Origin of the sequence: Paraburkholderia sp. SECH2 (assembly GCF_030464795.1) — a bacterium.
Classification (GTDB): domain Bacteria; phylum Pseudomonadota; class Gammaproteobacteria; order Burkholderiales; family Burkholderiaceae; genus Paraburkholderia; species Paraburkholderia aspalathi.
On the sequence record NZ_JALPRH010000017.1, the window covers coordinates 115,343 to 167,299 of the forward strand.

Genomic DNA, 51,957 nt, shown 5'->3' on the forward strand with positions numbered 1-51,957 from the left:
AGTCATCGCTTCAATCAATTGCTCGCGCGGCAACGCGGAAACCGGCGCGCTGACGATATGCCGCGCGTCACGCAGCACCGTCACCGCCTGGCAGATTTCATAGACCTCTTGCAGATGATGAGAAATAAAGAGGAACGTCACGCCTTCGCGCTGCAACTCGCTGATGCGGCGGAACAGGCGCTTGATTTCGTCGCCGTCGAGCTGCGCGGTAGGTTCGTCGAGAATGATGAAGCGCGCGCCGTACGACAGCGCCCGCGCAATCTCCACAAGTTGCCGTGCTTCCACGCTCAGATCACCGGCGCGCGCATCTTCGCGTACGTCGATCTTCCAGTGATCGAGCAACTCACGTGCATCGCGGCGCATGGCGCGCCAATCGATCACGCCCCCTCGTGACGGCTGCCGGTTGATGAACAGATTCTCCGCGACGCTCAGATCGCGAATGATCGTCGAATGCTGATAAACGCAGGCCACACGCTCGCGCCACGCATCACGGTCCGCGATCGACGGCGCGGCCGCGCCGCCAAAACGCACCTCGCCGGTATCGGGCTTGCGCAGGCCGGTGAGGATCGACACCAGCGTCGATTTGCCCGCACCGTTACGCCCGACGAGCGCATGCGACTCGCCAGGCATCACGCGGATGCTCACGTCTTTCAGCGCGGCCGTGGAGCCGAAGCGTTTGGTGACCTCAAACGCTTCGACGACCGGCACGGAGGGCGTCGGCTCGCTCATTTAACGGTATTGCCCCACAAGGCTTTGTCGTCAACATTCGCCTTCGTGACGAGCGGTGCGGGCAATTGATCTTCGAGAATGCCCGGCGCCAGCTGGACGATGTTGCTGCCGTGATCCGTCGGGCCCGGCTTGAAGGTCTGTCCGGCCAACGCGGCCTTGATGTAGAAGAGACCGTATTTCGCGTAGGAATCGGCAGGCTGCGAAATGGTGGCGTCGATATCACCACGACGGATGGCCTCGAACTCCTGCGGAATGCCGTCGTTACTGACAATCACGACGTGCTTCGCATCGCCGGCCGGAAACAGCATCTGCTTGCGGCGCAGCGTTTGCAGCGTGGGCGACAGATAGACGCCGCCGGCCTGCATGTAGATTGCCTTCACGTCAGGATTCGCGGTGAGCAGACTGTCGAGCGCGGTAGCCGCGACGTCACCCTTCCAACTTGCCGGAATCTCCAGCAGCGACAAACCCGGGAAGCCCTTCAGACACGAGCGGAACGCTTCGGAGCGGTCGCGTCCGTTCACCGACGCCAGGTCGCCCATGATCTGCACAACCTTGCCCGACTTCACGTGCTCGCCGATGTACTTGCACGCTTTCTCGCCGTAGGCGTGGTTGTCGGCGCGCACCACCATCGCCACCTTGCCTTGCGTCGGCGCGACGTCGACGGCGACCACCGGCACGTTTTTCGCCGATGCCGCATCGAGCGCGCGACTGATCGCCGCCGAATCCAGCGGGCCGACCACGATGCCTTTCGCACCGAGGTTCAGCAGGTTGTTCATGTCGGTGATCTGCTGGGCCGGATCGCCGTTCGAATTGACCGGCGCGAGGATATCGATGCCCATGTCCTTCGCGTACTTGGGCAGATAGTTGTTGTACGACTGCCAGAACGGCGACGTGAGAAGCGGCAGACCGAGGCCGACCTTGCCGGCGTCAGCGGCGTGTGCCGCACCACTGACGGCGAAGCTGGCGACGCAAGCTGCCGCCGCAATGGCGAACAACGAACTCTGGAACAAACGGCGAGCCGGGTGCGGCCCTTTCGCGAACGACATGGTTGTCTCCTGCTAATGCATGCGTTGTGGGAACTGCGTGAACCCGCCATGCGAGTGGTGGGCACTTGATCCTGCGCTTTCTTATGAAGTATTGGTGTGCGTTCATTCACCAATGAACGTATTATTCATATACGGACTTTTCGAAGTCAAGCGATGTGCACTGCATCATGCCTCGGTGTTTCCCCTGGCGCGTGCCACCTCGCACGAGATTCCCCACGCACTTACACTCACGCGCCAGATAATGAGAACAACACACGGAACCTCGCTCACCATGGACGCAGACGACAAAGACGACGCCGACCGTTACCGCGCCCCCGCGTTGGACAAGGGCCTCGACATCCTGGAACTGCTCGCCGAGCAGAAAGAAGGGCTGACGCGCGCCGAAATCACCAAGCGGCTGGGACGCAACGCGAGCGAGATGTACCGGATGCTGGAGCGACTGGTCGCACGGCAGTACGTGGTGCGCTCGGCGGCGGGCGACCGCTATTCGCTGAGCCTGAAGCTGTATGCGCTCGCGCATCGTCATCCGCCGATGAACCGCCTGATCTCCGAAGCGCTGCCGCTGATGCAGCGTTTTGCCGATGCCGCGGAGCAATCGTGTCACCTCGTGGTGTACGACCGCGGCAATCTGCTGGTGATCGCGCAAGTGGACGGACCGGGCACGTGGGGCATGTCGGTGCGGCTCGGCTCGCGGGTCGGCCTGATCGATACGGGTTCGGGCCGCGTGATGCTCGCGTTTCAAAGCGTCGAGCAACGCGACCAGATGCTGGCCGAACACACCAAGGTGAAAGGCGAAGTCACGATCGATCGCGAGGCCCTGGAACAAGCGTGCGAGCGGATTCGCGCGGCGGGTTTTTCGCAGAAGGACAGTCAGCAGACCTTCGGTGTCACGGACGTCACGTTTCCGATCCAGGGACCGTCCGGTCAGGCGATCGCGGTGCTCACGTGTCCGTACCTGCGGCGCATCGACGAATACGTCGCGCCGACGCTGGAGGCGGCAACGGCGCTGCTGCGTGAAACGGTGCAGGCGCTCTCGATGTTTCGGGAAGAGGCTGTTTAATGCACATGGTTTAGAATGGCGACCCTTTCAAAAATCACGCCGCAGAGGTCTCCTCATGCGCGCTCAACGATCAAGCAATGGCGAAACTTCTGACCGATTCCGAATTCCAGCGTTTTTCCGAACTTCAGCAGAAGCAGTCGAGCTTCACGATCACGCCCGAAGAAGCCGACGAACTGCGCGACATCGTCGCTCATGCGCAAAAGCGCCGTGACGACCGCGCTGCAGCGATGCACAGCATCGAGACCTTCATTCAGCAATTCGACATCAGCCCGGACGAGCTGTTTTCGGCCGAGCAGATCGGCGACGCCGCGCGCACCTTCGGCCTGATTCCGGCTGCGAAGAAAGAGCGCGTATTGCCGCCGCAGTTCACGTTCAACGGCAAGCCGTATCAATGGACGGCGCGTCCGCTGCCGGACGACATCCGCGTGCCGCTGTTCGACGCCTTCAAGGCGGGTGAATCGGTGAAGTCGTTCATCGCGACGCTGAAGGACGCGAACCGTTGCGCCGCGACCATCGCGCGCCTGGAACGCGAAACCGGCGCTGTGTACGCTGAAGCGCTGCTGGAAGAGTTGTCCGTGACCCGCACGCAGGTCGACGAAGCCGCGGCGAAGCTGCCGGCTTAAAGGCTGAAGTCACAACGCCCGGGTCGCGAATCGCCGCGGCCTGGCGTCATAGTCATCGCGGGCGGTCTTGTGTCTGAGAGCTTCGGCAAGCGCCGTCCCCGCCAACTTAAGCTTGCGCCGGTTCATCCAGCGCCATCCTGAAGCCGACCACGCCGGGATCTTCCGTCGGCGTGATGGTGAAGCCGCAGGACCTGGCTAGCGCGATCATCGGCGCGTTCTCCCGCAACGCCTCGCCGACCAGCCAGTGGATGCCACGTGCCCGCGCGTACTTGATGATCCGATCCATCAGCAATTGTCCAAGGCGCCGGCCTTTCTGGTCGGAGCGCACCGCGGCGGCGAACTCGGCTGTCTCGTTGTCGGGATCGGCGACAGCGCGGACGACGCCGAGTGTGCGTGTGAAACCGTCTTCGCTGGTGACCGTCGCGATCAGCGCCATTTCGCGGTCGTAGTCGATCTGCGTCATGCGCGCGAGCTGCGAATGATCGAAGCTGCCGACCGCGCCGAAAAACCGCAAACGTAAATCTTCCGGCGTCATCGCTTCGACGAAATCGTGATGCGCGGCTTCGTCTTCCGGACGGATCGGCCGGATCGTCACACGCAGGCCCTGCCAGTCGAGCGTCTCTTCGAAGCGGCGCGGATAGGGCACGATCGCAAGCCGGCTGCGCTTCGCCGCCAGGCTGAGGGTCGGCTCGACTACCACCACGTGGTCCTTGAACACCCGCAGCGTCAGCGAGAGGCCGACGATCTCCTTGACGTCGCAGACCGCCTGCGAAAGCGCCGTCAACGCGGTTAATGCCGGCTCGGGATCGATCAGGCGCGCGTAGCGCGAGTGCGTGACCATGTCGCGCGCGAGCATCGGATTGAGTGGCGGCAAGCCGTAGACGCGCAGCGGATCGGACACGCCATCCGTCGACGGCGCGGTGAAGCGGAAAACGGGGCCGAAGTTGTCGTCGTCGTGAAGTTCGACGGCGAGGGCGACAACCGGCTTGCGCGACTGTGCGGCAACCAGTTCCTCGCAATCTGCTTGTGCCGGCGCTGCGGCGGATTGCTGCGCGGCTTGTTGGGATAGCACTTGCGTCGATCCTTGCGTAGCGCCTTGCGCTAATGCTTCTTTCGTCGTCGGGTCGCCCCCTTGCGTTTCAACGCTCAGCCCAAAACGCTCAAGAAACTGGGCCGCTTCCGCCCCGGTTAGTTGGTGCTCACCTGCTGCAAGCGCGGCGCGGGCCTGCGCCTGAGCGGCGTCGATTGCTTCGGGTATCTGCGCCGGCAAACCTTCCGGCGTCTGCATCAGCAACTCGCGGCCCATCCGGTAGTCGACCAGACGCGCAAAGGCGCGCGCCAATCGCTGCGGCGTCGTATGGACCGGAATGCCTTGCGCATGCAGGGCATCACGCGTGGCCGCGTCCACGCCGCCGAAAAAGCATGCGAGAAGCCCACGATAGGCGAAGCGCTGATTCGCGATCAATGCCTGCGCGACCTCACCGACCGGCGCGCCATGCGTCGACGCGTGGACCACGAAGGCCGTGCCCGTGCTGCGATGCTCGGCGAGCAGTTTGAGCGCGGTGCCGAAATGCTCGGGGCGCGCATCGTCGCCGAGTCGTAGCGGATTGCCCGCCACCGCGTGCGGCAGCGCTTCGCTTAGCGCCGCGTCCGCTTCGGCGGGCCACGGCGCGAGCGTGTCCCCGGCGGCGGCAAAGGCGTCGCAGGCGAGCGTGGCGAGACCGCTGTCGCTGGTGATCAGCGTCGCGGTCGCGCCTGCCGCCACCCGGCCCACGCCGAGCGTTTCGATTTCATCGAGCAGATCGTCGAGCGAATCGACGCGCACCATGCCCGCGCGGCGGAATGCAGCGGTGTACAGCGCGTCGGCCGGATCGGCGCGGCCTGAGCGTAGTGCCAGTACCGGTTTGTTGCGCGCCGCGGCGCGAGCCGCCGACATGAATTTACGCGCGGCGCGCACCGTATCCAACTCCAGGAGGATCGCGCGCGTGCCGGGATCACTCGCCAGATAGTCGAGCACGTCGCCGGCGTCCACGTCGGCTTCGCCACCCAGCGCCACGGCGTGCGAAAAGCCAAGGCCGCGCGCATGCGCCCAACCGAGCACGGCATTCGTCAGTGCATTCGATTGCGACACCCATGCCACGCCACCCGCCTTCACCGTGCACGACGGCGCACCGAAATGCGCGTGGAACGCCGGCGACACCACCCCGAGACTGCCCGGCCCGACGATGCGCAGCAAATGCGGCCGCGCCGCCGAGAGCGCATGCCGGAGATGCACGCGGTCCTCATCGCTCCGCACCTCGCCGACGATGATCGCCGCGCGCGTGCCCAACCCGCCGAGCTTGTGGATGATGCCGGGCCACGTATCGGGCGGCGTGCAGATCAGCGCGACGGTAGGCGCTTGCGGCAAATCGCCGACATCGCCGATGACCTTGCGGCCGCCGAGCGTCTCGTATTTCGGATTGACCGGCCAGACAGGGCCCTCGAAGCCGCCTTCCAGCACACGCGCCCACACCATTGCGCCGGTGCTGCCCGGTCGCTCGGAGGCGCCGATCACGGCGACGGATTTAGGGCGGAACAGGGCGTCTAGGTTGCGAACGGTCACGGGCGCTCCAGCGGAGTGTGAAGTAGGCACAGCGGCCAGGTGGCGCGCGTCTTCGTCAGGATAGGCGAAGTCGAGAGCTTGCGCGGCGGCGGTTCTGAAAACGCGGCGTGATGTGGACGAAATCCCATTGATCCGCACCAACGCACGCCAGAATTTTTTTAGCGCGATCAGGCAAAATATCAAGCCTGAATGCGACAATCCTAGGGATGCCCGACCAGCCCGTTTGCCTTTGAAACGTGCGGGCTGATTGATGGCGGCATGGCGCGTCGGAGACAACGCGCGGCACGAACATGGATTCCGCGAGCAGGCACGCGACAACCGTCACCGCCCGCTCCGGACGAACAAAGAGACAGAAGGTGATTTATGCGGCGCTTGCCATCACTGATCGCGTTGCGCTTCTTTGAAGAAACAGCCCGGCACATGAGCTTTAACCGCGCGGCCACTGCGCTATGCGTCACCCAAGGCGCGGTGAGCCGGCAGATCAAACTGCTCGAGGAATCGCTCGGCGCGAAGCTGTTTGAGCGCGATCACAAGGGTATCCGGCTGACGCCGGCCGGGCTGCAGTTCCTGCCTTGCCTCTCCGAGGCCTTCGACACCATCGAACGCGGCTTCCGTCAGATCACCGCAGCCAAAGGGCGGCGGCGTCTCGTCGTCGCCGTGCCGCCCACCTTTGCGACGCAATGGTTCTCGCCGCGGCTCGGTTCCTTGGGAGACGAATTGCCCGATGTCGAACTGTCCGTTCGCACGTCGCCCACGGAAGACTGTCACTGCGTCATCCGCTTCGGCCGAAACGCACTGGCGGGTGCGCATTCCGAATTGCTGATGATGGAGCGCCACGTACTGGTCGGCGCACCGGGTCTGCTCAGCGAATCACTCGACATGCTGCTCGAACATTTGCCCGCGCTGCACGTCCTGCATAACGACGCCCGCCTGGACCTATGGCCGAACTGGCTGGCGAAAGCGGGCCTGCCCGCACGCTACGCGGAAAACGGCATCGAGTTTTCTACGCTGGAGCAGGCGATCCGCGCCGCGCGTAAAGGCGCGGGGCTGGCGGTGGTCGATCGGAACATGATCGTCGAGGAACTGGCGGACGGGAGTCTCGCGCGGTTTTCCGATGCTGAAGTAGCCGGGCCGTATGGCTATTGGCTCGACGTGGCGCAACACCATGCGTCGCTTGAACATGTGCAAGCGTTTGCCGGGTGGATGCGGGAAGAGGTTTTGAAGATGGAGTGAGGCGGTGCGGCTGCTCTGCATTGCGAACGGCAAAGTAAGAGCGAAAAAAAAGCCGCGTTTTTTCGACGCGGCTTTTTTTATTCGTCTAACGACGCAAGCACCGAGCGATCGCGGCCGGATGACGTTACATCGCCTTCTTGAACGGCGCGCCTGAATGCTCGCGCAATTCGTTGAACACGATCTTCGGCCACGCCTTCTGCGCGACTTCGATCTCCGACACGTGCGAGGCCAGATACGTCGGCGCATCCGATGCATCGAGCGCGATCCGCGCCGCGTACGAATCCGTAAAACGGCGCAATTCGGCCGGATCGTCACACGTCACCCAACGCGACATGCGATAGCGCGCCGGCGCCATCCGCACATCGACCTTGTATTCCGTCGACAAGCGGTGCGACACCACCTCAAACTGCAGTTGACCGACCGCGCCGAGAATCATCAGACCGCCGACTTCAGGACGGAACACCTGAATCGCGCCTTCCTCGCCGAGTTGCTTCAGCGCTTCGCCGAGTTGCTTGGCGCGCATCGGATCGACCACTTCGACCGTCTGGAAAATTTCCGGCGCGAAGAACGGCAAGCCGACGAACTGCAACAGCTCGCCTTCGGTCAGCGTATCGCCGAGGCTCAACGTGCCGTGATTCGGGATACCGATGATGTCGCCCGGATACGCCTCGCTTACCGTCTCACGACGCTGCGACAGGAACGTCACCACGTTATTCGCGCGGAAGGTCTTGTTCGTGCGCGTCACCTTAACCGCCATGCCGCGCTCGAAGTGCCCCGAACACACGCGAATGAACGCCACGCGGTCACGGTGCGCGAGATCCATGTTCGCCTGCACCTTGAAGACGACGCCGGTGAACTTCGGCTCGTCCGGCATCACCGGACGTTGCACGGTCATGCGCATCGACGGCGGCGGCGCCAGATCGACCAGCGCGTCGAGAATTTCCTTCACGCCGAAGTTATTGATCGCCGAGCCGAACAGCACTGGGGATTGCTGACCTGCGAGGAACTGCTCGCGATCGAAATCAGGCGACGCGCCGGTGATCAGATCAATCTCTTCTTTCGCCTTGACCCAGCTATGGCCGAAGCGGCGTTCGCCTTCTTCGTCGCTGAGCGCTTGCAACGTTTCGACCGCCCCGCCCGCCTTATCCTGCCCGGCGCGGAACAGGCGCACCTGGTCATGCTGAATGTCATAGACGCCCTGGAAGTCCTTGCCCATGCCGATCGGCCATGTGAACGGCACGGCGGCGACGCCGAGATGCTGCTCGATTTCATCGAGCAGTTCGAGCGGCTCGCGCACTTCGCGGTCGAGCTTGTTGATGAAGGTGACGATCGGCGTCTTGCGGCTGCGGCAGACTTCGAGCAGTTTCAGCGTTTGCGCTTCGACGCCGTTCGCGCCGTCGATCACCATCACGGCAGCGTCAACCGCCGTCAGCACGCGATAGGTATCTTCGGAGAAGTCTTCGTGGCCCGGGGTGTCGAGCAGATTGATGACGGCGTCACCGTACTCGAACTGCATGACCGAACTGGCGACGGAAATGCCGCGCTGCTTTTCGATCTCCATCCAGTCCGAGGTCGCGTAGCGATTGCTCTTGCGGCCCTTCACGGTACCGGCGATCTGAATCGCGCCCGAGAACAGCAGCAGCTTTTCAGTGAGCGTGGTTTTGCCCGCGTCCGGGTGGGAAATAACCGCGAACGTGCGGCGGCGTTTGAGTTCGGAGACTGACATCGGGTCTGGCGGTCACGGATAGGGGTTCGGGCGGTGTCCCGAAGCTTGTGGCCTCGGGTCTGCCACGTCTGGCGCGGCGGCGTCGAGCTGCGGGAGTTGGATCGGAGACCCGCGTCACGATGGCAACTCCGCCGCGTCACAACCAACCAGGTTACGAACGAGCGTTTGGAAATACGGGAATTGCCGGCACAGAACAGCGCAGGGAACGAATGATACACGTCATGGGGGTTGACGTATGGAAATGGGGTTTTGGGGACGGATGCGCGATCGGCGATTAGGACCTGTTCGACAAATGCCTGGAGCGTCTCCGGCCGGCTCTCGCGCAGCAAATGAGAAACCCCGCCGCATTGTTGCCGATGCGACGGGGTTTCCAAACAACACACTGACCGCAGACTACGCGCCGCTGGCTTCGTTCAAGGTCAGATGCTTCGTTTCAGGCGCCCATGCGATCGACACCACCATGCCGATCAGCAGAACAACAGCCAGCACCATCATCGTCGCGTGGAAACCCAGGTGAAGGATGCCGAGCGGCAACAGAAACGTGCCGACCGCCGAACCAAGACGGCTGCACGCAATGGCCAACCCGACGCCGCACGCGCGAACCTCGGTCGGGAAACACTCTGGAGGAAACACGCCAACAAGGTTCGAGAACGCAGACATCGTCAGCGTGAAGATCGCGAATGCGACGATCATCGCGAGCGTTGCAGACTCCGGCAGCAAGCTCAACGCAATCAGCGACATACACGTCACCGCGAACGAGCCGATCAGAAACGCACGGCGCGATAACTTGATGGTGAGCCAGATACCAATTAGCGCACCAAGTACGAGGAAGCCGTTCAACAGAAAATCCGCACCCGACCCGTCGTTCAAATGGATCGCTTTAAGAATGGTGGGCAGAAACGTGTAGATCGCGAAGTACGGAATCACGAGGCACACAAAGAACGCACAGTTGAAGATCGTTCTGCGGATCAGGTCCTTCTTGAACAGGCGCATGAAGCCGCCGCGAGCTTGCGCGTGTTCGTCGTCGCCGCCGTCAAGCGTTACGTTAGGGCCGAAGTGCTTGAGCACGATTGCCTTGGCTTCAGCAACACGTCCCTTGCCGTGCAACCAACGCGGCGATTCCGGCGTGCCCATACGCAAAATCAGCACGATCAGCGCGGGAATGCCAGCGGACGCAAGCAGCCAGCGCCACGCATCCGGCGACGCGTCGGCGTACTGCATGCCGAGCACGTTGGCGACCACATAGCCGATCGTCCACACCACGCTGAACGAGCCGAGCAAGGTACCGCGATGCTTGCGTGGCGAGAACTCGGCGAGAATCGCGTGCCCGACCGCAAAATCGCCGCCCATGCCGAAGCCGATCAACACCCGCAGTAGACACAACTCGAACGGCGAACTCACGTAAAACTGCGCGAACGCTGCTGCTGTGATGATCAGAAAACTCAGCAAAAAGATCTTCTGCCGTCCCAGACGATCCGACAGCCAGCCAAACACGAGGCTGCCGACAAAGATGCCCATCAGCGCGGAACTGCCTATCATGCCCATCCAGAACGCGTCGAGCGGCATCTGGCGATTCAGCGACGCCAGCGCATAGCCGATCGTGCCGAGTGCAAACCCTTCAGTAAAGTGAGCGCCGAACGTCAACCCGGCGATCTTGACGTGGAACGCGTTCAACGGAACGTCATCCAGAGGAACGGGGCCGCGCACGGCCGCCGCTGCGGCGGACGGCAAAGTGGGGGCGAGGCCGAGAGTGGCCGCCTGGCTATCCTGAGTGCTCACGCTGTCTCCTTGTTTGTACGTGCGCGGCCGGCGCGGCGCCGGCGTGATGCCGGTGCCGCGCCAAGCCACGCAGTTGGGCTCGTTATTCCCTTCGCGGTTTATCCCGTCGTTCGCCTCGCTGTTCGCCGCGTACTACGGCATGCGATGTACAAGGCGAATGGGTGAGATGAACGCATAAGACGAAGGTCAGCGACCGAGCCCGCCCATCATCATGTACTTCAGTTCCGTGTATTCATCGAGCCCGTACTTCGAGCCTTCGCGGCCTAGGCCTGATTGCTTGACGCCGCCGAATGGCGCGACTTCAGTCGAAAGAATCCCTTCGTTAATGCCGACCATGCCGCTCTCCAGCGCCTCCGCGACGCGCCATGCACGCGCCAGGTCACGCGTATAGAAATAGGCAGAGAGACCGAACGGCGTATCGTTGGCCGCAGCGATGGCTTCGTCTTCCGTCTTGAAGCGAAAGCACGCTGCCACCGGGCCGAAGGTTTCTTCCGCGGCGACCAGCATAGACTTCGATGCATCGATCAGCACGGTCGGCTCATAGAATGTGCCGCCGAGCGCGTGCGGTTTGCCGCCCGTTAAAACCTTCGCGCCTTTCTGCAACGCGTCGGCGACATGCGCTTCCACCTTCTTCAGCGCCGCCTGATTGATCAGCGGACCTTGTTCGAACTCGCCTTGCTGCGCGTTGCCGACACGCATCTTCCGCACGGCTTGTGTCAGCGCCTGCGTGAATGCATCGTAGATACCGTCCTGCACGTAGAAGCGATTCACGCACACGCAGGTCTGACCGGTATTGCGGAATTTCGAGGCCATCGCGCCTTGCACTGCCGCGTCGATATCCGCATCGTCGAACACGATGAATGGCGCGTTGCCGCCAAGCTCCAAAGACAGCTTCTTCAGCGTATCCGCCGACTGCTTCGCGAGCAGTTTACCGACGCGCGTCGAGCCGGTGAACGATAACTTACGCACCACCTCCGATTCAGTCAGCACGCCGCCGATCGCGACTGCATCGCCGGAGACGATGTTGAACACGCCTGGTGGAATGCCGGCCTTCTCCGCCAGTACGGCCAGAGCCAAAGCGGACAACGGCGTTTCTTCGGAAGGCTTCAGCACCATCGTGCAGCCCGCCGCGAGCGCCGGGCCGGCCTTGCGCGTAATCATCGCAAGCGGGAAATTCCACGGCGTGATGGCCGCGACCACGCCGACCGGTTCGCGCGTCACGATGATCTTCGCGTTTGGATTCGGGCTCGGGATCACGTCGCCGTAACTGCGCTTGGCTTCCTCGGCGAACCATTCGAAGAAGCTCGCCGCATAGCCGACTTCGCCGCGCGCTTCGGCAAGCGGCTTGCCTTGCTCGCGCGTCAGCAGTTCAGCGAGCGCATCGCGGTTCTCGAGCATCAACTCGCCCCAGCGTCTGACACGCGCGCCACGTTCTTTTGCGGTCAACGCGCGCCACACCGGAAAAGCGCGTTCAGCGTCGGCAACGGCCTGCGTCGTTTCCGCCGCGCCGCCCCTTGCGACTTGAGCGATCACCTCGCCCGTCGCAGGATTCAGAACGGGATACGTGCTTGCGCTTTCGTACCACTCACCGCCAATGTAATGTCCGGTTCGGAGAAACTCGTTCATGCTGCCTTCTCCAGGTTCTCGACGAACGTGCCTTGCGCAAGCCGCGCTTCACGAGCGATGCGTTTGCCCGCGGTGTAGTCGTTGATCAGATCGCACGGGGTGTAATTGCGTTCGAGTTCGAATAGTTCGTCGGCGGAGAGCTTCGTGCCTAAAGCGGCCAACGCGCTATCGAATTGCGCAGGTGTGTCCGCCCCGACCAGCATGCTCGCCACACCACCATGATTCAGCACCCACGCCTGCGCGATCTGCGCGGCCGACACACCACGCCGCGCCGCCACGCGCGCCACCGAAGCAGCAATCTCACGAGATGCCGTATCGCCGTACATCTGCGCCGTGAAGAAATCGGTCCGGTTACGCGTTGAGTTCGGATCGCAGGTCAACAGACCACGCGCCAGCGGACTGAACACCGACACCCCGACGCCCTGATCCTGGCAATACGGAATCATTTCGCGCTCTTCCTCGCGATAGGCCAGGTTGAGCTGCAGCTGCATGTTGATGGGTTTGTGCCAGCCATTGCGCTCGCAGACCTGCATGATCTTCGCGAACTGCCACGTGTACATCGTCGATACGCCGATGTACCGAGCCTTGCCCGCACACACAATATCGTTCAACGCACCCATCGTTTCCTCAACCGGCGTGTTCACGTCGAAGAAATGCAGCATGTAGATATCGACGTAATCCATACCGAGGCGCGTGAGCGACGCGTCGATACCGTCCATGATGTGCTTGCGCGAATGGCCGCCGGCGTTCTGATACGTGCCCATGTCGTAGCCGACCTTGGTCGTCACGACAATCTCTTCACGCCGTGCAATGCGCTTCAGAATGCGGCCCACCACTTCTTCGCCTACACCGGTCGAATAGAAATCGGCGAGGTCGATGAAATTGACGCCGGCTTCCAGCGCGTGACGCACGATCGGCTCGCTCTGCGCTTCATCGAAGATCCAGGGCTTCCATTGCGGCGTGCCCATGTTCATCGTGCCGAGGCACAAACGCGACACCTTCAGGCCCGAGTGGCCGAGGCGAATGTATTCCATAGTGCTTGTCTCCTTCCTGGTCACATTCAGTAGCGCACGCAGCAGCGCGCCCCTCACGGCGCGCGAACCACGTTGCGTGTGATTAACGTTGTTTGGGGGTGTAGAACGGATTCGATACGTCGCGCGCGGCGGCAAACACTTCATCGCGATGCGGCAGGCCCTTCATCGCCGCGAGAATCGCGTTCTTGCACGCGCGGTAGTTGTTCTCGAAGACGGCGTCGAGATCGTCGGTGGCCGGATTGACCCAGTTCGCGGACACCACCACCCAATCGTTTTCCGCTTCAGGCGGCAGCGTGCCGTTCTCCAGCGATTCGGCCACCGCTCTCGCGATACCGGCTTGCGAAGCACCCCACGTCGCGTTGCCGTGGAAGTCGCTGCCGATCTGCGCCTTGTTCACATAGAGCGTCAGCGGCTTGGTCGGCACACCCGGCCGCGCGATCACGACAAACGGTGCGTGCCCCGCTGAAGGCGTCGCCAATGCCGTAGCGAAGGCCTGCCCCGCGGGGCCATTGCGCGGGCCGACCAGCACGTTGATATGCGCGAGATTGACGCCAGGACCTTCGAATCCTTCGCCGATAAAGAGTTGTTTGTCCGTCGATACGCTCATGGTCTTTCCGTCGAGGTTGAGTGGATGACCGATTGTGCTGCGCGGTCTTCGCGACCATGTATCGATGAGTTTTGATCCGGGGTATGAGGCGAACTCATCTCCGGGTTTGCCCCCGGGCGCATCAGGTGGCACGTTGGATGTGCGCGTTGAGTCGCGCGCACGGTCAAGCGCAAAGGTGAGACTTTTCGGGACTCGCGATGGCGAGCCTCGAATCCAGACGAAAGGTGAACGCACAGAAGGCCGCGCACGCACCAGCGGCGCGAGGTTCAGCAGCGAGGCGAAGCACGCGGAAAAGACCGCGTGAGAATCGAACGATGGATTACGCGATTCTTCGCATAGCCAGGGAACGCCCGCCAGCAAAGGCTGGCGCGGGTTTCGAGGGAGGTCGCGACACCGCGAGAGACAGCCGGAGTGATCGCACCGCAAGGTGCGTCATCCGACAAAACCAGGCTCACCGAAACAACGAAGCCTGGTGCGAGGTACCTCGCGAAACCCACGGCGCGCGTTGCAAGCTCACGCGAAAGGTGAGCGTTTTCGGGACCCTCTCAGCGGTGCGAGAAAAACCCGACGCAACTTCACTTCAGAAAAATTCGGCGCGTTGCGAGCGCAAGCGCCACGGTCGAACCGTACTCTAGCCTTCGATCAGAAAGCGCTCCCGATTCTTGCCGGCGAGCCAGCCAGGCGAGCGACCACGGCCACTCCACGTCTCGCCGGTTTTCGGGTTGCGGTACTTGGCTACCGAAGGCGCTTTGCGTACCGCGGCACGCTTGCTCGTAAAACCCAGCTCTTCCGCGGTCAGATCGTACTCGGCAACCTTCTGCTTGATCTCGGCAATCGCCTGTGCGATTTCCTTTTCGCGCGCCACCGCGACTTCTTTATGGAGCTTCTCGAGCTGAGCAGTCAACTGTTTATATGAGGCCATGGCGGGTACTCCGATCGATTTGACGAACTGCGGTGCGGACACTTGCGGACACTATCAGACGAATAAAGTGCCGGATAGAGCGGCCCGCGCAGGGCGGTCCGCTCAGAGTGCGCCCGTGAACCGTCCGCCGTTCAAGACCGCCCGCTCAACTGCTGCAGGCCACGCACTCAATCGTCAATTGCATCGTACACGCGGCGCTCGAAATCAACCGACATTGGGAAGGGTTCGACAGCACGCCGCTGAATCAGCATCAATCCGATCAGGTCCTCCACCGGATCGGCGAACCAGCTCGTGCCATACGCACCCGGCCAGCCGAACGAACCCACCGAGCGATAGCCAAGCGGCAACTGCTGCGCCGGATCGTCGACCACCGACAAGCCGAGGCCGAAGCCCTGGCCTGCCCACAGCACATGGCCGAACGCCGGCACACGCCGCTGGTCGCGGGTCAGAAAGTTCGAGCGCATCAAATCGACCGAGCGATGCGACAGCAGACGTGTCGAGCCGACGCGCCCACGCCCTAGCAACAGTTGGGCGAACTGCAGATAGTCCTGCGCTGTCGAGACAAGTCCGCCGCCACCGCTCTGGAAACGATCGGGATTCGCCCAGCGGCTCGCCGACGGATGATCTTCGACCACGCGCCGCCGCGTGCCCGCCTCGACGCCATAGGCCGTCGCCAAACGTGTGAGTTGCGCGTCGGGCACCCAGAACGCCGTATCGCGCATGCCGAGCGGTTCGAAAATCCGCGTCCGGAAGAAGTCACCCAGCCGCATGCCGCTCACGCGCTCGATCAGAACGCCGAGGACGTCGGTCGCGATACCGTAATGCCAGCGCGAGCCGGGCTGAAACATCAACGGCAAGCTGGCTATGCGCCCCAGCCACGCGCTGGCATCCCCACGCGCTTCAATGCCGTTGAAGGCCGCCGCGTAAGCTTCGGCCAACGGTCCGGTGGCGGTGAAGTGATAAGCAAAGCCGGCGCGGTGCGTGAGCAGATCGAGCACGGTAAGTGGCGCTCTGACCGGGTCGGTTTCGTCGAGCGGGCCGGTGGGGTCGCGCAACACGGATGGCGCTGCCAGCTCCGGCAACCACAATGAGATTGGCGTGTCGAGCGCGAACCGATCCTCCTCGATCAGCATCAGGATCGCCGCGCTCGTCACCGGTTTGGTCATCGACGCGATGCGAAACAGCGCGTCGCGCTCCATGGGCAATTGGGCCGCTTCGTCGCGCAGGCCGAGCGGCTCGAAGTAGCCGATTTCACCGCGCCGCCAAACCAGCGAAACGACCCCCGTCACTTCGCCGCGTTCCACATAGCCTTGCATGGCGTTCGTCAGCGCCGTCAGCCGGGCGGCTGAAAATCCTGCTGGTTGCATGCTCCTCCTGAATTCTTAGGTGTTACGTTCCCTAATTTCTGCCGGAAACGTTACCCGATCAGACGGTACACGTCACCCTCCACCCATGGACAGTTACGCTTTCTGCCGGTCCTCCAATGCAGCGAGGGCCGCATTGAGCCGTTTGACGCGATTAGCCTGTGCCGGCATCAGTGCCGCTCCGGACACCGAGTTAATGCGATTGCGCCAATACGACAGCGGGATGCGGTCTTCAGCGGAAATATGCGTGATTACATTTTCAAGGTGTTGGATATCTTTTTCGAGTTGGAGGTGATTCATTGCTTTCCCCGGAATTACTCATTGAGCCAGTTTAAAAGCATAAAGCGTGCCCTGATTACTCCAGAAGCTCCGTTAAAACGGAAGATTTTTCTGAAGCGGATAATTCGGACCGCCGAAAAACCGGCAAAACCTGCACATTGTTTTTGATTGTGAGCCGGCCAGATGAGGATACTGCGGCGAAACTTCGCGTTCCGTTAGATGCCGCACCGACTCGGCCTGACGGCGAAAACCGAGCGCTTTTTGTCAGAGCAAATAATTAAGGTAATAAACTCGAAGCAATTCGATCGATATTCATTGCGCATCGTAACCGTTTTGGCGAACGCACATTAGAGCCAGATATTTATGACGGTCATATGCTTTCCGCATGACACTGCTCGCCATATGGCCGGTTTGGTCCGGTTAAGCGGAAACTGCGAAGAGAGGGAGACAGCCCGCCGTCATGGCCGAGCGGCGGGATCAACGAAGGAAAGTGTCAATCACACGCATCACACCAGCCATTGGCCGGCGTGGCGTCATTTCGCCCGGCAGGCGTAAATCAGACTGAGGGTGCCGTTGTCGCTGGACTGGCGCACGACGTCGAAGGCGCCGCCGCACGCTGCGTTTGCCTGCTGCGAGCAGGAGTCGGATCCGACCGAACACTGGACCAGCGTAGTTGGTCGGCCGTCCGACAGAAACAGCGGTGCGCTACTGCTACAACTGCTCAGCATGGCGATTGCGGGAAGCGCCAGCGCGGCACAGGCACCGCGCGCGAAAGAGAAAAGACTGCGTTTCATTTGAAACCCCGATCACGTCTTGTTTTTCGATCACGCGATTGTGCCACGCGGCAATTACACTTCGCCACGCGATGTAGCGGGACTTCGTCACACCTCGATGCCGTATGCAGCGATCTTCTTATAGAGCGTCGCGCGGCCCATGCCGATCTGCATGGCCGTCTCGATCACGCGACCGCCGTTGGCGCGCAAGGCATCGCCCAGGAAGCGCTTTTCGAACGCGGCCATGGCTTCGCTCCATGACGACGTCACGTCAGGCGCCTCCGAGGTGGCATCTGAAGCGTGCGCTTCAGAGCCCGCGGAAACAAGCGGACGATGTCCGCTGCGTGCTGGACCGATGAACGGCGCTAGCGCACGCGCATCGATGCGCTCGCTGTCCGAGAGCACCACTGCCCGCTCCAATGTGTTGCGGAGCTCGCGCACATTGCCGGGCCACCCATACGAACACAGCAGCCGCAAGGCATCGTCCTGCAATTCGAAGTGGCTGGCGCCCGGCGCTTGCGCCGACAGGTCCTCGAGCATGGCGTAGGCAAGCGCCTCGATATCGGACGAACGCTCGCGCAGCGCCGGCGCCTGGATCGTCAATACGTTCAGCCGATAGAACAGGTCCGCGCGGAAACGCCCGGCCGCGACCAGCGCCGGCAAATCGGCTGAGGTCGCGGCGATGATCCGCACGTTCGCGCGCACGATCCGGTTCGAGCCAAGCGGCTCGAACTCCTTGTCCTGCAGCACGCGCAACAGCTTGCCCTGCAAAGGCAGCGGCATGTCGCCGATTTCGTCGAGAAACAGCGTGCCGCCGTTCGCAAGCTCGAATTTGCCGACCCGTCCTTTCCGGTCGGCGCCGGTATAGGCGCCGGGAGCGGCGCCGAAGAATTCGACTTCGAGCAAGGTGTCCGGAATCGCCGCCACGTTGACGGTAACGAGCGGCCAATTTGCCCGTGCCGATCCGCCGTGAATGGCATGCGCCAGCAGTTCCTTGCCCGTGCCGGTTTCGCCGAGCAACAGCACCGGCGACTCGAGTTGCGCGGCGCGGCGCGCCTGGCGCTTCACTTCGAGACTGGCCGCACTCGTACCGACAAAACTGCCGAACGTGTACTTCGCCCGTCTTGCCTGCGCGAGCGACTGGCGCGTCGCGATCAACTCTTCCTGCACGCGCGAGTAGTGGGAAAAGAGCGGCGTGAGCGCCTTCAGTTCGTCGAACAACGCGAAACCTACCGCGCCGACCGTTTCACCCGCATCGTCTTTCAACGGCAGCCGCGTCACGACAAGCGGCTCGCGGCCCGTTTCGAGGATGTCGAGCAGAATCGGCTTGCCGGTTTTCACAACCTCGCGCATCAGGCTGTTGGGAATCACCTCCTCGCAATCCCGGCCAATCGCCTGCTCCGGGTCCGAAAACCCAAAGCGCGCCGCGTAGCGCTTGTTGATCCAGACGACGCGCGCCTCGGCGTCGACGATGAAGGTGCCTTCGCTGAAGTTTTCGAACGTGCGGAAGAGCGAATCCATCGCCCGGCGGAGTACGTCGCCGTAGGTAGCAGGAAGGCCCGCCCAGTCGTTCATCATGGTGTCGCTGTCTCCGGCTATCGTTCTATTTATGCATATCTCATTTCGTGGACAAGCTTATCTCATCAGCGAGATCGCCAGCAAGCCTACTCCATAAGGGTTTAACCTCGGTTCGGCCTGTATTCAGCTGATCTGCGTCCCGATTTGGAGACGTTTGGGTACAATCGGCCGCATCACGTTTCGAACTTCGGCCTGTGAAATCAACGGACAGGCCGTTGCGGCGTGCGTGGCATGGAATCTGCATTTGCGGGCGCCGGGCCGTCGCACTCATCGGGACGGCGTACACGTAGAACAACCAAGCTTTGGAGACTCAATGTCCTTTGTTATCGTCCTCGCCGCGCTGGCGTTTCTGATGTTTGCCGCGTATCGCGGCTACAGCGTCATTCTGTTCGCGCCGATCGCCGCCCTCGGCGCGGTCCTGCTGACCGATCCGGGCGCCGTCGCGCCGGTCTTCTCCGGCATCTTCATGGAGAAGATGGTCGGCTTCGTGAAGCTTTACTTCCCCGTCTTTCTGCTGGGCGCGGTGTTCGGTAAAGTCATCGAACTGTCCGGTTTTTCTGAGTCGATCGTGGCCGCGGCCATCCGTTATATCGGCCGCTCGCGTGCGAATGCGGTGATCGTCGCGGTGTGTGCGCTGCTCACCTATGGCGGTGTATCGCTGTTCGTGGTGGTGTTCGCGGTGTATCCGTTCGCCGCCGAGCTGTACCGCCAGAGCAATATTCCGAAACGCCTGATGCCTGGCGCGATCGCGCTCGGCGCGTTCTCGTTCACCATGGATTCGCTGCCGGGCACGCCGCAGATCCAGAACATCATCCCGACCACCTTCTTCAAGACGACGTCCTGGGCCGCGCCCACGCTTGGCGTGATCGGCTCGCTGTTCATCATCGTGGTTGGCCTCACCTATCTGGAATGGCGCCGCCGCGCGGCAATGGCGACGGGCGAAGGCTACGGCACGGAACTCGTCAACGAACCGGAACGCGTCGAATCGAAGCAACTGCCGCATCCGCTGCTGGCAGTCGCACCGCTGGTGCTGGTCGGCGTGGCGAACTTCCTGCTGACCCGCTGGATTCCGAACTGGTACGGTGCGACGTACACCATCGCACCGGACATCCTGCCTGGCATCCATGCGCCGGTCACGACGACGATCAAGAGCGTTGTTGCGATCTGGGCTGTGGAAGGCGCACTGCTGCTAGGTATCGTGATGGTCGTGGTGACGGCATTCGGTCGCGTGCGCGAACGCTTCGCGGTCGGCACCAAGGCGGCGGTGGCAGGCGCACTGCTGGCTTCGTTGAATACGGCGTCGGAGTATGGTTTCGGTGGCGTGATCGCGGCTTTGCCGGGTTTCCTGGTGGTCAGTGATGCGCTGAAGAGCATTCCGAATCCGCTCGTCAATGCCGCGGTTTCGGTGAGCTCGCTGGCGGGTATCACGGGCTCGGCATCGGGTGGCATGAGCATCGCGCTCGCGGCTATGTCCGATACGTTCATCAAGGGCGCGGAAGCGGCGCATATTCCGATGGAAGTGCTGCACCGGGTCGTCGCGATGGCGAGCGGCGGTATGGACACGCTGCCGCATAACGGCGCGGTGATCACGCTGCTGGCCGTGACGGGTTTGACGCACCGTCAGTCGTATCGCGATATCTTCGCGGTGACGGTGATCAAGACACTGGCGGTGTTCTTTGTGATCGCCGTGTATTACATGACTGGGTTGGTTTAACGGCGCGGCAGACGGCGCGGAGATCACGCCGCACAGTGCGGCGTGATCTCCGCAAGCTCGACCATTTGAGTACTTGAGTACCGGCAAGCGGTTAACACAGGCGGCAATAAGGAAAAACCGCCGACGTCAAAAATTTTGTTCGGGTAACTTAGGCCGGCCGACACTCGACGCCGACTGCCCTCATGAGCCCTACCCCCGCCTTCTGGATGATCCCGTCCGCCCCGACGCCTGTCGGCCCCTTCTCCCATGCCACCGAAACCGACGGCTGGGTGTTCCTCACAGGTCAGATGCCGACCTCGCCCACCGACGACAGCGCGCCGCTTCCGGACGGCGTCGTCGCGCAGACTCAACGCGTGATGGACAACCTCATACTCGTGCTGCAAGGCGTCGGTCTGACGCTGCAACACGTGGTCGCCGTGCGCATTTTCCTGACCGAGTTCAAGCGCGACTATGCGGTGATGAACGAGACCTACCGCGCCTACTTTCCCGCGGACAAACTGCCAGCGAGAACCTGCATCGGCGTCACTGCGCTCGCACGCGACGCGCTGGTCGAGATCGACTTCATCGCGAAACGTCCGGATTGACCGGCTACGACTGAAACGCCGATGACGATGGCATCGGCGATGGCAGAAACGCCAATCAATGCGTCGACGCTTCATCCAGCCCGAAGTAATCGCATATCGCCTCATGCAGCGAGATCGCGCGTTCGTCCAGCTCGGTCGTCCACGGTTCGCCGTTCTCGCATAGCCGTTGCAGTTCGCGGCATTGCTGCGCGAAGCGCTGCTCCTGCACAACCAGGAACCCGCCGGCCGCGCTATGCGCCCAGCCGCCCAATGCTGCCCGGTCTTCCTGTTCGACAATCGCCAGCAGTCTCGGCAGGTCGTTTTGAAGATGCTCCTTGAGCATGGCCGTGTAACGCGACTTGTCGTCCGCGCTGAGCGTGTTCACGGGGTCGGTGGCTGTGGTGGTTGCCGCTGGAGTCGCCGCGGCCATCGTTGATGCTGGTGCCTTAGTCTCTGCCGTCGCCGATACCGGCGCACGCTGCGACTCCGCGGACGTCACCGCAAGCAGCGCCGCCTCCAACTCTCCCAGCGACGCCGGCTTCCCGACATACCCGGTAAAACCCCGCTCGCGCCAGCCTTCCTGCTGCTGGTTGTCGGTGACTGCGCTAAAAGCCAGCACGGGCAAGTCCGCATGCGCTTTGCGCAGTTCCGCCAGCAACGTATATCCATCCATCACGGGCATATGGATATCGGTCAGCACCACTTCGAAATGCCCCTGTTCGAATGCCGCCAGCGCTTGCCGCCCATCGCCGGCAATCGTCGGCAGGCAGCCGAGCGCGTCGAGTTGCTCGACGATCAAGGTTTGGATCAGCGGATTGTCTTCGGCGACCAGTACCGTCAAGCCTTGCAAAGCCGGATTGGCTTCGGGGGGCGGCAATGCGGCAGAAGTCGGCGGCAGCGTCGCTGCGACATCGGTGACGCCCGCGGCCGCGAGATCGACCGCGGCCAGAATCGCCTTGCGGCTGAACTCCGTCACTTCGAGGACGCCGTCTCCACACGGAGCGGGACGATGCGGTCCGGTGCGCGTGATCCACACTACGCCGGCCGGGTGCACCGCACGCAACGCGGCAATCGCGTCGAGATCGTATTCGCCGGTGACCACCATCGCCTCCGGCCGGTTCACGCGCAACCACGCTTCTGCACTACGCATCGATACCACGGTATGAACAGACCACCCCACCAGATGCAAACCGCTGTCGATGATCTGCCCCGACTCGCGTTCCTGCGACACCACCAGCACACTGCCACGCCGAGCCGGCTCGACAAGCGGTTCGCGCAACTCATCTGGGGACGAAGCGAGCGGGATCGACACGCTGAACGCGCTGCCGACTCCCAGCACGCTCTCGACCGAAATATCGCCGCCCATCAACTCGCACAACCGCGCGCAGATCGACAAACCGAGGCCAGTGCCGCCATAGCGGCTCGACGTGCTTGCCTCGCCCTGCACAAACGGACTGAAGATGCGCGCAACCAGCGCCTGATCCATGCCGATCCCCGAATCGCAAACCCGGCAGATCAGAATCGGACGTCCTTGCAGATCTTCTTTCACTTCGGCATTCAGCGTGATCTTGCCGCACGAGGTGAATTTGAACGCATTGCTCAACAGGTTGTTGACGATCTGCGCGATGCGCGTGCGGTCGCCACGCAGCACCTGGTCGAGCGTCGGCGACAGATGTGCGTAAAAACGAATCGCGCGATCCGCCGTCATGGGTGCGTAGGAGAGCGCGATATTCTCGAAATCGTCCAGCGGGCGGAACGACTCGCTCACGAGCTTCATCTCGCCGGCATCGATCTTCGAAAAATCGAGGATGTCATTGACGATACGGCGCAGCGCATCGGCCGCGACATTCAACGCCGTGAGTCGCTGCGCGTGGGCTTCGAGTCCTGGCGTACGGGCGAACAATTCGAGGTTGCCAAGCAGCGCGTTGAGCGGCGTACGAATTTCATGGCTCATCGACGCGAAGAAATTCGAGCGAGCCCGCATCGTGATCTCGGCGGTCTGCTGCGCGAGCCGCAATTGCTGTTCGAGCGCGTGTTGTGCGGTGACATCGAGGATCGCGCAGAACAGCACGTCCTCGTCGGCGTAACGTGCCGGCGCGTAGGTGAACTGCAGAAACTGCGCTTGTGGAGAGGCGCTTTCGTCGGGCGCCGGTTGTGACGGCGGCTGTGGCTGCGGATGCGCTTCCGGCTGCATCGGCTGCGCAGGCGCGACAAAAGCGGCGATCCTCGCGAATGCCGTGATCGAAGGACCATCGGGCTTCAGTGCACGAATCTCATCGACGATATGCGGCGGCAAGCGACTACTGCCGGCTTCGATATGCAGCAACTCGTCGGCCAATGCATTGGCGATGATGATCGAATAGTCGCTCTGCCGGACGATGCACAAACCAACCGGCGTCGCGCTGACCAGAACGTGATTGATGGTTTCGCTTTCCAGCGCACGCGACGCTTCCGCGAAGGTGCTGCGCATCAGGCGCAGCCCCCAGAATCGCGCCGCCAGTGCGATCCCCGCCAACACCAGCAGCGCGAGGCCGACAAGCGCGGCCAATTGCCAACCGAGCGCGGCAATCAGCTCGCGCCACGACAGATAGCTGACTAGCGAACCGAAGCCGGGCATCAACGGCTCACTCAGAATCACGCCGTCGCGGGTGTAACGGTACGCATCGGATGGCATATGCGCGACGGCGTCTTGCAGCCTGGCTGCAGTCTGCGCATCGACGGGCGGCGACGACACAATCACATGGCGATCCGCCGTCATCAGCAACTGTGTCCCGTCGTAGTCGGGCCGCGCGACGTGCGCCAATAGCCCGTCAAGCGGAATGCTCATTACGATCAATGTGGTCGGTGTATCGCCGGCATAGTAGGCGCTCACCGTGGAGATGACCGGCACGCCTTGCAGCGTATCGCGATAGGGACCGAGCCAGATCCGCTGGCCCTTGCCGGGCATACGCGTGCCGGTTTGCGTCTGCAATTCCTGTTCGAGGGTCTCACGCAACGTGCTCACGATCGCCGGCTGCAAAGGCGGCGCAGCCGTTACGCCGCTATCGGCACCCGAATTGGCAACCGGTTGAGCGAGCGAAGGCAGAATCGCGGCGTAGTCTTCGGTCAGCCCGAGCAGGATCGCCCGTTGCGGCAGCTCGAACGCCTGCTGGGTCACCAGCGTCGACTGTGCCGCTTCGTAGATACGCCACAGGTTCGCGCCGAATTGCGGCCCCCATGCCGCGCGCGCGGCGTCGCCGACCAGCAGGTCGAATTGCGCGTTGACCCTTGGCACCGTACCGCGTGCGACGCCGCTCACGCGCACCGCGTCCTCGACGCTTGCCGGCACGCGCAGCACGTTGTCGGTGTCGTGATAGTAGTCGAGCGTGAATTCGGCCCGCCGCATGAACGATTCCTGCCGATGCAGGAGCCGCGAGAGGTCGGCCGCGCTCTGGGACGCGAACGTTCGCCGGTATTCGAGTTGCTTGTCCGCGGCAAGGACGGCCAGCAGCAGCGCAAAGATCACCACAATCAGCATCAGCGAAGCGATCGTCGCGAGGTACAACCGTTGTTGGCGCTTGGCGCTATGAGCCAGCGACGCGAATGCGTGCGCCAGTGATTCCTGCGTACGGTCGAGGATCTTTTGCATCAGCTGGCAAAGTTAGCGTGGTTCGCGCACGCAGACCGCTGCGGCTCGGAGGAGCACGGAACAGGTCTGCAGCCCTTTACCGGCGCAGTGTAGCGCTTTTGATAACAGCACGCGAAGCATCCGGCACTGATTTTCGCGGCCACTCGGAGCGCAGGCAAGCGTTCGACCAGGCAGCGAGCCGCGTGTCGTCAACCGTCGTTGAAGTGGCGAATGCCGGCGGAAGATTTGACATTAATCTGATAGATCGGCGTTACTCCCACCTCGACAGTCCGGAATTGACGCATCAGGATGCAAACGTCAGCGCCCAATTAGTTGCAAGGGCAGGCTGACCCGAGTAACAACGGCGTTTAGCAGCCCGTCCTCCCAAAGGACGGGCTATTTTTTTCGCCGCCTGTTTTTCTCATCGCACCCGCCTTAACCGATGCGCGCGTCAACACCGTGACAGGCGGGGAGAGAAGGGCTGCACCGTCACGGGGCACGAAAAATGCAGCCGTCGGCGCGGAGAGTCGCGTTAAACTGATTGTCACAGTCGGGCGTCACCGCTCGCATTGCCCGGCGGGCCTCGCCAGCCATTGGCCAATGCGGCGTAGCGCGGCGTCCCGGCAAGCAGATAGGTGGCGGGCGGATTCCCCACGTGAGCGCCGTACGAAAGACGGCGCGCCAACCTACCCGTACAATGGTTCGATCAACAACGGAACAAGGACAACCTCGATGCGCACTACCGGGTCCTCCGGGTCAATGGCCCTGCTCACCGAATACGACGACGCAACGGCGCGCGAACTTCGCTCGCTGCGCCTCGAATCGACAGAAGACGGCAAAGGCATTCTTCTGGTCGAGGTCGATGAGCGCAAGCCAGGCATTCACCGCGAAGTGCGCTACGAAATCACGCCTGCCGAACTGATTGCTGCCATTCGCGCGCATGGCGCGGAATTGCCGGGCGAACAGCACAATCATCGTCAATAAAGCTGTCACGCATGGTATTGCCCTTACGCGCGAATGCCGTGCGCCGTTTCTGCATCGCCGCCTTTGGTTTGCGTACAGCAATAATGGCCTACGGGCATCCGTAGGCCATTATTCGTCACTTGCTTGCCGCGAAAGCATCAATCCGTTCGCTTTGTTCCATTCGCGCTTCTATTCCGCGCCTTTAACCCGCTGGCAAGCGACACTCGCGCATTTAACGCGCTAATAACCTGACGCATTTCCGGACATTTGCACGTCTTGAAAATGCGTCCATAATCCTTACATACCCCGTTGCTTTCCCTACCTGCGCCGTGCCCGAAAGGGCTGCGGATGTAAGCCGATGCTACATGATCTCGTCGAGCAATATGGACCGGCGCTCGTCTTCGTCAACGTGCTGGCCGCCTCACTCGGGCTGCCGGTGCCGGCGATGCCGTCGCTCGTGCTATTCGGGGCGATGGCGGCCATGCATCCCGGCTCCGTGGGCACGCAGTTGATGCCGGTCCTCGTGTTGTCGATCTTTGCCACGCTGATCGGCGACAGCGCCTGGTATCTCGCCGGCCGTATGTATGGAGGCAATACGCTGAAAACGATCTGCCGTCTTTCGTTGTCGCGCGACACCTGTGTAAAAAAGACCGAACGCTTTTTCGGCCGCTGGGGCGTGCGTGTGCTGGCAGTGGCGAAGTTCGTGCCGGGCCTGTCGATCGTGTCGATCCCAATGGCCGGCGCGATGGGCACGCGCTACCGCACGTTTCTCACCTACGACAGCATCGGCGCCGCCTTGTGGTCGGGTACCGGTTTGATCATCGGCGCGCTGTTCGCCCGGCAGATCGACATGCTGTTCGCCATGGCGGGGCGCCTGGGGCGCACGGCCGCGCTGGTGGCCGTCGCGTTGCTCCTGTTGTACGCAGCCTATCGCTGGATTCGCCGGCGTCAGCTGATTTCCAAGCTCGCAACTCAGCGGATGGAAGTCGAGGAGCTGGCGGCGCTGGTCGCGTCCGGCAAAACGCCAGTACTGTTCGATATTCGCTCGCAGGAAAAGCGTGCGCTCGACCCGTTCGTGATTCCGGGTTCGCAATTCGCCGACGAGCGTCAGCTCGAGGAGATCGTTGCAACATACCCGCACGATCAGAAGGTAGTGATTTACTGTTCGTGCCCGAATGAAATATCCGCGGCATGGATGGCCAAACAGATGAACGAAGCCGGCTTCGCCGACGTGCTGCCGTTACGCGGCGGTATGGAAGCCTGGCGCGACTCGGGCAAAGCGGTGGACGCGCTGCCCGGCATGCCGCCGCCCGACGTGGCGGTCGGCGACGAAATCGCGCCAAAGGCCGTGTAGCGCAGCAGCGCATTCATACCGGCGCCCTTGTGCGCCCGCGCCGCTTCGCCCCCCGTGTCGATCATTCAGGATGAACACAGAAGGAGCGGTTCAATGCTGTCGACTCAAGAAGTTGAAGGGCAACAGGCCGTCGTCGCCGACGCGCCGTTTTCGTCGCTTGCGACGCGCATGCATCAGATGTTCCCCGAACTCACGTGCGCAGAAATCGATCGTCTGCGCCGGTTCGGCGAAGTGGGCCACTGGGAAGCCGGTGAGCTGCTGTTCGAGACCGGCTACACCGGTCCAGGCATGTTCGTGCTGCTGGAAGGGCGCGTGAAGGTTTATCAGCGCGATGGCATCGGGCGCGAGGTTCTGATTGCGGAACATGGCGCCAAGCATTTTCTCGCGGAAGTCGGTCAGTTGTCCGGGCGCCCCGCGCTGGTAAACGGCATGGCCGTCACCCCGGTCGACGCTTTGCTAATTCCGCCGGACAAGCTGCGCGCGTTGATCGTCGCCGAGGCCGAACTGGGCGAGCGCATCATGCGGGCGCTGATCCTGCGGCGCGTGTCGTTGATCGAAAAGGGCGCGGGCGGCCCGATCCTGATCGGCAACAGCAGCGACGCACGGCTCGTCATGCTGCAAGGCTTCCTGTCGCGCAACGGCCACCCTCACTCAGTCATCGACGAGCGCGACGAAGACGCGCTGCGTCTGATCGAGCAATTCGCCGCGCAGAAAGAAGACATGCCGCTGGTGATCTGCCCGGACGGCACAGTGCTGCGTCATCCGAGCATGCCTGAACTCGCCACCTGCCTCGGCTTGCTGCCCGATCTCGATGATTCGCATGTGTACGATGTCGCGATCGTCGGCGCCGGGCCGGCCGGCCTCGCCACGGCCGTGTACGCGGCGTCCGAAGGCCTCTCGGTTATCGTGCTCGACAGCCGTGCGCCAGGCGGCCAGGCAGGCGCCAGTTCGCGGATCGAAAACTATCTCGGCTTTCCGACCGGTATCTCCGGCCAGGCGCTGGCGGGCCGCGCGTTCGTGCAGGCGCAGAAATTCGGCGCGCACGTGGCGATTCCGGTCCACGTTAAGGCGCTGCATTGCGCGGAGTCGCCGTACCGGCTGGAACTCAAGTGCGGCGGCAAGATCACGGCCCGCACCATCGTGATCGCGAGCGGCGCGGTCTATCGGCGCCCTGCGCTCGAAGGGCTCGACCGTTTCGATGGCCGCGGCGTGTATTACTGGGCGTCGCCAGTCGAGGCCAAGCTGTGCAAACGCCAGGAGATCGTGCTGGTGGGCGGCGGCAATTCGGCGGGCCAGGCAATCGTCTATCTGGCGACCCACGCGGCCAAGGTCCATGTGCTGATCCGCCGGAGCGGCTTTGAAGCCACCATGTCGCGCTATCTGATCGACCGCATCCGTTCGTTGCCGAATGTGTTCGTGCATCCGCATTCGGAGGTCGGTCGGCTCGAGGCGGACGACGTCGGGTTGTCATCGGTCGTGCTGAAGAAGCCGCTACCGGATGGCACCGCAAGCCTCGATACGCGCCATCTGTTCCTGTTCACCGGCGCCGATCCGAATACCGACTGGCTGCGCACCTGCGGCGTGGAACTGGACGACAAGGGCTTCGTGCTGACCGGCGCCGGCGTGGACGGCGCCTCCGTCTGCGATCTCGCTACAACGGTCGAAGGCGTGTATGCGATCGGCGACGCGCGCGCCGGATCGACAAAACGCGTCGCGGCGGCGGTTGGAGAAGGTGCGGCGGTGGTCGCGCAGATCCACCAGCTGCTGGCCGTTTCGGCGGGGGAAGCGGTCGCTTTGGGGGCCTGAACGCCCCCGGGGTAATCTGCTGTTACACACGCCTTCAACTGGTTGCACCTGCTTTTCTTTCTGTCTCGTAAGATTGTTGTCAGCCATTCGACAGTGAATGGCTGACTCTTTAGACCGCAATCTTGCATGGGACCGGAGTAAGTGCTCTCAAGCGCGCGAACTCTGGTCGACACAGGAGACAAGCATGATCCAACGTGCGATCGTTTTCGCCGCCATCAGCCTGGCTGCCGCCTGCGCATCGACCTCTGCCTTGGCTCGGGTAGACGTCGGCGTGTTCGTCAACACCCCCGGCCCCATTTATGCCCAGCCGCCCGTAGTTTATGCGCCGCCTCCGGTCATTTATGCGCCGGTGCAGCCGGCCTATGGCTATGGGTATCGCGGCGATTACTACCGCGGGTATCGCGAGCGGCATGACCATGGCCGCCATCGCGGCTGGGATAAGCACCACAGACGCGACTGGTAATGTCCGTCGGCCACGGTGCGGAGTTGCGGCGCCGTTGTCATTGGGCACGCCGTGCCTCCCACGGCGCCATGCTCTGGTTGCGCACCACGCCGATTCGTCTGCCGTATTCGCGCTAAAGTAGCGGCTGCTGATCCAGGCCGGACCTTGCGTCCGCTCCTAATCCCGTGACCAACGCCCGCGTGAAGACTCTTCCGCTATCTGCCGCCCGCACCCTGCATCTGGCCGCGCAAGGTTTGTTGACACCGCCACGCCGCAAGGCCGTCAAAACCGACGTGCTCGACGCGATTCGCCGCATGGCGCAATTGCAGATCGACACGATCCACGTCGTCGCGCGCAGTCCGTATCTCGTGCTGTTCAGCCGGCTCGGCGCGTACCCGCAGCAATGGCTCGACGAGCATCTCGCCGAAGGCAAGCTGTTCGAATACTGGTCGCATGAAGCCTGTTTCGTCCCGATCGAAGACTACGGTCTGCTGCGCCATCGCATGCTCGACCCGAGCGATATGGGCTGGAAATACGCGGCGGAATGGCACAAGAAGTACCGCAAAGACATCGAGAAGCTGCTCGCGCATATCCGTGCGACAGGTCCCGTGCGCTCAGCGGACTTCGCGCGCGAGGCGGGCAAGGGCAACGGTTGGTGGGACTGGAAGCCGGAGAAGCGCCACCTGGAAGTGCTGTTCGCGATCGGGCAATTGATGGTGGCCGAGCGGCGCAATTTTCACCGCGTCTACGATCTGACCGAGCGCGTGTTGCCGGATTGGGACGACGCGCGCGACCTGCCGCCGCGGGAAACCGTCACCGAGGAAGCGTTGCGACGCACCTGCCGCGCACTCGGCGTCGTGCGCGCCGATTGGGTGGCCGATTACTATCGGCTGCCACGCCGCCCCTATCGCGACGAATTGCATGCGCTCGCCGATCGCGGTGAGCTGATCCCGGTTCAGGTGGAAGGCTGGAAGCAGGACACCTTCGTCCATCACGAATTCGCGCCGATGATCGACGAAGCAGCGAACGGCAAGCTCGCTTCAACCGTCACCACGGTGCTGTCGCCGTTCGATCCGGTGGTGTGGGATCGCAAGCGCGCTGCCGCGCTATTCGACTTCGACTATGCGATCGAATGCTACACACCGGCCGCGAAGCGCAAGTACGGTTATTTTGTGTTGCCGCTTTTGAGCCGGGGGCGCCTAGTCGGCCGCGTGGATGCGAAAGCGCATCGGACCACCGGCGTGTTCGAACTGAAATCGCTGCACATCGAACCCGGCGTGAAGCTTAGTGCGAGGCTAGCGGGCGATCTGCGCCGCGCTCTGCAACGCTGTGCGGACTGGCATGGCACGCCGCAATTGGAAATCGCATCCGCGCTGCCGGAATGGCTCGAGGCTTTGAGCGTAGACAGCAGGATGGAAGCTTAAGCTCGCGGCACAAGAGGCGGAATTAATGCAGCGCCGCCCACGCAAGCGACAAGGAAAACACGCCCAGCACGATCGACGCACCGCGCTGCATCTTCACCGGATTCAGCCAGGTGAGTTTGCCGCTGCCGAGCGCCGCGCCAAACGCGATCCACGCAAGCGCGATCGGCACCAGCAGGCAGGCGAACATCAACATTGCCGTGCCATACGCGGGCAGATGCGCGAACGCGACGGCGGGAAAGATCGTACCGGCGAACAACAGGCCTTTCGGATTGAGCAGCGTCGCCACGAATAGCGTGCGCATGCCGCTCGCCCGCTGCGTCGAATCGGGCAAAGCCACCGCCGCGCGCCACATATCGACGGCGAGATACGCGATGTACACACCAGCCGCCACGCGTAGCAGCGACGGCAACCACGGCAGCGCGTGCGCGGCTTGCGCGAGAAAATGCCCCCACACTGAAATCGACAGAAGATAGCCGGCGAGTTCAGCGACGATCAGCGGCAAAGAACGGCGCACGCCCTGACGCAAACCAGCAGCCGCAAGCAGCGTATTGGTCGGACCCGGCGTAATCAGCACGACGATAATGCCGATGGCCAGCAACGCGATAGCGGACGTGGAAAGCATAAAAAAGGCGCAATGTTGGAAACAATGCGCCTTTTTATCACAGAGAACCGCGCCGCCGAATTACAACGGCGATTCGTAAGGGCGAACCACGCCGCCCATAGGCGGCGCGCCCTTCGCCTTCAGTGGTCCAGTTTCGCGCGCAATTCGCGAGCGGCTTCCAGCAGCCCCTCGTAACCCGAACGCGCGTGCTCCGGCAGATCCGGATCACCGACGAATGCGCCGAGCGTTTCGATCAGGCTATACAGAATGCCCTTTGCGGCACCGGAAGCAATGCTGCCGGACGACACCTGCTGATCCACGTGACTCAGCGCTGCATCGAGGTGTTCAAGGTCGGGCCGGTCGCCCGTGGGCGGCTGAGGCGTTACGTCTTGCGTCATGATGAAACTTCTCTCAGGTTGATGCATCAGTGAACAAAGCCATCCTTTCACGTTGTTATATACCGATCGTGCGCTGACGTCTATTCGTGCTCGGACTCAGTGCGATTCACACGATTCACGTCAAGGCGTCCACCGATACATCAGGATTTTCGCGCGCGCATCGTCTTCCAGCAGGACGACGTATTCGCCATTGGCGCGCTGCACCGCGCTGATGCCGAGATAAACATCCACCCAGCCGCTGGTGTTGCCGACGCTCGCGCCCGGCGTCATATAACCGACCGCCTGGCCCGTGCGCGCGTCGTACACGTCCACCTTCGCGGTGTACAACTCGGCGATAAAGACATAATTGCCCGCCACCGCGACGCCGACCGTTGTCGTCTGCGGACTGGTTTGCGTGTTCCATGGCAAGGAGACGGTGTATTGCTGCGTCGGTGTTCCGGAGCTCCAGTTGTCATAGCGCGCGAGCACCGGACCGGCCTCTTTCCAGTGCGTCGAATCCCACGGGATCGCACTCGTAAAGCCCGATATGTACATCGTGTCGGTCTCGGCGATGTAGACGATACGCGCGATCCGCGTGAACGGTTGCGGCATCGCGAACATCTTCGAGCTCGCGTATGTGTAGATCGGATTGCCGGCCGAGTCGAGACCTTGCAGCGGCATCTCGCGGATGCCGCTCGTCGGTGTGGCGAGCCACACGTTGCCGGGCGTGTCGACCCACCAGAAGCCGTTGCCGACCGTGCTGCCCGTCGACGGATTGCTGCTGATCTCGCTAGCGTCGACGGTGCCGTTGCCATTGGCGTCGCGCCATAACCATTCGCCGTAGGTAGGCTGCGCTGCGGGCCACGTGCCTGGCAATGGATTTTGCGCCAGCAAGCCGGACGGAATCGCCATTTCTGCGTGCGCGGCATCGAAGCGATAGACGTTCAGATAATGCGCGCCAGGATCGAGCGTATAGAGAAACGGCAGGCCGTTGATCCGCCGCACCATCGGCTCGCCGCGTACGCCGCGCGGCTCGTGAAAGGCGGGGTCGTCGGGATAATCGAAGCGGTCGAGCGTGAAGCCTGCATACGACCATTCGTGGCCGGCCGGTTGGCTGTAGTCGAGCGTGAAACGCTTCGAACCCGTGTAGACGGAATTCTGCGTTGCCGGATCGAACGCGGCGCTATCGACGAAAGTCAGCCCGTACAGGCGCCAGTTGAGAGCATGCGTGCTATACCCATAGCTCTCGAGCACCGCACCTTGCCCCACCGATGCCGAGCCGAGCGGCCGCGGCCCTTCACCATTCTGCGCGACATACAGATTGCCCGCCGGATCGAGACCGATACCCGTGATGCCGTTGAAGCGCCAGTTGCCTGGCACGCCCTTGAGCGCGTGGAAGATGCCGTTACGGGTGCCGATCGATGCGCCCGCTTGCGGCTGACCGCTAGCATTTTTGTTGTAGACGAGAATCTGCTGCGACGGTCCGTTGTCGGCGACGAGGATTTGTCCGGAAGGTGTAATCGCAATGTCGGTTGGCACTGCGCCGGCGGGCAACGTCAAGGTGCCTGAGAGCGCAGTGCCGTTGGCGGCGTAGTGAAGAATGCTTAGGTTTCCGGATGAAACACCGCTCATCACCCACAGTGTTGAATCCGTGTCGATTGCGATGCGTCCCGGCGAAGGCACGTTCCAAGATCGCAAACGCTGCATCGAAGCCGCGTCGAACACGAGGATGCGGCTGTTGATGGTATCCGCGACATACAGTTCGGTATCGGTGGCCGCCATGCCGCGAATGCCCGCATCGGTACCAGTCGTCACCGTGTTCAGCAGCAGGAAGCTGTTCTTCGTCGTGTTGGCGCTATTGCCGATGCCACCCGTGAAAGGCGCGCCCGTTGCCAGATTGGCAAGCGTGCGGCGCGTCACACCGAACCATGTCTGGTTCGCCGGTGGATAGTCGGCGCCGACCAATCCATTGCTCTCATTGCCGATCGACATCGCCGCGTACAGGTAGGTATGGTTCGTCGCGACCGCATCGCCGCCGGCGGCGCCCCAGCCATGCGTCGAACCGGCCACGGCGATCTTGTCGCCCGCACGGTATGCGGCGATTTCGCTACCGCTTTCATCCCAGGGGGCGTTGGTATAAACGGTGCCGTCGGCGCCGACGCTGATCGCCTGAATGTCCTGCTGCATCCACTTGCCATCGCCGAAACCAAAGCTATTGCCGATCCACGACGTGGTGTAGGTGAGTTGCGATTGCGCGGATGCACTGAGAGGAAGGAGACTATGGACGACAAGAACTGCCACGCCAAGGCGAGACGAGAATTTCACGACGGGTTTTCCTTGCGAGATGCGAAGCGCGCACGGCCGGCGTGCGCGGCGCGCTATCGCCTGTATGCGGATCGACTAGCTATCGCACATACATGAACGTTGTTGGCGTTTTATCCTCGCATGGAAAAAGCGGAAATTTATTCGCAAAAAATTCGCGGTAAGCAGTTAATCGCCTAAACAATTCGAAGCGCATAAACATGCGCTGTAATGCAGCGCTATTTGCTCTTGAGCTTCACGCGATAGGTACAGCGCCGCGCGCCGGCGAGCACATGCTCCTCGCGTTCAATCGATCCTTCCTCACCGACAATCTCCACGAACAACTGCAACTCTGTGCGGCAAAAGCCCTGGCAGGTGCGCGCCGCCGCTGGCCGATCCGCCGTTGTGGCCGGTGCTGGATACGCAGCGTCTAAACGACTTCAATACGGCGTCACACTAAACCCTTCGACGTGCGAATACGTCTTGAAGCACATTAACGCGCCTCAACCCGCCTGCGCGAATTCTTCTGCCACTGCCGCAATCAGCACCTGCATCCGCGCGCTCTTGTAGAGATCGGCGTGCGCGACCACCCAGACATCGAAGGGCTCCGCGCGATGCGGCATCACGCGCACCAGCTCCGGTTCATAGTCGGCGCGAAAACATGCCAGCTCGGCGATACCGAAGCCGGCAAGGACAGCCTCGAACAGCATCGCAGTCGATTGCGTCTGGAACACGAGACGCCCGCGCGAAGTCGGCTCACCGCACAACGCCGCCCGCATCGACGGCGAGGCCGGCTGTTGATACATCACCAGATCGTGCCCATCGAACGCCTCGCCTTCGCGCGGCTCGCCGCGTGCCGCAACGTATTCGCGTGACGCGTAAATACCGACCTGCAGTTGCGCGAGCTTACGCGCGATCAGGTCGGGTGCGTCGGGCCGCAACGTGCGGATCGCCACGTCGGCTTCGCGCCGCGTCAGATTGGCGATCTGCGCGGACGTCACGCAGATGATCTCGATGCCCGGATGGGCCCGCCGTACCTTGGCGATGGCCGGCACGACGAAGCGTTTGCCGAGCGAATCCGTTGTGGCGACGCGGATCGTGCCGGCCAGCTGATCGTCGAGTCCGGCAATTCGCCGTTCGATCGACAAGGCAGCCTGCTCCATCGTCTCGGCCGCCCCGAGCAGGGCTTCGCCGGCAGGCGTCAGCACGAACAAGGCGGGGGTGCGCAGAAACAGCGTCGTCGAAAGCGTTTCTTCGAGCGCCGCGATCCGTCGGCCGACCGTTGCCTGATCGACATCGAGTTGCGCCGCCGCGCCGCGCAGCGTGCCCGTACGCGCCACGGCGAGAAAAAATCGTGCGTTGTCCCAGTTGATCATTGGCTGCGCTGTCCGTCATGCATATTTGCATCATACACATGCGCAATCACTGCTTTATTGCATTCGCGTATGTGACTAGACTTCGTCGATCGATTCAATTGCAGTTTTAGCCCGAGGATGTGTAATGACCGAATGCACCGCTGAACAACCGCTGCCTACCAAGCTAGCCGACTCGGAGCGGGCCGCCCGGCGTCCGCGCCTGACGCTCGCGCTGGTGGCGAGCGGCATGTTCATGGCCGTGCTCGACACCACCATCGTCAATGTCGCCCTGCCTGCTATGCACGTTAGCCTCGGCGCGTCCGTGGGCGGTCTCGCGTGGATCGTCGATGCGTACACGCTGAGCTTTGCCGCGTTGATCCTCGCGGGCGGCGTCGCGTCCGACCGTTTCGGCGCGAAGGCGGTGTATCTGTGGGGACTGGCGCTGTTCGTCGTGGCCTCGGCGGCTTGCGGGCTGGCGCCGAACGTCGGTGCGCTGGTGGTCGCGCGTTTCGTGCAGGGCAGCGGCGCGGCGTTATTTCTGCCGGCGTCGCTCGCCATCGTGCGCAGCACCTTCGACGACCCCGTCGAGCGCGGGCGCGCCATCGCGACGTGGGCAGGGATTGCGTCGGTCGCGGCGGCGATCGGGCCGGTGCTCGGCGGTCTCCTCGTGCAAGGGTTCGGCTGGCGCAGTGCGTTTCTGATCAATGTGCCGACTGGTTTCGTTGCCTTCGCGGGCGCTTGGGTTGTGGTGCGTCACTCGACGCGCAGCGTTGGGCGTCATTTCGATTGGGGTGGGCAGTTGGCGAGCATCGTCGCACTGGGCGCGCTTTGCTATGCGGCGATTGAGTTGCCGTCGCGTGGGATCGCTGCGCGAGAGGTGTGGGGCGCGGCGTTGCTTGCCGTGCTGGCTGTATTAACGCTTGCTGTTGTCGAGCGGCGTGCGCAGCATCCGATGGTGCCGGTTGAGTGGTTTCGCAATCGGATGTTCGTGACGATGAATGCTATGGGGACGCTTGTTTATGTTGGCTACTTTGGGTTGTTGTTTGAGTTGAGTCTCTACCTGCATGGCGAGTTTGGGTTTAACGCGCGGGAGATTGGGCTTACGCTTTTGCCGCTTGCGGGGAGTTTGTCGATCGGGAATGTGGTGGTGGGTAGGTTGCATGGGCGGTTTACTGCGACGCAGTTTATGACTACGGGGCTCGTGTTGGCTGCTGTTGCCGTGCCGGCTATGGCTGTTAGTCTGGAATGGCGGGCGCCCTGGTTTTTTACTTATGCGGCGATGGTGATGTTTGGAGGTGGGACAGCGTTGTCGGTGCCGCCGATGATTTCTACAGTGTTGGAACAGGTGCCTGGTGAATTGGCTGGCGTGGCGTCTGGGTTGCTGAACGCGTTGCGGCAGGCCGGAGGGCTCGTTGGCGTCGCCATTGCCGGTGCGGCGACGATTTTGGCGCCGCATGTTTCGATTGCGTTGTGGTGGGTTGCTGCGATGGGGTTGGTGACTTATGCCGGGGCGGCGATTTTGGCGGCGTGTGCGCCTGTGGTTCTGCGTCCGCAGCATTGAGCTTTTCCTTGATCTGGGTTTGGTGCCTTCCTTGCATTGTTAGTGGTCTATTAGCGTTGCCCCTGTGCGGGGCGGCACTTACTTTCTTTGCCGCCGCAAAGAAAGATAAGCAAAGAAAGCGGCTAGAAGCCCCTGCTAAGTGGGTCCCGCAGCTTGCTACCGGTAGTGGTGCATCTGGAATCTGTGTTCGTGCCACTACATGCTCTTGCGACAAGGGCGTCATACTTCCGGCGGCGCTGCGCGCGCCGAAGAGCCATTCATAAAACCACTCACTGAATTTTGGCGCATGTGGATTACCAGCGAAGCGCTTGCGGGTACGCGCTTCGCGCTTTTCTCGCTCCCGGAAAAGCTCACCGATGGTGTTTTTCGTTTATTTCTTCGCTCCCGGAAAGACTCACCTTTAACGCTGGCGGTGCAAGCGCGATCGCTCAGGACATCACCGTTGCTTGAACCACTCCCCTCGAACAACGTCATTCGCTCTGGTGAACGCCGTGTTCATTTGCCCTTGAACACCGGTGGACGTCTTTCTGAAAACGCTGCTAGCCCCTCGCTGAAATCCGCGCTTTCGCATGCTTGCCGACGCAGTTCTGCAATCTGTTCCATCGCTTGCACAGGCATCGGTTGCAAGTCTTCCAGTATCCGAAGTTGTTCCTTCACGGCCTGGATCGCCAAGGGCGCCTTGCTTGCGATTCCGCGCGCCATTTCAAGCGCCGTTGCTTCCAGTTTGTCGCTGTCGACCAGGCGGTTGATGACGCCGAAGCGCTCGGCGCGCGCGGCATCGAGTGGCAACGCGCTGAAGAACATTTCCTTCAATACGTGAATCGGCAAGTTGTTGAAGAAACGAAGCAGGCCGCTTGTCGTATAGGGCAAGCCGATGTTCGCCGGCGTCATCGCGAAGCGCGCGCTTTCATCAGCGACTACGAGGTCGCAACTCATCGCCAGATCGACGGCGCCGCCCCATGCTGAGCCCGACACCATCGCGATTACTACGCCCGGGTAAGCGCGCACGCGGCGCAACGTCTGCTCCAGCGGCTTGCCGTAGGCAATCGGATCGCGGTCATCCGCTAACTCCCCAAGGTCGTGGCCCGCGCTCCAGACGTCCTGCCCGATGCCGCTGCCAAGTATCACGACCGGTATGCGCTGTGTCGCAAGATCGACAAGGTGTGCGTCGAGCGCGTGCAGCAACTCCGCGCTGAGGGCATTCCTGCGGGTAGGATGACTGAACGTCAAGCGTGCGATCCGTTCATCTACGATATCGACCGTTACCGTAAACGGCGATGTGTTCGGTGTGTTCATCGTATGGCCTCTGCAGCGTGTTCCAAAGTTTTCGGCCTGCTCATCGCGTAACTCTCGCAGCGTATTTCAAGCTTTTTCGGCATGCTTATTGCGCGACTCTAACAGCCCTGTTCCGAATTTTGCGTCGGATTCACAGCGTGGCTCGCGCCGCGAGTTCGAAGTTTTTAGGCGTGTTCATTGCGTGACTTCCACCGGATGATCTGAGTTTTGCATCAGACTCATTGTGTAGCCCCTGCCATACGTGCCGATACCTTCTCCGGCGAACCATAGCCACCCTGTTGATGCACCGCTTTCGCAGCAATCAACGCCTCAATCGAGCCCTCATCGAAACCCGCCTCGCGCAATACATCGACAGTATGTTCGCCAAGGCTCGGCGGCGCATGACGGCTGACGTGATGCGAAGAATCGCCCTTTACTGCCGAACTCGACACCGGCGTCACGACCTGGCGCAATGCGCCGAGGGTCGGATGCTCGACCGTTTCCACCAGCCGGCAATGCTGGACTTGCGGGTCGTCGAACACTTCGTCCAAGGTATTGATCGGGCCGGCAGGCAATCCCACGCCGATGAACAACTCTGTCCACTCCCGTTTGCCGCGCGTCTTCAAACGCGCTTCCAGCGCAGCCTTCAATTCATCGCGATGCGCGACGCGCGCCTCATTCGTCGCGAAGCGCGGGTCGTCCGGCAATGCGGGCAAATCGAGCAATTGGCACAAGCGCAACCACATGTCGGACGTAATCGGCGCAATGTTGAGCGGACCATCGGCGGTTTCGAATACGCCATACGGTGCAATCACCGAATGCGCGTTGCCGGTACGGCGGGGAATGTCGCCAAGGCTCAGGTAGCGCTGGCCATGCACGCTCAAGAGGCCCACCAGACTCGCAAGCAATGATGTGCTCACGTGTTGGCCGCGCCCGGTTCGCTCGCGCTCCAGTAACGCGGACAGTATCGCCATCGCGAGCCACATGCCCGAACTCAGATCGCCGATCGCGGTGCCGGTGCGCGTGGGATCGCCGTCGGCGAAACCGGTCAGGCTCATCATGCCGGAATAACCCTGCGCGATCTGGTCGAAACCGGGCCAGCCGCTCATCGGACCATCGGCGCCAAACGCGTTGATGCTGCCCATCACCAGCCGCGGATTGCGCGCGCTGAGCACGTCATAGCCGAGCCCCATGCTCTCGATGGTGCCGGGCTTGAAGTTCTCGATCACCACGTCGGCATCGTCGATCAGCCGGTGAACCGCGGCCAGTCCTTCCGGATTGCGGAAGTCGATGCACACGCCGCGCTTGTTGCGGTTGCAGGAGAGATAGTAGGTACTCACGCCCCGGTCGAACGGCCCCCAGGTTCGGCTCATATCGCCACCCGGGCCCGGTTCGACTTTGATGACGTCCGCGCCGAGATCGGCCAGCACCATCGAGCAAAACGGCCCCGACAGCGCACGGCTCAGTTCAACGACCTTGATTCCTTGTAACGCTTGCATTCATTTCTCCAGCGAATTAACGAAGGTTGCGGACAGCCCAAGTGACGCGCTTGCGCCATATCCGCCGCGTCCAACGAAAGACGGCAGCAACGCGAGCGATGCGTTCAACGAAGCACTATTCCGGCAACGTCTGATGACGGGTCTCGACAGCAAACGGCAAGATCAGCAGGCCAATCACAAAGGCCGCCGCTGTCCACGCAATCGGCAGCCCGAGCGAACCTTGCCAATGAATCGCGGCAGCCAGCAAGAAGTTCACCCCAGCGCCAAGCAGGCGGCCCACCGACGCATTGAAGGCAAACGCGGTAGCGCGTATCCGCGTCGGGTATTGCTCCGGCAGCCACAGCGAGAAGATCGCGAAATTGCCGCCGAAGAAGCCGAGGAATAGCAGCGACACCATGAAAAGGTTGAGTCCGTTCGGCAAATAGAAGACCCAGCCGAAAGCCAACACGATCGACACGGCCATGCCGGCGAAATACACCCCGAGCGCCGTGCGCCGCCCCAGCCGTTCCGCCAGCCACGGCGCCGCAAGACAACCGAGGATCGTCCCGACCGACAGCACCGCCGCCCCGATCGACGCAAGGCGCACTGCGCCGACGCGGTCGATGCCGGCGCGCGTCGCCAGTGTCACGACCGCGCTCGCTTCGTAGACTGACCCGGCCCACAAGCCGATAATCGCGACGCCCACCAGACTCGCACTCGTCAACGTGCGACGTCGATAAGCCGGCGCGAATATCTCCATCAGCGGACGGCGCCTGGTCACCGCCGCGACGTTCGTCTGACCGACGCCATGCGTGGCCTTGCGCCACTGCCCCGGCTCCTTCACCTTGAGCACCGTGAAAATCGCCAGCAACGCCGGTGCGAGACCGCACAGGAACATCGCGCGCCAGCCATAGGTCGCGCCGACCGTGTAGTTCAGCAAAGCGGCAAGGAAGAATCCGACGTAGTAGCCGGTCTGCAGATAGCCCGCGCCCATCTTGCGGCGATCCTCCGGCCAGCTCTCGGCGACATAGGTACCCGCCAGCGCCCATTCGCCGCCCACGCCGATGCCGGCAATCAGCCGGAACGCAGCCAGCTCCCAGACGTTGTGCGCGAACGCAGCGGCGCCGGTGAACACCGAGTAGATCAGGATGCTCGCGGCCAGCGTCTTGACCCGCCCGAAGCGGTCGGCGAGCGGCCCCCAGATAAACGACAGCCCCCAGCCGATCAGAAACAGCGCGAACAGGATCGAGCCGTACATGCCGAGATTGCCGGGCGTCGCGGCAATGCCCGAGACGGGCAGCAACTCGGTGAGCGCCGGAATCAACACCAAGGCGTAGATCACCGAATCCACACCATCCAGCACCCATCCCGAGTAAACCGCCCAGAAGCCGCCGATCTGCTCGCGGGTGAGGGGCGTGCGGCCGGGCTTGAGCCCGGGCGTCGATGCATCGATCACTTTCGACATGCTCGTCTCCTGACCAGCAGCAGCCGGCCGTTTTGAAGCGGCGCCAGACAGCTCACGCTGGGCACGCTTCGGTTTTTGTGGTTTGAGTATAAGAACGCGCTCGATAATCGAAAAATATGATATTTCTCTAGCTCAATCGGATTTCGTTATGGGATGAAGGAGCGAGCGACGCGCATGGACCTGCGGCAACTGCGGTATTTCGTCAAAGTGGTGGAGTGCGGCAACGTCACCCGCGCGAGCGAGGCGCTGCATATCGCGCAGCCCGCGATCAGCCAGCAGATGCGCAATCTGGAGCGCGATCTGGGGATGCAGTTACTCGAGCGCAGCGTGCAAGGCGTGGCGCCCACCGCCGCCGGGCAAACGCTGTACCGGCATGCGATCGAGTTGCTGCGGCAGGCTGACAGCACACGCGAACTCCTGCGCCAGGACGCCGAGCTGCCGCAGGGCAGAGTGTCTGTCGCCATGCCGTCGAGCACGGCGCGGATGATGGCGATCCCGCTTGCTCGCACAATCCGCGACCGTTACCCCGGCATCGCGCTGGAGTTGCTCGAAGCACCGAGCGCGGAGCTCGGCAGCCTGATCGGTAGCGGGAGGGTGGATCTGGCCGTCGTGGTGGATGCAGTCGAAACTCGCGGGGTGGCCGCGCAGAGGTTGCTCACCGAGGCGCTCTATCTGATTGCGTGGCCGGAATTTCAGATGCCGCGTGAGCCGGTGTCGATCGCCGAACTTGCGCGCATGCCGCTGATCCTGCCGAGCGCGCCGAATACGATTCGCAGCCGCGTCGAGTGGGCGCTGCGCGAAGCCGGGCTGCCGTGCGAGATTCTGTTCGAGGCCAGTTCCACCGCGTTGTTATTCGCGGCGGTGATGGCAAAACTAGGCGTGACGATCCTGCCGTGGACGGCCGCACATGTCGAACTCGATGAGCACAAGCTCAAGCTTGCCAAGGTCGATCACCGGTTGTTCTCGCGCGATCTGTCACTCTGCTGGCACGACACGGCCTTGCTCAGCAACGCCGTGCAGAAGGTCAAGGCGACGATACTCGAACTGTTCGACAGCATGGGAAAGCGGCCTGAGTGGGCGGCCGCGGATTAGGATGCCCTCACCCGCCGCACAAAGAGCCGCCGCGTGAGATCGAACGCCACCAGATTCCCCGCAACGACTAGCAGGAGCCCGAGCACCGCCAACGCGGACCATTGGTAGCCCTCGAATACCGTCGACGCCGCCAGCGCCACAATCGGAAACAGCACGGTGCAGTAGGCGGCCCGCTCCGGCCCGATGCGTCCGACCAGCATCAGGTACGCGGTAAAGCCGATCACCGAGCCGAAGATCGCCAGATAAGCGAGCGCGCCGAGATAACGCACGTCGGGTTCGATAGAGAACGAAAAGCCGGCCAGCGCGCTTCCCACCGTCAAGACGCCGGCGCCGATCAGCATGGCCCAGCTATTGGTGGCGAACGGGTGCAAACCCATCGATTGCATCCTGCTCGACAGCAGATTGCCCGCTGAAAAGCACAAAGTGCCAAGGAACGCGATCGCAAGTCCCAACCATACCGTGTGATCGCCCAGGTGTCCCGCCATCTGCTGGACGAACAGGCACACGATGCCGACGAGCCCCAACGCCGCCCCGGCAATCGCCGACGGTTGCAGAGGACGTCCCATGAAAAGCCGGCCGTTGATCGAATTCAGCAGCGGCGCGGTGGAAAACACCACCGCGACAAGGCCACTCGGCACCACCTGCTCGGCATAGTAGAAGCACAGAAAGTTCAGACAGAAGAGCGCGAGGCCTTGCGCGGCGAGGAAGCGCCAAGCGGCGCGGGGCGGCCAGATGGGCCGGCGCATGATGCGCAGCAGCGCGAACAGCACCAGCGCCGCGATCCAGAAACGCCACGCAATCGACACTGGCGGCGGCACCGCGCCCAGTTGCCATTTGATGGCGATCCACGTGGTGCCCCAGATCAGCACGGTGACGGCATAGAGCGAAAGGTTCATTGCAGTGCCTGCAGCAGCAAAAAGCGGAAACCCCACTATGCTGCAGCGTCGGCGGCGGCACTTGTCCAGGATTGCGCACTTTTTCGGAGGCGTGAGCGGCCGGCAATCGCTCGCCCTATACTGACGCTTACCCTGTCATCGAATGCATCCCGCTCGTTCCGTGAACGCCAGACCGCCCGCCACTGTGATCGAATCCACCGAAACGCCGTTCGGCCTTCAGTCGGTCTGTCACACGCTGCAGAGCGCCAACGCGAATCTCGAACGCTTCGCGTGGCTCGGCGACCGGCTCGCCATTGCCGTCTGGACCCGCGACACGGAGGAAGCCGAGACCGTCTATGACCGCCCCGGCCATCACACTCTGTCGTGCTATCTGGACGGCGGCTATCGCACCGAACGTCAGAAAATGCCCGGGCGCTACGGCGCGCCGTCACGGCTGTGTGCGTTGCCCGGCGAGCATGAGTCGCGCTGGTGGGTGCGTGGCCATATGCATTTCATGCATCTTTACTTTCTGCCCGAACACTTCACGCAGCGCGCTGTGCAGGAACTCGATCGCGAGCCACGCGAACTGACGCTGGCCGATCGCACCTATTTCGAAGACGCCCGCATCGCGCACCTGTGTCAGTCGCTCGCGAATGAAGACTGGCAGGATCCTGATGGCCTGCTGCGGACCAATGAAACCGCGCACGAAGTGTTGAGTCTGCTGCTGCGCGCACAAGGCGTGCGTCGCACGGATACGTCGCTCAAGGGCGGTCTGTCGGTTGCGACCCGGCGGCGCTTGCGCGACTACATCGAGAGCCATCTCGAGCAAACGCTCACGCTCGGCGAGCTTGCCGGTGTCGCAGCGCTGTCGGAGTTTCATCTTGCGCGCATGTTCCGCACGTCGTTCGGACTACCGCCTGCTGCCTGGATCGCGCAGCAACGGCTCGAACGTGCACGCACACTGCTGCGCACGACCAAGCTGCCGCTCGCACAGGTCGCCGAACAATGCGGCTATGCGAACGCCAGCCATTTCAGCCATCGTTTTCGTGAGAGCGTCGGTGTGGCGCCGACGGCGTATCGGCAGGTGGTGGGCGCGGCATAAGGGCCAACCGCGGCCAACCGCCCTCCCTCACTGCAACGCCATCGCCAATACACGCGCCACATGGATTGCGTCGATGCCTGTGCCATCACGAATCTGATGCCGGCAACTCGTGCCGTCCGCGACCATCACCGTATTGCCGTCGATCTTGCGCACCGCGGGCAGCAGTGACAGCTCCGCCATCGCCTGCGATGTCGCGTAATGCTCGGCTTCGTAGCCGAAGCTACCCGCCATACCGCAGCACGACGACTCGACCGTCGACACCTTCAACTCAGGAATCCAGTTCAGTACGGTTTGCACCGGCGTGAACGCGTCGAAGGCCTTTTGATGGCAGTGGCCGTGTACAAGCGCCTGCTCCTCCGCCAACGGCTTCAGCGCAAGCTGCAAGCGCCCGGCCTTTTCCTCACGCACCAGAAACTCTTCGAATAGAAATGCCTGTTTCGAAAGACGTCGCGCTTCTTCGCCGAAACCGTAGTGCAGAAACTCGTCGCGCAACGACAGCAAGCACGACGGCTCCAACCCGACTATCGGCACGCCACGTTCCACAAACGGCTTGAACAGATCGAGCATACGTCGCGCTTCCTGCTTCGCTTCGTCGACCAAACCCGCCGCGAGGAAAGTGCGGCCGCAACACACCGGGCGCTCGCCCTGGCGCGCATTGAAGTGCACCGTGTAACCCGCAGCTTCCAACACCTGCTGCGCGGCGCGCGCGTTTTCCGGCTCCATGTTGTTGTTGAACGTATCGACGAACAACAGCACTTCTTTCAGCGCGCCGCCTTGAGGTGGTTTGGCCGCCGACGCGCTCGCCAGGAACGATTTCTTGAAACGCGGCAACGTACGTTCAGGCGCAAAGCCGACCGAGCGTTTGAACCACGCCGACAACACCGGCACGTTGTCGGCCAATGCCATCAATCCTGGCAAGCGACTCGCCGTTGCCGCATAGCGCGGCATGAAGGCGACCAACCTGTCACGCAGACGCAGCCCATGCCGTTTGACACGCGCCGCCCGCGCTTCGATCTTGAACTTCGCCATGTCGACGCCCGTCGGGCAATCGCGCTTGCAGCCCTTGCACGAAACGCACAGGTCGAGCGTGTCCTTGACGTCGTCGCTAGCGAGTCCTGCTTCGCCGAGCTGCCCGGAGATCGCGAGACGCAGTGTATTCGCACGTCCTCGCGTCACATGTTGCTCATCCTTCGTCACGCGATAACTCGGGCACATGGTGCCCGCATCGAACTTGCGGCAATGGCCGTTGTTATTGCACATCTCGACGGCCTTCGCGAGACCGCCCGACAGATCGTTGCCGCTGCCCGGCAGCGTCTCCCGCCCCGTCAGCGGATCGCGTTCAACGTTCCATACGGACCAGTCGAGCGCGGTATCGATCCGCTGCGCTTCGTAGCCTGGCGCGAAGCGGAAGTTGCGTGCGTCGTCCATCTTCGGCGGACGTACGATCTTGTCAGGATTGAAGCGGTTGTCCGGATCGAACAGCGCCTTGATCTCCGTGAATGCCTGATTCAGACGCGGCCCGTATTGCCACGCTACCCATTCGCCACGGCACAAACCGTCGCCGTGCTCGCCGGAATATGCGCCTTTGTATTCGCGCACCAGGGCCGCCGCCTCTTCGGCGATCGCGCGCATCTTCACCGCGCCGTCGCGCCGCATATCGAGAATAGGCCGCACGTGCAGTGTGCCGACACTCGCATGTGCATACCAGGTGCCTTCGGTGCCGTTGCGATGAAAGACTTCAGTCAAACGGCTTGTGTATTCCGCCAGGTGTTCGAGCGGCACCGCGCAATCTTCAATGAAGGAGACCGGTTTGCCGTCGCCCTTCATGCTCATCATGATGTTCAGTCCGGCTTTGCGGACTTCCCACAGCGCTTTCTGTTCGTTCGCGGCAGGCATCTCGACGACCGAATCGGGCAAGCCCAGGTCGGCCATCAGTTCGGTGAGTTGTTTGAGCGACGCGAGTTGCTGGTCGCGGTCCTCGCCCGCGAACTCCACCAGCAGAATGGCCTGCGGCTCGCCGACCAGCGCTTTCTCGATCACCGGACGGAAAGCGGGATTGCTCATCGCCAGATCGATCATCGTGCGATCGACCAGCTCCACGGCCACCGGCTTCAGCTTGACGATGTGCTGCGTGAGATCCATCGACTGCCAGAAAGTCGGGAAGTTGACCACGCCCAACGTCTTATGCGTCGGCAATGGCGCGAGCTTCAGCGTCAATTGCCGGCTGAACGCAAGCGTGCCTTCCGAGCCGACCAGTAGATGCGCGAGATTCGCGATGCCGTCGTCGGTATAGGCGCGCGGGTTCTGGCAATCGAACACGTCGATGTTGTAGCCCGCGACGCGACGTAAGACTTTCGGCACGCGTTCGACAATTTCAGCATGCTCCCGCTCAGCAATCCGCTTCACACCTTCGACGATCTGCTGCAAACGCGCGCCTTGCGGCGCCTCACGCAATGAAGCGAAACGCGCTTCGCTGCCGTCGGCGAGAATGGCGTCGATCGCTTCGACGTTATGCACCATATTGCCGTATTCGATCGAGCGCGAGCCGCACGAGTTATTGCCGGCCATTCCCCCAATCGTGCACTGCGCCGCCGTCGAGACATCGACCGGAAACCACAGGCCATGCGGCTTCAACCATGCGTTCAGATGGTCCAGCACGACGCCCGGCTCAACCGTCACCGTGCGCGCGTCGGCATCAAACGCAACGATGTTGTTCAGCCACTTGCTGGTGTCGATCACCAGCGCCTCGCCAACGGTCTGGCCGCATTGGCTCGTGCCCGTGCCACGCGCGAGCAACGGCACTTTCTCGCTGCGTGCAATTTCCAGTGCGATGCGCAGATCGTCCTGATTGCGTGGCACCACCACGCCGATCGGCGTGATCTGATAGATGGACGCATCGGTCGAATAACGGCCGCGGCTCGCCGCATCGAACAACACGTCGCCGCGCAAAGACTTACGCAGATGCTGCGCGAGCGGCGACGTCAACCGTGCGGCGGACGGCACCAGATGGATCGGCTTGACGAGTAAAGCGGAAGTGGGGTTCGTCATATCGTCGGCCTATAGGAAAGCGGGCTAGTACAGCGTCAGGCTGATCGGCGCGAGCCCTTCAATACGCCCGCTTGCTGTGCCCGCGCTCTGCGGAAAAAACATGCCGGTGTACGAACCGGTGGTGACGACCATCTCCGGCGTGATCGCGATACCGCGCGAGGTGGCGTGATTGACGAGCCACGTCAGCAGGCGTCGCGGATCACCGGCCGGATTGGCGGGTGTCGTCGCCACCACGTCACTCCCGTCAAAGCTGAACTGCAGCAACGGCGTCACAAACGGAAAATCCTCGCGATACGGCGTAAATTCGCCGACAATCAACGCGCCGTGATTCTGCAAATCCGCAAGCTGGGCGAGCTTGTCGACCTTGGGCCAGTCAGCGTAACGGCTCGCCACAATCTCGATGGTCGCGCCGATCAAGCCGATACCTGCGTGCACGTCGGCTTCGCTATAGGGCGTTGTCGACGGCTCGAAGCGGCGGCCGAAACGGAATGCAATCTCCAGTTCGAGTCCTAGTGGCGCGAAGGCTTCACGCGGTAATCGTGCGCCGTCGGCGTGCAAATCGTTCGCCGGTAACGGTGCGCCCTGGATCGGGCCGCTGTCGGACTTCGCGCCGATCTTCCAGCCGCCGATCGGCGCGTTCAATACGTTCAGTATCTCGTGCTGGATCGCGTAGGCAGCGGTGCTGTCGGCGGGCGTTTGCTCAGGCGGCAACGCATCGAGCGTCAGGTGATTGCGGCGCGCGTCGGCGAGACGTTGACTCAGTGATGTTGTCATTGCTTTAAAGGCGAAGAGAGGGAACGGTGCGCTGTCTGCTTATGCACCCACGCCTGTGGTGGCGTGCGCATCATCGGCAGCGTTGAGCGCGAACTTGCTTTCCGGCTGCATGCGGAACGCGAGCACCACGCCGATCGCCATCAACAGCATGCTGCCGACGAACGGCAACTCCCAGCTGCCGAAGTAGTCGATCAGAAATCCGCCGACCACCGGCGAGATGATCGCGGCCAATGCCGAGCCGGTGTTCATCATGCCGCTCGCGGTGCCCGAGTATTCCGGCGCGATGTCCATCGGAATCGCCCACATCGGGCCGATCGTCATTTCGGCGAAGAAGAAGCCTGAGGCGAGACACGCCATCGACAGATACAGATCGTGCGTGAACATCAGCGGGATCAGCGAGAGCAGACAAAAGAACATGCACACCGACACCATCCAGCTCCGGGCGCGCTTCAGGCTGCGGGTCCGCGTGAAGATCCAGTCGGTCACGATGCCGCCGAGCGTGTCGCCGAGTACGCCGGCAAAGAACACGACCGAGGCGAAGATCGCCGACTTTTGCAGTTGCAGGTGATAGCTGTGCAGGAAGTACTGCGGAATCCAGCTGAGGAACAGCCACAAGGTCCAGCCGTAGCAGAAGTACACGATCGTGACCGGCCACATGCGGCGAAACAGTTTGCCCCACGGCACGCGGGCCGCTTTCGGCTTCGGCGCGGGGAGGACTTCGAGTTCCTCGGTCGTGATACGCGGATGGTCTTTCGGATGTTCGGTGAACGTGAACGCCCACACCGCCACCCACAGCAAGCTGAACACGCCGCAGATATAGAACGATTCGCGCCAGCCCCAGGTCGCCATCACCAGCACGATCAAGCCAGGCGCAACCGCATTGCCGATACGCGATGCCGCGTGGGTGATGCCCTGCGCAAAGCCGCGTTTTTCTTTCGCGACCCAACGCGCCATCGCGGACGTCGCAGCAGGAAACGTGGCGCCTTCGCCGAAACCGAGCAACACGCGTGCGGCCAGCAACGAGACGAGACCACCGGCGAAACCGGTCAGCAACGTCGCCACGCCCCAGATAGCGCCGCAGAAAATCAGCGTGCGTTTTGCACCGAAGCGGTCACTAACCCAGCCGCCGATGATCTGGAAAATCAGATACGGATAAGCGAAGGCCGAAAACACCAGGCCCACTTCCGTATGCGAGAGGCCGAATTCCTTGCCGAATCCTGCGGCCGCGGTGCTGACGTTGACGCGGTCGAGGTAAGTGATGAAGTACATGATGCATAGCATCACTAGAACGATACTGGTCGCACTGCTCACACGAAACCGCTTCATCGTCTCTCTCCATTGCAGTCTATCGACGGCGCGCCTGGAATGGCGCGCTGCGTCGTCGCCCGCCAGCGGCATGCGCTGTGGGTCCATCGCATGTTGTCCATGAGCCGCGTTCTATGTGCGGCTTCGTAAGGGAAGTGCCCCCGCCTTCCCTTGCTGCGAGATGCCTGTTGCTTGCTGCTTGCTGCTTGCTGCTTGCTATTTGCTGCCTGTCAGGCAGAGGCGCTGACGCACCGATGTGGTGAGCACCGATGCGCGTGGCGCGCCATCGCTTAAGCCGCGGCTTTCAGCCCCGAGGCTTTGGTCGGCTGGCTCAACCACTCCATAGCGGCAGGCAAGCCGCTTTCCTTGAGGGGCACACCCGCGAGCCGCAAGCCCATTTCGCAACCGGCCAGCGTCGCCAGCAGCATCAGGTCGTTGCAGTCGCCGAGGTGGCCGATGCGGAACATGCGGCCTTTCATCTTGCCGAGGCCCGTACCGAGCGACATGTCGAAGCGTTCGTAGATGAGCTTGCGCACGGCGTCGGCATCGATGCCTTCGGGCATCATCACGCCGGTCAGCACCGGGCTATACACAGCGGGATCCGCGCACTGAATCTCCAGACCCCACGCGCGGACCGCGCGGCGGGTGGCTTCGGCGAGACGCTCGTGACGGGCGAACACGTTGTCGAGCCCTTCGCCGAGAATCATCTCCAGCGCCTCATGAAGCCCATACAACAGGTTCGTGTTCGGCGTGTACGGCCAGTAACCGGTCTTGTTCATCTCGACGATGTCGGTCCAGTCCCAGAAGCTGCGCGGCAATTTGGCCTGCTTGCTGGCGGCCAATGCCTTCGGCGAGATCGCATTGAAGCTGATACCCGGCGGCAGCATCAAACCCTTTTGCGAGCCTGACACAGTGACGTCGACGCCCCATTCGTCATGGCGATAGTCGGCGCAGGCGAGGCCCGAGATCGTATCGACCAGCAGCAGTGCCGGGTGACCGGCAGCGTCGATCGCGCGGCGCGCGGCGGCGATGTCCGAGGTGACGCCCGTCGAGGTTTCGTTATGGACGACACACACGGCCTTGATCGCGTGTTGCGTGTCGGCGCGCAGACGCTCTTCGATCATGTCCGGCTGAACCCCGCGCCGCCAGCCTTCAATACCAGGCAGGCCGAGGAACTCAGGCTTCAGCCCGAGGCTTTCCGCCATCTTTTTCCACAGCGTCGCGAAGTGGCCGGTTTCGAACATCAGCACGTTGTCGCCCGGGCTCAGCGTGTTCGATAGCGCCGCTTCCCACGCGCCGGTGCCAGAGGCCGGATAGATCACCACCGGTTGCTGCGTCTTGAAGATTTTCTTGATGCCTTCGAGCACCTTCAGACCGAGTTCGCCGAACTCGGGGCCGCGGTGATCGATGGTCGGGTAGCTCATCGCACGGAGAATGCGATCGGGCACCGGGCTCGGACCCGGAATCTGCAGAAAGTGACGGCCAGCGGGATGAAAGTCTAGCTTGAGCATTGGGCTCCTCCGATTGAATTTTGCATGCAAAAAACTATATCAGATGATCCGTGACGATCCCAAGGCGAAAATTGCCTGCTGATACCGGTGTTTACCCGTGCTATTAACTAATCTGCATGGTTCCGATAAAATCGTACCTAACACGATGTTGAGGGCTTTTGTATGCAAAATTCGGATTTCGATGCGGGTGTGGCCGCTTCTCCGCTGATGCCGAAGGTTGAGCGTCAGCGTTTGCACGACACGGTGGTGGAGCACATTCGCCGCTTTATCGTCGAAGGGGTGCTCGAGCCGGGCAAGAAACTGAACGAGCGCGAGTTGTGCGAGACGCTTGGGATTTCGCGCACGCCGTTGCGGGAGGCGCTGAAGGTTCTGGCTGCCGAAGGGCTGATCGAGATTTCGCCGAATCGCGGTGCGTCGGTGTCGAAAATGTCGGAAGCGGAGTTGCGCGAGACCTTCGAACTGATGAGCGGTCTTGAGGCTTTTTCCGGCGAACTGGCGGCGGAGCGGATGACGGCTGCAGAACTCGCCGAGATCAAGGCGTTGCATTACGCGATGCTGGCTTGCCGGACGCAGAACGATCTGGCCGGGTACTACAGCCGCAACCAGGCGATTCACGACAAGATCAATGAGGCGGCGAGGAATTCAGCACTACGGCAGACGTATGTCGCGGTTAATCGACGCTTGCAGGCGTTGCGGTTCCGGTCGAATTTTCAGATCCCCAAGTGGGATAGCGCGATTCATGATCACGATGAGATGTTGAAGGCGCTCGAGGCACGAGATGGGAAGAAGTTGAGCGCGATTCTTCGGCAGCATTTGCTCGATAAGCGGGATGCGGTTTTGCAGGTGCAATCGCGGGAGGACGTGGCGGCTTCGGTGTTGAAGGCATAAGGTGTTTGGATGCTCGGCGCTTGTTGTCCGTGTTCTTGGCGCTTTGGCCTTTCCTTGATCTGGCTTTGGTGCCTTTCCTTGAATTGTTAGTGGTC

40 protein-coding genes (1 of these 40 running past the window's edge) are annotated in these 51,957 nt (G+C 62.1%); 14 read left to right on the forward strand and 26 right to left on the reverse strand.

The genetic code is table 11. The annotated features are described in order from the left end of the window. Nucleotides 1-729: the beginning of a sugar ABC transporter ATP-binding protein gene (locus M0D66_RS25135; RefSeq protein WP_266211841.1), read on the reverse strand. Its footprint begins 792 nt before the window's first position; only the first 729 of its 1,521 coding nucleotides appear in the window; its start codon is at nucleotides 727-729; the stop codon falls past the left edge of the window. After that, nucleotides 726-1,775 (reverse strand): sugar ABC transporter substrate-binding protein, encoded by a 1,050-nt coding sequence (locus tag M0D66_RS25140; RefSeq protein WP_244869701.1) that lies wholly within the window; start codon nucleotides 1,773-1,775, stop codon nucleotides 726-728. Before M0D66_RS25140 ends, M0D66_RS25135 begins: the two co-directional genes overlap by 4 nt. A gap of 271 nt (nucleotides 1,776-2,046) precedes the next feature. Here M0D66_RS25140 and M0D66_RS25145 point away from each other — a divergent pair, with 271 nt between their 5' ends. Continuing rightward, nucleotides 2,047-2,835 (forward strand): IclR family transcriptional regulator, encoded by a 789-nt coding sequence (locus M0D66_RS25145; protein ID WP_093634394.1) that lies wholly within the window; start codon nucleotides 2,047-2,049, stop codon nucleotides 2,833-2,835. A 77-nt stretch (nucleotides 2,836-2,912) separates the two neighbouring features. Further along, nucleotides 2,913-3,458: a hypothetical protein gene (locus M0D66_RS25150; RefSeq protein ID WP_054034758.1), complete on the forward strand. Its 546-nt coding sequence runs from the start codon at nucleotides 2,913-2,915 to the stop codon at nucleotides 3,456-3,458. A 106-nt stretch (nucleotides 3,459-3,564) separates the two neighbouring features. Here the strand turns inward: M0D66_RS25150 and M0D66_RS25155 are convergent, their stop codons facing one another. After that, nucleotides 3,565-6,060 (reverse strand): GNAT family N-acetyltransferase, encoded by a 2,496-nt coding sequence (locus M0D66_RS25155; protein ID WP_211705694.1) that lies wholly within the window; start codon nucleotides 6,058-6,060, stop codon nucleotides 3,565-3,567. Between the two features lie 363 nt (nucleotides 6,061-6,423). On the opposite strand from M0D66_RS25155, the gene M0D66_RS25160 reads away from it, so the two are divergent. After that, nucleotides 6,424-7,293: a LysR substrate-binding domain-containing protein gene (locus M0D66_RS25160; RefSeq protein ID WP_211705695.1), complete on the forward strand. Its 870-nt coding sequence runs from the start codon at nucleotides 6,424-6,426 to the stop codon at nucleotides 7,291-7,293. 124 nt (nucleotides 7,294-7,417) lie between these two features. Here M0D66_RS25160 and M0D66_RS25165 read toward each other — a convergent pair whose 3' ends face one another. From M0D66_RS25165 to M0D66_RS25210, 10 genes are all read right to left on the reverse strand, one after another. Next, nucleotides 7,418-9,019, reverse strand: a complete 1,602-nt coding sequence (locus M0D66_RS25165; RefSeq protein WP_211699830.1) for a peptide chain release factor 3 — start codon at nucleotides 9,017-9,019, stop codon at nucleotides 7,418-7,420. 393 nt (nucleotides 9,020-9,412) lie between these two features. Continuing rightward, nucleotides 9,413-10,798: an MFS transporter gene (locus M0D66_RS25170; RefSeq protein WP_093634392.1), complete on the reverse strand. Its 1,386-nt coding sequence runs from the start codon at nucleotides 10,796-10,798 to the stop codon at nucleotides 9,413-9,415. Nucleotides 10,799-10,984: 186 nt separating this feature from the next. Beyond that, nucleotides 10,985-12,424, reverse strand: a complete 1,440-nt coding sequence (locus M0D66_RS25175) for an NAD-dependent succinate-semialdehyde dehydrogenase (protein WP_211705696.1) — start codon at nucleotides 12,422-12,424, stop codon at nucleotides 10,985-10,987. After that, complete coding sequence (locus tag M0D66_RS25180; protein WP_211705697.1) at nucleotides 12,421-13,458, reverse strand: aldo/keto reductase; 1,038 nt, start codon at nucleotides 13,456-13,458, stop codon at nucleotides 12,421-12,423. The genes M0D66_RS25175 and M0D66_RS25180 overlap by 4 nt, the downstream gene beginning before the upstream one ends. Before the next feature lie 82 nt (nucleotides 13,459-13,540). Then, nucleotides 13,541-14,065, reverse strand: coding sequence for a formaldehyde-activating enzyme (fae, locus tag M0D66_RS25185; RefSeq protein WP_175049670.1), 525 nt, complete (start codon nucleotides 14,063-14,065; stop codon nucleotides 13,541-13,543). 631 nt (nucleotides 14,066-14,696) lie between these two features. Beyond that, the gene (locus M0D66_RS25190; RefSeq protein WP_054034751.1) at nucleotides 14,697-14,987 is read right to left on the reverse strand and encodes an H-NS family nucleoid-associated regulatory protein; all 291 of its coding nucleotides are present in this window, start codon (nucleotides 14,985-14,987) and stop codon (nucleotides 14,697-14,699) included. 167 nt (nucleotides 14,988-15,154) lie between these two features. Beyond that, nucleotides 15,155-16,354 carry a serine hydrolase gene (locus M0D66_RS25195; protein WP_211705698.1) on the reverse strand — a complete coding sequence of 400 codons (1,200 nt, stop codon included), beginning with the start codon at nucleotides 16,352-16,354 and terminating at the stop codon, nucleotides 15,155-15,157. Nucleotides 16,355-16,447: 93 nt separating this feature from the next. After that, on the reverse strand, nucleotides 16,448-16,651 hold the full coding sequence (locus M0D66_RS25200) for a hypothetical protein (RefSeq protein ID WP_093634388.1): 204 nt from the start codon (nucleotides 16,649-16,651) through the stop codon (nucleotides 16,448-16,450). 512 nt (nucleotides 16,652-17,163) lie between these two features. Then, nucleotides 17,164-17,424, reverse strand: coding sequence for a hypothetical protein (locus M0D66_RS25205; protein ID WP_211699834.1), 261 nt, complete (start codon nucleotides 17,422-17,424; stop codon nucleotides 17,164-17,166). Between the two features lie 87 nt (nucleotides 17,425-17,511). Then, complete coding sequence (locus M0D66_RS25210) at nucleotides 17,512-18,981, reverse strand: sigma-54-dependent Fis family transcriptional regulator (RefSeq protein ID WP_211705699.1); 1,470 nt, start codon at nucleotides 18,979-18,981, stop codon at nucleotides 17,512-17,514. Between the two features lie 313 nt (nucleotides 18,982-19,294). Between M0D66_RS25210 and M0D66_RS25215 the strand changes: the two genes are divergently transcribed. Further along, on the forward strand, nucleotides 19,295-20,695 hold the full coding sequence (locus tag M0D66_RS25215) for a GntP family permease (protein ID WP_054034747.1): 1,401 nt from the start codon (nucleotides 19,295-19,297) through the stop codon (nucleotides 20,693-20,695). Between the two features lie 182 nt (nucleotides 20,696-20,877). Further along, the gene (locus M0D66_RS25220) at nucleotides 20,878-21,279 is read left to right on the forward strand and encodes a RidA family protein (protein ID WP_093634385.1); all 402 of its coding nucleotides are present in this window, start codon (nucleotides 20,878-20,880) and stop codon (nucleotides 21,277-21,279) included. A gap of 55 nt (nucleotides 21,280-21,334) precedes the next feature. Here M0D66_RS25220 and M0D66_RS25225 read toward each other — a convergent pair whose 3' ends face one another. Continuing rightward, a complete protein-coding gene (locus M0D66_RS25225; protein ID WP_211705700.1) occupies nucleotides 21,335-24,886 on the reverse strand; it encodes an ATP-binding protein in 3,552 nt (1,183 codons plus the stop codon). 711 nt (nucleotides 24,887-25,597) lie between these two features. On the opposite strand from M0D66_RS25225, the gene M0D66_RS25230 reads away from it, so the two are divergent. From M0D66_RS25230 to M0D66_RS25250, 5 genes are all read left to right on the forward strand, one after another. Further along, on the forward strand, nucleotides 25,598-25,849 hold the full coding sequence (locus tag M0D66_RS25230) for a hypothetical protein (RefSeq protein WP_035560791.1): 252 nt from the start codon (nucleotides 25,598-25,600) through the stop codon (nucleotides 25,847-25,849). A 337-nt stretch (nucleotides 25,850-26,186) separates the two neighbouring features. Next, on the forward strand, nucleotides 26,187-27,182 hold the full coding sequence (locus tag M0D66_RS25235; protein WP_093634383.1) for a DedA family protein/thiosulfate sulfurtransferase GlpE: 996 nt from the start codon (nucleotides 26,187-26,189) through the stop codon (nucleotides 27,180-27,182). Between the two features lie 93 nt (nucleotides 27,183-27,275). Beyond that, nucleotides 27,276-28,988 carry an FAD-dependent oxidoreductase gene (locus M0D66_RS25240; RefSeq protein WP_211705701.1) on the forward strand — a complete coding sequence of 571 codons (1,713 nt, stop codon included), beginning with the start codon at nucleotides 27,276-27,278 and terminating at the stop codon, nucleotides 28,986-28,988. A gap of 184 nt (nucleotides 28,989-29,172) precedes the next feature. Continuing rightward, nucleotides 29,173-29,451, forward strand: coding sequence for a hypothetical protein (locus M0D66_RS25245; protein ID WP_211705702.1), 279 nt, complete (start codon nucleotides 29,173-29,175; stop codon nucleotides 29,449-29,451). 179 nt (nucleotides 29,452-29,630) lie between these two features. After that, entirely contained in the window at nucleotides 29,631-30,854 is a 1,224-nt protein-coding gene (locus tag M0D66_RS25250; protein WP_200652317.1) for a winged helix-turn-helix domain-containing protein, read from the forward strand. A 22-nt stretch (nucleotides 30,855-30,876) separates the two neighbouring features. Here the strand turns inward: M0D66_RS25250 and M0D66_RS25255 are convergent, their stop codons facing one another. The 4 genes from M0D66_RS25255 to M0D66_RS25275 all read right to left on the reverse strand — a co-directional run bounded on the left by M0D66_RS25255 (nucleotide 30,877) and on the right by M0D66_RS25275 (nucleotide 35,506). Next, on the reverse strand, nucleotides 30,877-31,476 hold the full coding sequence (locus M0D66_RS25255) for a LysE family translocator (protein WP_200652318.1): 600 nt from the start codon (nucleotides 31,474-31,476) through the stop codon (nucleotides 30,877-30,879). 119 nt (nucleotides 31,477-31,595) lie between these two features. Continuing rightward, complete coding sequence (locus tag M0D66_RS25260; protein WP_093634450.1) at nucleotides 31,596-31,853, reverse strand: hypothetical protein; 258 nt, start codon at nucleotides 31,851-31,853, stop codon at nucleotides 31,596-31,598. A 120-nt stretch (nucleotides 31,854-31,973) separates the two neighbouring features. After that, nucleotides 31,974-34,157: a hypothetical protein gene (locus M0D66_RS25265; protein WP_211705703.1), complete on the reverse strand. Its 2,184-nt coding sequence runs from the start codon at nucleotides 34,155-34,157 to the stop codon at nucleotides 31,974-31,976. A gap of 479 nt (nucleotides 34,158-34,636) precedes the next feature. Further along, entirely contained in the window at nucleotides 34,637-35,506 is an 870-nt protein-coding gene (locus M0D66_RS25275) for a LysR family transcriptional regulator (RefSeq protein WP_200617758.1), read from the reverse strand. Nucleotides 35,507-35,633: 127 nt separating this feature from the next. On the opposite strand from M0D66_RS25275, the gene M0D66_RS25280 reads away from it, so the two are divergent. Beyond that, a complete protein-coding gene (locus M0D66_RS25280; protein WP_211705704.1) occupies nucleotides 35,634-37,049 on the forward strand; it encodes an MFS transporter in 1,416 nt (471 codons plus the stop codon). Nucleotides 37,050-37,544: 495 nt separating this feature from the next. Here the strand turns inward: M0D66_RS25280 and scpB are convergent, their stop codons facing one another. From scpB to M0D66_RS25295, 3 genes are all read right to left on the reverse strand, one after another. Further along, nucleotides 37,545-38,345, reverse strand: coding sequence for a methylmalonyl-CoA decarboxylase (gene scpB, locus M0D66_RS25285; RefSeq protein ID WP_211705705.1), 801 nt, complete (start codon nucleotides 38,343-38,345; stop codon nucleotides 37,545-37,547). Nucleotides 38,346-38,563: 218 nt separating this feature from the next. After that, complete coding sequence (locus M0D66_RS25290) at nucleotides 38,564-39,823, reverse strand: CaiB/BaiF CoA-transferase family protein (RefSeq protein ID WP_211705706.1); 1,260 nt, start codon at nucleotides 39,821-39,823, stop codon at nucleotides 38,564-38,566. A 115-nt stretch (nucleotides 39,824-39,938) separates the two neighbouring features. Beyond that, nucleotides 39,939-41,267 (reverse strand): MFS transporter, encoded by a 1,329-nt coding sequence (locus M0D66_RS25295; RefSeq protein ID WP_211705707.1) that lies wholly within the window; start codon nucleotides 41,265-41,267, stop codon nucleotides 39,939-39,941. Nucleotides 41,268-41,441: 174 nt separating this feature from the next. Here M0D66_RS25295 and M0D66_RS25300 point away from each other — a divergent pair, with 174 nt between their 5' ends. Beyond that, nucleotides 41,442-42,359, forward strand: coding sequence for a LysR substrate-binding domain-containing protein (locus M0D66_RS25300; protein ID WP_054034910.1), 918 nt, complete (start codon nucleotides 41,442-41,444; stop codon nucleotides 42,357-42,359). On the opposite strand, the gene M0D66_RS25305 is transcribed toward M0D66_RS25300, so the two are convergent. Then, nucleotides 42,356-43,255 (reverse strand): DMT family transporter, encoded by a 900-nt coding sequence (locus tag M0D66_RS25305; protein ID WP_211705708.1) that lies wholly within the window; start codon nucleotides 43,253-43,255, stop codon nucleotides 42,356-42,358. The genes M0D66_RS25300 and M0D66_RS25305 overlap by 4 nt on opposite strands. A 160-nt stretch (nucleotides 43,256-43,415) precedes the next feature. Between M0D66_RS25305 and M0D66_RS25310 the strand changes: the two genes are divergently transcribed. Beyond that, nucleotides 43,416-44,336, forward strand: a complete 921-nt coding sequence (locus M0D66_RS25310) for an AraC family transcriptional regulator (protein WP_280530020.1) — start codon at nucleotides 43,416-43,418, stop codon at nucleotides 44,334-44,336. A 27-nt stretch (nucleotides 44,337-44,363) separates the two neighbouring features. Here M0D66_RS25310 and M0D66_RS25315 read toward each other — a convergent pair whose 3' ends face one another. The 4 genes from M0D66_RS25315 to M0D66_RS25330 all read right to left on the reverse strand — a co-directional run bounded on the left by M0D66_RS25315 (nucleotide 44,364) and on the right by M0D66_RS25330 (nucleotide 50,974). Beyond that, a complete protein-coding gene (locus tag M0D66_RS25315; protein ID WP_266211845.1) occupies nucleotides 44,364-47,384 on the reverse strand; it encodes an FAD-binding and (Fe-S)-binding domain-containing protein in 3,021 nt (1,006 codons plus the stop codon). Nucleotides 47,385-47,408: 24 nt separating this feature from the next. Beyond that, nucleotides 47,409-48,158: a 2-keto-4-pentenoate hydratase gene (locus M0D66_RS25320; RefSeq protein ID WP_200652324.1), complete on the reverse strand. Its 750-nt coding sequence runs from the start codon at nucleotides 48,156-48,158 to the stop codon at nucleotides 47,409-47,411. Between the two features lie 39 nt (nucleotides 48,159-48,197). Then, nucleotides 48,198-49,484, reverse strand: coding sequence for an MFS transporter (locus M0D66_RS25325; RefSeq protein ID WP_200617597.1), 1,287 nt, complete (start codon nucleotides 49,482-49,484; stop codon nucleotides 48,198-48,200). A 269-nt stretch (nucleotides 49,485-49,753) separates the two neighbouring features. After that, nucleotides 49,754-50,974: an alanine--glyoxylate aminotransferase family protein gene (locus tag M0D66_RS25330; protein WP_266211846.1), complete on the reverse strand. Its 1,221-nt coding sequence runs from the start codon at nucleotides 50,972-50,974 to the stop codon at nucleotides 49,754-49,756. Between the two features lie 162 nt (nucleotides 50,975-51,136). Here M0D66_RS25330 and M0D66_RS25335 point away from each other — a divergent pair, with 162 nt between their 5' ends. After that, nucleotides 51,137-51,862 carry a GntR family transcriptional regulator gene (locus M0D66_RS25335; protein ID WP_054034730.1) on the forward strand — a complete coding sequence of 242 codons (726 nt, stop codon included), beginning with the start codon at nucleotides 51,137-51,139 and terminating at the stop codon, nucleotides 51,860-51,862. Nucleotides 51,863-51,957: the final 95 nt, after the last annotated feature.

What these genes read in the sequence shown, in the direction of transcription:
- M0D66_RS25290 (WP_211705706.1), bottom strand. Translation starts at nt 39,823, where the DNA reads ATGCAAGCGTTACAAGGAATCAAGGTCGTTGAACTGAGCCGTGCGCTG.
- M0D66_RS25180 (WP_211705697.1), bottom strand. Translation starts at nt 13,458, where the DNA reads ATGGAATACATTCGCCTCGGCCACTCGGGCCTGAAGGTGTCGCGTTTG.
- M0D66_RS25230 (WP_035560791.1), top strand. Translation starts at nt 25,598, where the DNA reads ATGCGCACTACCGGGTCCTCCGGGTCAATGGCCCTGCTCACCGAATAC.
- M0D66_RS25305 (WP_211705708.1), bottom strand. Translation starts at nt 43,255, where the DNA reads ATGAACCTTTCGCTCTATGCCGTCACCGTGCTGATCTGGGGCACCACG.
- M0D66_RS25190 (WP_054034751.1), bottom strand. Translation starts at nt 14,987, where the DNA reads ATGGCCTCATATAAACAGTTGACTGCTCAGCTCGAGAAGCTCCATAAA.
- fae (WP_175049670.1), bottom strand. Translation starts at nt 14,065, where the DNA reads ATGAGCGTATCGACGGACAAACAACTCTTTATCGGCGAAGGATTCGAA.
- M0D66_RS25215 (WP_054034747.1), top strand. Translation starts at nt 19,295, where the DNA reads ATGTCCTTTGTTATCGTCCTCGCCGCGCTGGCGTTTCTGATGTTTGCC.
- M0D66_RS25145 (WP_093634394.1), top strand. Translation starts at nt 2,047, where the DNA reads ATGGACGCAGACGACAAAGACGACGCCGACCGTTACCGCGCCCCCGCG.
- M0D66_RS25210 (WP_211705699.1), bottom strand. Translation starts at nt 18,981, where the DNA reads ATGATGAACGACTGGGCGGGCCTTCCTGCTACCTACGGCGACGTACTC.
- M0D66_RS25220 (WP_093634385.1), top strand. Translation starts at nt 20,878, where the DNA reads ATGAGCCCTACCCCCGCCTTCTGGATGATCCCGTCCGCCCCGACGCCT.
- M0D66_RS25295 (WP_211705707.1), bottom strand. Translation starts at nt 41,267, where the DNA reads ATGTCGAAAGTGATCGATGCATCGACGCCCGGGCTCAAGCCCGGCCGC.
- M0D66_RS25205 (WP_211699834.1), bottom strand. Translation starts at nt 17,424, where the DNA reads ATGAAACGCAGTCTTTTCTCTTTCGCGCGCGGTGCCTGTGCCGCGCTG.
- M0D66_RS25320 (WP_200652324.1), bottom strand. Translation starts at nt 48,158, where the DNA reads ATGACAACATCACTGAGTCAACGTCTCGCCGACGCGCGCCGCAATCAC.
- M0D66_RS25240 (WP_211705701.1), top strand. Translation starts at nt 27,276, where the DNA reads ATGCTGTCGACTCAAGAAGTTGAAGGGCAACAGGCCGTCGTCGCCGAC.
- M0D66_RS25245 (WP_211705702.1), top strand. Translation starts at nt 29,173, where the DNA reads ATGATCCAACGTGCGATCGTTTTCGCCGCCATCAGCCTGGCTGCCGCC.
- M0D66_RS25300 (WP_054034910.1), top strand. Translation starts at nt 41,442, where the DNA reads ATGGACCTGCGGCAACTGCGGTATTTCGTCAAAGTGGTGGAGTGCGGC.
- M0D66_RS25235 (WP_093634383.1), top strand. Translation starts at nt 26,187, where the DNA reads ATGCTACATGATCTCGTCGAGCAATATGGACCGGCGCTCGTCTTCGTC.
- M0D66_RS25260 (WP_093634450.1), bottom strand. Translation starts at nt 31,853, where the DNA reads ATGACGCAAGACGTAACGCCTCAGCCGCCCACGGGCGACCGGCCCGAC.
- M0D66_RS25140 (WP_244869701.1), bottom strand. Translation starts at nt 1,775, where the DNA reads ATGTCGTTCGCGAAAGGGCCGCACCCGGCTCGCCGTTTGTTCCAGAGT.
- scpB (WP_211705705.1), bottom strand. Translation starts at nt 38,345, where the DNA reads ATGAACACACCGAACACATCGCCGTTTACGGTAACGGTCGATATCGTA.
- M0D66_RS25225 (WP_211705700.1), bottom strand. Translation starts at nt 24,886, where the DNA reads ATGCAAAAGATCCTCGACCGTACGCAGGAATCACTGGCGCACGCATTC.
- M0D66_RS25175 (WP_211705696.1), bottom strand. Translation starts at nt 12,424, where the DNA reads ATGAACGAGTTTCTCCGAACCGGACATTACATTGGCGGTGAGTGGTAC.
- M0D66_RS25330 (WP_266211846.1), bottom strand. Translation starts at nt 50,974, where the DNA reads ATGCTCAAGCTAGACTTTCATCCCGCTGGCCGTCACTTTCTGCAGATT.
- M0D66_RS25200 (WP_093634388.1), bottom strand. Translation starts at nt 16,651, where the DNA reads ATGAATCACCTCCAACTCGAAAAAGATATCCAACACCTTGAAAATGTA.
- M0D66_RS25280 (WP_211705704.1), top strand. Translation starts at nt 35,634, where the DNA reads ATGACCGAATGCACCGCTGAACAACCGCTGCCTACCAAGCTAGCCGAC.
- M0D66_RS25150 (WP_054034758.1), top strand. Translation starts at nt 2,913, where the DNA reads ATGGCGAAACTTCTGACCGATTCCGAATTCCAGCGTTTTTCCGAACTT.
- M0D66_RS25315 (WP_266211845.1), bottom strand. Translation starts at nt 47,384, where the DNA reads ATGACGAACCCCACTTCCGCTTTACTCGTCAAGCCGATCCATCTGGTG.
- M0D66_RS25335 (WP_054034730.1), top strand. Translation starts at nt 51,137, where the DNA reads ATGCAAAATTCGGATTTCGATGCGGGTGTGGCCGCTTCTCCGCTGATG.
- M0D66_RS25160 (WP_211705695.1), top strand. Translation starts at nt 6,424, where the DNA reads ATGCGGCGCTTGCCATCACTGATCGCGTTGCGCTTCTTTGAAGAAACA.
- M0D66_RS25255 (WP_200652318.1), bottom strand. Translation starts at nt 31,476, where the DNA reads ATGCTTTCCACGTCCGCTATCGCGTTGCTGGCCATCGGCATTATCGTC.
- M0D66_RS25325 (WP_200617597.1), bottom strand. Translation starts at nt 49,484, where the DNA reads ATGAAGCGGTTTCGTGTGAGCAGTGCGACCAGTATCGTTCTAGTGATG.
- M0D66_RS25165 (WP_211699830.1), bottom strand. Translation starts at nt 9,019, where the DNA reads ATGTCAGTCTCCGAACTCAAACGCCGCCGCACGTTCGCGGTTATTTCC.
- M0D66_RS25195 (WP_211705698.1), bottom strand. Translation starts at nt 16,354, where the DNA reads ATGCAACCAGCAGGATTTTCAGCCGCCCGGCTGACGGCGCTGACGAAC.